The 56746-nt window shown below is 61.5% G+C and carries 52 protein-coding genes and 1 pseudogene (2 of these 53 cut by a window edge); 39 read left to right on the top strand and 14 right to left on the bottom strand.

Features of this window, described 5'->3' with window-relative positions; genetic code table 11:
- The 3 genes from F3J45_RS02190 to F3J45_RS02180 form a co-directional block, all read left to right on the top strand.
- Nucleotides 1-1185, top strand: the 3' portion of a protein-coding gene (locus tag F3J45_RS02190) for an MFS transporter (RefSeq protein WP_167056573.1). 165 nt of this gene lie to the left of the window's left edge; the window shows 1185 of its 1350 coding nt (coding positions 166-1350); the start codon falls outside the window, past its left edge; it ends in the stop codon at nt 1183-1185.
- A 65-nt stretch (nt 1186-1250) separates the two neighbouring features.
- Nucleotides 1251-2129, top strand: coding sequence for a DoxX family protein (locus tag F3J45_RS02185; RefSeq protein WP_167056570.1), 879 nt, complete (start codon nt 1251-1253; stop codon nt 2127-2129).
- A 29-nt stretch (nt 2130-2158) separates the two neighbouring features.
- Nucleotides 2159-3409, top strand: a complete 1251-nt coding sequence (locus F3J45_RS02180; RefSeq protein WP_167056566.1) for an OprD family porin — start codon at nt 2159-2161, stop codon at nt 3407-3409.
- 342 nt (nt 3410-3751) lie between these two features.
- On the opposite strand, the gene F3J45_RS02175 is transcribed toward F3J45_RS02180, so the two are convergent.
- Nucleotides 3752-4608 (bottom strand): IS5 family transposase gene (locus F3J45_RS02175; protein WP_370526176.1). Its coding sequence is split into 2 segments (ribosomal slippage): nt 3752-4254 and nt 4254-4608, totalling 858 coding nucleotides; the frame shifts between segments, so codons are not numbered across the junction.
- A gap of 237 nt (nt 4609-4845) precedes the next feature.
- Here F3J45_RS02175 and F3J45_RS02170 point away from each other — a divergent pair.
- The 3 genes from F3J45_RS02170 to F3J45_RS02160 all read left to right on the top strand — a co-directional run bounded on the left by F3J45_RS02170 (nt 4846) and on the right by F3J45_RS02160 (nt 8953).
- On the top strand, nt 4846-5178 hold the full coding sequence (locus tag F3J45_RS02170; RefSeq protein WP_167056558.1) for a fe2+ zn2+ uptake regulation protein: 333 nt from the start codon (nt 4846-4848) through the stop codon (nt 5176-5178).
- A 60-nt stretch (nt 5179-5238) separates the two neighbouring features.
- The gene (locus tag F3J45_RS02165) at nt 5239-6246 is read left to right on the top strand and encodes a LacI family DNA-binding transcriptional regulator (RefSeq protein ID WP_167056555.1); all 1008 of its coding nucleotides are present in this window, start codon (nt 5239-5241) and stop codon (nt 6244-6246) included.
- Between the two features lie 298 nt (nt 6247-6544).
- Entirely contained in the window at nt 6545-8953 is a 2409-nt protein-coding gene (locus tag F3J45_RS02160) for a membrane-bound PQQ-dependent dehydrogenase, glucose/quinate/shikimate family (protein WP_167056552.1), read from the top strand.
- A 399-nt stretch (nt 8954-9352) separates the two neighbouring features.
- Here the strand turns inward: F3J45_RS02160 and F3J45_RS02155 are convergent, their stop codons facing one another.
- Together F3J45_RS02155 and F3J45_RS02150 are read right to left on the bottom strand one after the other, a co-directional pair.
- Nucleotides 9353-10072, bottom strand: a complete 720-nt coding sequence (locus F3J45_RS02155) for a type 1 glutamine amidotransferase (RefSeq protein ID WP_167056549.1) — start codon at nt 10070-10072, stop codon at nt 9353-9355.
- Nucleotides 10073-10336: 264 nt separating this feature from the next.
- A complete protein-coding gene (locus F3J45_RS02150) occupies nt 10337-11017 on the bottom strand; it encodes a pentapeptide repeat-containing protein (RefSeq protein ID WP_167056546.1) in 681 nt (226 codons plus the stop codon).
- A 303-nt stretch (nt 11018-11320) separates the two neighbouring features.
- Here F3J45_RS02150 and F3J45_RS02145 point away from each other — a divergent pair, with 303 nt between their 5' ends.
- The 4 genes from F3J45_RS02145 (at nt 11321) to F3J45_RS02130 (ending at nt 16090) form a co-directional block, all read left to right on the top strand.
- Entirely contained in the window at nt 11321-12724 is a 1404-nt protein-coding gene (locus F3J45_RS02145) for an amino acid permease (protein ID WP_167056543.1), read from the top strand.
- Nucleotides 12725-12791: 67 nt separating this feature from the next.
- Nucleotides 12792-14156 (top strand): FAD-binding oxidoreductase, encoded by a 1365-nt coding sequence (locus F3J45_RS02140; protein ID WP_205300348.1) that lies wholly within the window; start codon nt 12792-12794, stop codon nt 14154-14156.
- Between the two features lie 13 nt (nt 14157-14169).
- On the top strand, nt 14170-14520 hold the full coding sequence (locus F3J45_RS02135) for a cupin domain-containing protein (protein ID WP_167056537.1): 351 nt from the start codon (nt 14170-14172) through the stop codon (nt 14518-14520).
- A 58-nt stretch (nt 14521-14578) separates the two neighbouring features.
- On the top strand, nt 14579-16090 hold the full coding sequence (locus F3J45_RS02130) for a CoA-acylating methylmalonate-semialdehyde dehydrogenase (protein WP_167056534.1): 1512 nt from the start codon (nt 14579-14581) through the stop codon (nt 16088-16090).
- Between the two features lie 85 nt (nt 16091-16175).
- Here the strand turns inward: F3J45_RS02130 and F3J45_RS02125 are convergent, their stop codons facing one another.
- A complete protein-coding gene (locus tag F3J45_RS02125) occupies nt 16176-17684 on the bottom strand; it encodes a PucR family transcriptional regulator (protein WP_205300347.1) in 1509 nt (502 codons plus the stop codon).
- 45 nt (nt 17685-17729) lie between these two features.
- Nucleotides 17730-18767 carry an NADP-dependent oxidoreductase gene (locus F3J45_RS02120; RefSeq protein WP_167056531.1) on the bottom strand — a complete coding sequence of 346 codons (1038 nt, stop codon included), beginning with the start codon at nt 18765-18767 and terminating at the stop codon, nt 17730-17732.
- Between the two features lie 197 nt (nt 18768-18964).
- On the opposite strand from F3J45_RS02120, the gene F3J45_RS02115 reads away from it, so the two are divergent.
- Nucleotides 18965-19951 (top strand): helix-turn-helix transcriptional regulator, encoded by a 987-nt coding sequence (locus F3J45_RS02115; RefSeq protein WP_167056528.1) that lies wholly within the window; start codon nt 18965-18967, stop codon nt 19949-19951.
- On the opposite strand, the gene F3J45_RS02110 is transcribed toward F3J45_RS02115, so the two are convergent.
- Nucleotides 19908-20801 (bottom strand): LysR family transcriptional regulator, encoded by an 894-nt coding sequence (locus F3J45_RS02110; RefSeq protein WP_167056526.1) that lies wholly within the window; start codon nt 20799-20801, stop codon nt 19908-19910. The genes F3J45_RS02115 and F3J45_RS02110 overlap by 44 nt on opposite strands.
- A 133-nt stretch (nt 20802-20934) precedes the next feature.
- Here F3J45_RS02110 and F3J45_RS02105 point away from each other — a divergent pair, with 133 nt between their 5' ends.
- The 11 genes from F3J45_RS02105 to F3J45_RS02055 all read left to right on the top strand — a co-directional run bounded on the left by F3J45_RS02105 (nt 20935) and on the right by F3J45_RS02055 (nt 31513).
- On the top strand, nt 20935-22056 hold the full coding sequence (locus F3J45_RS02105) for a muconate cycloisomerase family protein (protein WP_167056523.1): 1122 nt from the start codon (nt 20935-20937) through the stop codon (nt 22054-22056).
- Between the two features lie 84 nt (nt 22057-22140).
- A complete protein-coding gene (gene catC, locus F3J45_RS02100; protein ID WP_167056520.1) occupies nt 22141-22431 on the top strand; it encodes a muconolactone Delta-isomerase in 291 nt (96 codons plus the stop codon).
- A gap of 48 nt (nt 22432-22479) precedes the next feature.
- The gene (gene catA / locus F3J45_RS02095) at nt 22480-23418 is read left to right on the top strand and encodes a catechol 1,2-dioxygenase (protein ID WP_370526192.1); all 939 of its coding nucleotides are present in this window, start codon (nt 22480-22482) and stop codon (nt 23416-23418) included.
- A gap of 660 nt (nt 23419-24078) precedes the next feature.
- Nucleotides 24079-25410, top strand: a complete 1332-nt coding sequence (locus F3J45_RS02090) for a hypothetical protein (RefSeq protein ID WP_205300346.1) — start codon at nt 24079-24081, stop codon at nt 25408-25410.
- A 507-nt stretch (nt 25411-25917) separates the two neighbouring features.
- Complete coding sequence (gene iacA / locus F3J45_RS02085; protein ID WP_167056514.1) at nt 25918-27087, top strand: indole-3-acetate monooxygenase; 1170 nt, start codon at nt 25918-25920, stop codon at nt 27085-27087.
- Nucleotides 27088-27104: 17 nt separating this feature from the next.
- Nucleotides 27105-27467, top strand: a complete 363-nt coding sequence (locus F3J45_RS02080; RefSeq protein WP_167056511.1) for an IacB protein — start codon at nt 27105-27107, stop codon at nt 27465-27467.
- A gap of 11 nt (nt 27468-27478) precedes the next feature.
- Complete coding sequence (locus F3J45_RS02075; protein WP_370526191.1) at nt 27479-28768, top strand: Rieske 2Fe-2S domain-containing protein; 1290 nt, start codon at nt 27479-27481, stop codon at nt 28766-28768.
- Complete coding sequence (locus F3J45_RS02070) at nt 28765-29244, top strand: aromatic-ring-hydroxylating dioxygenase subunit beta (protein WP_240164499.1); 480 nt, start codon at nt 28765-28767, stop codon at nt 29242-29244. Before F3J45_RS02075 ends, F3J45_RS02070 begins: the two co-directional genes overlap by 4 nt.
- An 11-nt stretch (nt 29245-29255) precedes the next feature.
- Complete coding sequence (locus tag F3J45_RS02065; RefSeq protein WP_167056506.1) at nt 29256-29996, top strand: SDR family NAD(P)-dependent oxidoreductase; 741 nt, start codon at nt 29256-29258, stop codon at nt 29994-29996.
- A gap of 48 nt (nt 29997-30044) precedes the next feature.
- Nucleotides 30045-31004, top strand: a complete 960-nt coding sequence (locus tag F3J45_RS02060) for a PDR/VanB family oxidoreductase (protein WP_167056503.1) — start codon at nt 30045-30047, stop codon at nt 31002-31004.
- A gap of 11 nt (nt 31005-31015) precedes the next feature.
- On the top strand, nt 31016-31513 hold the full coding sequence (locus F3J45_RS02055; protein ID WP_167056500.1) for a flavin reductase: 498 nt from the start codon (nt 31016-31018) through the stop codon (nt 31511-31513).
- A 57-nt stretch (nt 31514-31570) separates the two neighbouring features.
- Here the strand turns inward: F3J45_RS02055 and F3J45_RS02050 are convergent, their stop codons facing one another.
- Entirely contained in the window at nt 31571-32050 is a 480-nt protein-coding gene (locus F3J45_RS02050) for a MarR family winged helix-turn-helix transcriptional regulator (protein ID WP_167056497.1), read from the bottom strand.
- Between the two features lie 192 nt (nt 32051-32242).
- Between F3J45_RS02050 and F3J45_RS02045 the strand changes: the two genes are divergently transcribed.
- Together F3J45_RS02045 and F3J45_RS02040 are read left to right on the top strand one after the other, a co-directional pair.
- Entirely contained in the window at nt 32243-33355 is a 1113-nt protein-coding gene (locus F3J45_RS02045; RefSeq protein WP_167056492.1) for an amidase, read from the top strand.
- 272 nt (nt 33356-33627) lie between these two features.
- Complete coding sequence (locus tag F3J45_RS02040; RefSeq protein WP_167056489.1) at nt 33628-34143, top strand: nuclear transport factor 2 family protein; 516 nt, start codon at nt 33628-33630, stop codon at nt 34141-34143.
- Between the two features lie 26 nt (nt 34144-34169).
- Here the strand turns inward: F3J45_RS02040 and F3J45_RS02035 are convergent, their stop codons facing one another.
- The 3 genes and pseudogenes from F3J45_RS02035 to F3J45_RS02025 form a co-directional block, all read right to left on the bottom strand.
- Nucleotides 34170-36581, bottom strand: a complete 2412-nt coding sequence (locus F3J45_RS02035) for a TonB-dependent receptor (RefSeq protein ID WP_167056486.1) — start codon at nt 36579-36581, stop codon at nt 34170-34172.
- A gap of 73 nt (nt 36582-36654) precedes the next feature.
- Nucleotides 36655-37593, bottom strand: a complete 939-nt coding sequence (locus F3J45_RS02030) for a FecR domain-containing protein (protein WP_167056483.1) — start codon at nt 37591-37593, stop codon at nt 36655-36657.
- A pseudogene (locus tag F3J45_RS02025) lies at nt 37593-38102 on the bottom strand (sigma-70 family RNA polymerase sigma factor); the annotation flags it as partial. The pseudogene F3J45_RS02025 and the gene F3J45_RS02030, both read right to left, overlap by 1 nt.
- A gap of 179 nt (nt 38103-38281) precedes the next feature.
- Here F3J45_RS02025 and F3J45_RS02020 point away from each other — a divergent pair.
- From F3J45_RS02020 to F3J45_RS02010, 4 genes are all read left to right on the top strand, one after another.
- Complete coding sequence (locus F3J45_RS02020) at nt 38282-39214, top strand: hypothetical protein (protein WP_167056477.1); 933 nt, start codon at nt 38282-38284, stop codon at nt 39212-39214.
- Nucleotides 39215-39246: 32 nt separating this feature from the next.
- The gene (locus F3J45_RS30260; RefSeq protein ID WP_255431949.1) at nt 39247-40608 is read left to right on the top strand and encodes a hypothetical protein; all 1362 of its coding nucleotides are present in this window, start codon (nt 39247-39249) and stop codon (nt 40606-40608) included.
- Entirely contained in the window at nt 40586-42298 is a 1713-nt protein-coding gene (locus F3J45_RS02015; RefSeq protein ID WP_370526190.1) for a hypothetical protein, read from the top strand. Before F3J45_RS30260 ends, F3J45_RS02015 begins: the two co-directional genes overlap by 23 nt.
- A 150-nt stretch (nt 42299-42448) precedes the next feature.
- On the top strand, nt 42449-43099 hold the full coding sequence (locus tag F3J45_RS02010) for a hypothetical protein (protein WP_167056468.1): 651 nt from the start codon (nt 42449-42451) through the stop codon (nt 43097-43099).
- A gap of 67 nt (nt 43100-43166) precedes the next feature.
- Here the strand turns inward: F3J45_RS02010 and F3J45_RS02005 are convergent, their stop codons facing one another.
- Both F3J45_RS02005 and F3J45_RS30465 read right to left on the bottom strand, forming a co-directional pair.
- Nucleotides 43167-43544: a histone-like nucleoid-structuring protein, MvaT/MvaU family gene (locus F3J45_RS02005; RefSeq protein ID WP_167056465.1), complete on the bottom strand. Its 378-nt coding sequence runs from the start codon at nt 43542-43544 to the stop codon at nt 43167-43169.
- A gap of 297 nt (nt 43545-43841) precedes the next feature.
- Complete coding sequence (locus F3J45_RS30465; RefSeq protein WP_370526171.1) at nt 43842-43949, bottom strand: asparagine synthase-related protein; 108 nt, start codon at nt 43947-43949, stop codon at nt 43842-43844.
- Here F3J45_RS30465 and F3J45_RS01995 point away from each other — a divergent pair.
- Together F3J45_RS01995 and F3J45_RS01990 are read left to right on the top strand one after the other, a co-directional pair.
- A complete protein-coding gene (locus F3J45_RS01995) occupies nt 43933-44571 on the top strand; it encodes a hypothetical protein (RefSeq protein WP_167056461.1) in 639 nt (212 codons plus the stop codon). The genes F3J45_RS30465 and F3J45_RS01995 overlap by 17 nt on opposite strands.
- Nucleotides 44572-44600: 29 nt before the next feature.
- A complete protein-coding gene (locus F3J45_RS01990; protein ID WP_167056459.1) occupies nt 44601-45500 on the top strand; it encodes a PQQ-binding-like beta-propeller repeat protein in 900 nt (299 codons plus the stop codon).
- A gap of 183 nt (nt 45501-45683) precedes the next feature.
- Here the strand turns inward: F3J45_RS01990 and F3J45_RS01985 are convergent, their stop codons facing one another.
- Nucleotides 45684-46292 carry a helix-turn-helix domain-containing protein gene (locus F3J45_RS01985; protein WP_167056456.1) on the bottom strand — a complete coding sequence of 203 codons (609 nt, stop codon included), beginning with the start codon at nt 46290-46292 and terminating at the stop codon, nt 45684-45686.
- Between the two features lie 191 nt (nt 46293-46483).
- Nucleotides 46484-47809 (bottom strand): MFS transporter, encoded by a 1326-nt coding sequence (locus F3J45_RS01980; protein ID WP_167056453.1) that lies wholly within the window; start codon nt 47807-47809, stop codon nt 46484-46486.
- Between the two features lie 355 nt (nt 47810-48164).
- Here F3J45_RS01980 and F3J45_RS01975 point away from each other — a divergent pair, with 355 nt between their 5' ends.
- The 9 genes from F3J45_RS01975 to F3J45_RS01935 form a co-directional block, all read left to right on the top strand.
- The gene (locus F3J45_RS01975; protein WP_167056449.1) at nt 48165-48773 is read left to right on the top strand and encodes a helix-turn-helix domain-containing protein; all 609 of its coding nucleotides are present in this window, start codon (nt 48165-48167) and stop codon (nt 48771-48773) included.
- A 302-nt stretch (nt 48774-49075) separates the two neighbouring features.
- Nucleotides 49076-50413: an FAD-binding oxidoreductase gene (locus tag F3J45_RS01970; protein WP_205300182.1), complete on the top strand. Its 1338-nt coding sequence runs from the start codon at nt 49076-49078 to the stop codon at nt 50411-50413.
- A gap of 17 nt (nt 50414-50430) precedes the next feature.
- Nucleotides 50431-51306, top strand: coding sequence for a dihydrodipicolinate synthase family protein (locus tag F3J45_RS01965; protein WP_167056445.1), 876 nt, complete (start codon nt 50431-50433; stop codon nt 51304-51306).
- 54 nt (nt 51307-51360) lie between these two features.
- Nucleotides 51361-52209, top strand: coding sequence for a glycine betaine ABC transporter substrate-binding protein (locus F3J45_RS01960; protein WP_167056442.1), 849 nt, complete (start codon nt 51361-51363; stop codon nt 52207-52209).
- Nucleotides 52210-52283: 74 nt separating this feature from the next.
- Nucleotides 52284-53366, top strand: coding sequence for a glycine betaine/L-proline ABC transporter ATP-binding protein (locus F3J45_RS01955; RefSeq protein ID WP_167056439.1), 1083 nt, complete (start codon nt 52284-52286; stop codon nt 53364-53366).
- A 38-nt stretch (nt 53367-53404) separates the two neighbouring features.
- Nucleotides 53405-54244, top strand: coding sequence for a proline/glycine betaine ABC transporter permease (locus F3J45_RS01950; RefSeq protein ID WP_167056436.1), 840 nt, complete (start codon nt 53405-53407; stop codon nt 54242-54244).
- Nucleotides 54244-55080: a proline/glycine betaine ABC transporter permease gene (locus tag F3J45_RS01945; protein ID WP_167056433.1), complete on the top strand. Its 837-nt coding sequence runs from the start codon at nt 54244-54246 to the stop codon at nt 55078-55080. The genes F3J45_RS01950 and F3J45_RS01945 overlap by 1 nt, the downstream gene beginning before the upstream one ends.
- Before the next feature lie 49 nt (nt 55081-55129).
- The gene (locus tag F3J45_RS01940) at nt 55130-56605 is read left to right on the top strand and encodes an aldehyde dehydrogenase family protein (protein WP_167056430.1); all 1476 of its coding nucleotides are present in this window, start codon (nt 55130-55132) and stop codon (nt 56603-56605) included.
- 89 nt (nt 56606-56694) lie between these two features.
- A protein-coding gene (locus F3J45_RS01935; protein WP_167056427.1) for an NAD(P)H-dependent oxidoreductase crosses the window boundary here: on the top strand, nt 56695-56746 show its 5' end (the start). The gene runs 497 nt beyond the window's last position; 52 of the gene's 549 nt are visible here — the first part of the coding sequence; the start codon lies at nt 56695-56697; the stop codon falls past the right edge of the window.

Genomic DNA, 56746 nt, shown 5'->3' with positions numbered 1-56746 from the left:
CTGGGGATCGGCGTGGCAGCCTATGGCCTGGGCGCTGGCCTGTTTTTCATCGGTTACGCGCTGTTCGAGGTGCCGTCGAACCTCATGCTCCAGAGAGCCGGGGCGCGGGTCTGGCTGACCCGGATCATGCTGACCTGGGGTCTGGTGGCCATGGCCATGGCATTCGTCAGGAACGAGGCCGGCTTTTATGTACTGCGGTTTTTGCTTGGTGCTGCCGAAGCCGGTTTCTATCCTGGCATTCTTTACTACTTCACCCGCTGGCTGCCCCATCACGAGCGCGGTAAAGCGATGGCGGTCTTCCTCAGCGGATCGGCTATTGCCTCTATCATCGCCGGGCCCATCACGGGCGTACTATTGTCGTTGCAAGGCTTTGGGTTGGTAGGCTGGCAATGGATGTTCCTGATCGAAGGCGGTGCCTCGCTGGTGCTCGGCATATTCGTTTATTTCCGGCTGCAGTCCGAGATCTGCCAGGCGAAGTGGCTGAACCAACGCGAGCGGCAGGCTTTGCAGCAGGCTATCGATGATGAGCAACTGGCACGGGTTGCACTGCAGGGTGGCAAGCCATCGTGGCGCAGCTTGCTCAGTGACCGGCAGATCGTGATGTTCTGTTTCATCTATTTTTCCATCAGCCTGACTATCTATGGTGTGACGTTCTGGCTCCCCGCGATGATCCGCCAGATGGGCGTTCACGGTGAGATGCAGGTGGGTTTCTACAACGCGCTACCGTGGTGCATCTCAATTGCGTGCATGTATGGCTTCGCTGCCTTGGCTCAGCGATACGGCCACCCTCAGCGCTGGTGCGCGCTGTCGCTATGCATAGCGGCCGCCGGGATGTTTGCCTCGACCCTTGGCGGCGCGGTAATGGCGTTTGTAGCCCTTTGCTTTGCGGCAGTCGGTTTCAAGGCTGCCTCGGCACTGTTCTGGCCATTGCCACAAGGGTACCTGGATGCGCGTATCGCAGCCGGTGTGCTGGCCCTTATCAATTCGCTGGGCAACCTGGGCGGCTTTGTTGCTCCCACGATGTTCGGTGTACTCGAGGCGCGCAGCGGTTCGGTTCACGGTGGCCTGGTCGGTCTCGCTGCAGCCTCGATTGGGGCGGCGATTGTGGTGCTCTACCTGGGGCGACGACGGCCCCATAGTCCTTCCTGTGTTGGGGAAGCCGGGATGAGACAGGCTCGGTACTGAATCCTTTCTAACCAATCCATGACTCTATATTCAGCTCCGGCCGCAGCCGGGGCCAGGAGCTTCGCATGTCAGAAATTGCTGTTGATTCATTTAACGACCTGCAGCAGGGCCGCATCTCGACTCGACTGCTGACTGCAACGTTGATGGGGGTGTGTCTGATCACGCTGTACGCCGCGATCTTCGGCCAGCAAATGCAGGACGTGGCGCGCATAGCCTGCCCGCTGATGAGCATCATGGCGTTGCTGATCGCAGGTTGGGGCATGCCGCGCAATTTCCCGGTGGGTTTTCTGGCTTCAGCGTTGTTGCTGCTGATCAACTGGCGGGTTGCAGCGATGCTCGACCTGCGGCCAGTGATGATCGTCAGTTCGATTGCCGCTTGTGCCTACCTTGTCAGTATTGCGGGCTTCATTCGCAGGGACTGGAGCATCAGCTCTCAGGCGCCCAGCGTAACCGGCCTGCACTGGCAGATGACGGTGGTACGCATCTATTTCGGCTTCGACATGGTGGGCCATTTCACGGAAAAACTGTTCGCCGGCAGCGCATCGTTCCAGCACATGGTGGGCATTTTCAGCCAGCTGGGGGTGCCCGCTCCGGCAACCTTCGTGGTGCTGGCTGGACTATGTGAGCTGGGCATCGCCATCGGCATTGGCATGGGCCTGTTGACACGGCTGTCTGCAGTAGCGGCGACCCTCTATTTCCTGGTAGCCAACCATTTTGGTGCGCACTTCGCCAATGGCTTCACTTGGTCCAACGGGCCAACCGGTGGGTGGGAGTACCCACTGCTGATGTCGGTTTTCTACCTGAGCTTCATGCTCAGCGGAGCAGGCCGCTTCTCCCTTGATGCGTGGCTGGTGCAAGAGGGCAGGTTACCTGCGTCGCTGCGGTGGCTGTGCGCGCCTCAGTTTACCGTCAACCGTCCTTGCGTAGCACTCAACATCCACTGACCTCTGATCTCGCTTCAGGAATAAGAACAATGAACCTGTCCCGCACTACCTTTTACGTGGCTCACGGTGCATGCCTGTTGATTGCTCAGTCTGCAATGGCCGAACACAATATTTTGGGCAGTGATGCCAGCGTCAAGCTCAACCTGCGCAACTATTACATCAACGATAACTTCGTGGGCGATCGCGCCACCCAAGGCAAGGCCCAGGAATGGACACAGAGCTTCATCCTCGACGCGCAGTCGGGGTACACCCCTGGGCTGATCGGTTTTGGTGTTGATTCGTTAGGCATGTATGCCCAGAAGCTCGATGGTGGTGGTGGCACCTCGGGTACGCAGTTGCTCCCACGGCACGATGATGGAGAGCCGGCGGACAATTTTGGTCGACTCGCGGTAGCGCTGAAGGCGCGGGTTGGAGAGACCCAACTACGTGTGGGCGAGTTGCTCCCCAGCACGCCGGTGCTTAGCTACGATGGCGGCCGAGCTTTGCCTCAGACATTCCGAGGTGTGCAGATCGAATCCCATGATTTCAGCAAGGTCGGCCTGTATGCCGGGCAGATGCGCGCCAACAGTCCACGTGACGACGCCAGCATGGAAAAGATGTGGCTCAATGGCCGGCCGGATGCCACCTCCGACCGTTTCGACTACGCGGGGGTGCTGTACACCACCACCGACCAGCGCAGCCAGGTGGGACTGTGGGGCGCGCAATTGAAGGACATCTACCGCCAGCAATACCTGAATCTGCGCCATACGCTGCCGCTTGGGGACTGGCGGTTTAGCCTCAACGCCGGCCTGTTCCATGGGAGCGATGCTGGCAGCGCAAAGGCTGGTGAGCTTGAGAACACCACCTGGTTCACTCAGTTCTCGTTGAATCATGGCGGACATACGCTGCTTCTGGGCTTGCAGCGAGTCGGCGGCGAAACGGGCTGGATGCGCGTTAATGGTTCGGGAGGAGGGGAGTTGGGCAACGACAGCTTTAACTCAAGCTACGAAAACGCCCGCGAGCGCTCCTGGCAGGTGCGTCACGATTACAACTTCGTGGTAATGGGGTTTCCAGGCCTGACCTTGATGAACCGCTACCTGCACGGCGATCACATTGATCTTGGTGACGGCGAGCAGGGTAAAGAGTGGGGGCGCGAGACCGAGCTGGGCTATGTGGTGCAGAGCGGCTCTCTACAAGGGATGGATATTCGTTGGCGCAACTCGTCCATGCGTCGCACCTACGGGAGCGGGTCGTTCGATGAGAACCTACTGGTGGTGAACTACGCATTTTCTACCCTTTAACGCACAGGCCGGCTCTAGTCTGGCAACAGCTGAGGCAGCAGTGTTGGATGGAATCCTCTGCGAGAGGACCTGGCAGCCGGTCTGGTAGCGTTTCCGTCATGGCGTTTGCCATGACGTTTTTTTTAGTAGTTCTGTCAGTCGACTGATTGGCGGTAGGAATTTGGAACCGTTAAACCCGAAGCGTTGAACATGTGCGCACCGCTTGAGAGCTGCGAAGAATGATTCCAAAAACGAGACTACTCTTGTTTCGGAGATAGCTGAAAATCCTTATTTTTCAATGGCTCGCAGGCCCGATGCGACTCTCGTTTCCATCTTTAAATTCAGTTCAGGCAGCACCTTGCCTTAGGCTCTGTCTGAAAAAAGCCGTCGCATACACCGCAAGACACAAGCTAGCGAGACCATCGCGGCATAACTTATTGCGAGCTTGTCGAAGCGTGTGACGATTCGACGGTTCTCTTTCAGCCAGCCAAACATGCGTTCGATGATGTTGCGCTGTCGGTATTTGGGCCGGTCGAACAGTCTGGGTAAGCCAGGCTTGGGCTTGCGCTTCATCGAGCGCAGCGGAATGACGGGTTGCATTCGATATTGGTCGCAGTAACGGCGTAGCGCTTCGGCGTCGTAGCCCTTGTCGGCGAGCAGCCATTTGCAGCGCTTGCGCGGGCGGCCACGTTGGCTCGATGGAATGCTGACCTCGTCCAACAGTGGTTGTGCGTAGCTGATGTCACTGGCTTGACCGCCAGAGAGAAGGAAGCGCAACGGTATCCCGTTGGCGTCGCAGAGCATGTGGATTTTGGTTGTCAGGCCGCCACGGCTGCGGCCTAGAGCGTGATCGGCAGGCTCGTCAGCCCCCCCTTTTTCCGCGCTCCAGATGAAGCACGGGTTGCTCTAACAGCGGTCGAATCGATCATCCAGGTGCGGGGATCGATCAAGCCTTTGTCATTGAGTCTGAGGTGCAATCGTCTGAGCATCTGATCGAACGTTCCGCGATTTCGCCAGACTCGGAAGCGGTGATAGACCGTCGCCCAAGACCCGAAACGCTCTGGCATATCTCGCCAGGCTGCTCCTGAGCAGAGCACCCAGAGCACACCATCGAGCATCAAGCGATCACTGCTGCGGGGCCTGCCCCTAACGTGGGCTGCCGTGAAGAGATCGGCGACTACTGCCCACGCTTCATCCGAGAGTTCGTACCGCTTTGCCATCACAGAATTCCTTTCCGTAGATGGTCGGCGACTGTACAGAACCCAAACGGTTCCAGGGCCACATTTGAGTTTCTTGGGATTTCAGACAGAGCCTAAAGCCACGGCGTGAGGCATTGATGAGTGCAAGGGGTCAGTGGATAAAATGGTTTGAATGTGATCAGGGTTCATTTGCATAACAGTTGAGGTTTGAATGTGATCGTTCGCTTCATCTGTTTGTAAATGCCTGGAGGGTTTTACATGCGCGCGCGGTTCAATTGCGTTAGTGCTAATGCACATATTCATAGTTTGTTTCGCTGTTATGGGCTCAAGGCCAGTTTACTTCGGATCAAAGTAATCGAGATGCTTTTTGAGGCGGTGAGCTGTAAACATACTTTATCTGCTGGTGAGGTTTCTGAGCGGCTCAAGGCCCCTGGAATCTCACTCCTGAGTATTCGCGAAATGTTTAAGCGGCTGCAAGATGTCGGAATGGTGACTGTCCATGAGGATAAAAATTATAGCCTCAGTCAAGAAGCCATACGCACGCTTCAAGAACTAAATGCAGAGGGTCAGGCTGGCACTGACGGCAGTTGAGCGCCTGGCTTGTGGTATTCTGCTCAGGTAATTTGCTTCGCCGGAACCTCAGACAAAATTATGCCCAAGCCCTTTACCACCCTGGATGACGTCGCCAAAGCGGCGGGGATGTCGCGGGCGCAGGTTTCGCGTGCGTTGCGGGGCGATCCCGGGGTAAGGCCGGAAACCCGCCAGCGGATCGATACGATCGCGGCGCAATTGAACTATCGGCCCAATCTTGCGGCGCGTAGCCTGGTGTCGTCGCGCTCCTCGATCGTTGGGCTGATCATCGGCGACCCCAACAACCCGTTCCACATCCAACTGGCCCAGGCCGTGGACCGGCGCTTGCTGGCCGCCGGTTTCGATGCGATCACCTCGCTGCGCTCGGTCGACGACGGCGCGGCCCTGCAGGAGGTCGAACGGCTGCTGAGCCTGCGTGCGGCGGGGGTCATCCTGCTCGGGCCGGCGCATCATCCGCGGGTGATCGGCGAAATCGCCGACAAGCTGCCCTGCGTGTTCATCGGCAGCAAGCGCGTCACCCATCCTGAGGTCATCTCCATCGCGGTCGACGACGACAGTGGCGCCAGGCTTGCCATGCAGCACCTATTTTCCCTGGGCCATACCCGAATCGCCCACTTGGCAGGCGGCAAGGAGCCCTCATCGAAGGAGCGGGCCAATGCCTATTGCAAGGTCATGCGTGAGGCTGGGCTTGAGCCGCTGGTGCTCCACGGCAAGCACAATGCCGCATTCGGCAGGGAAGGGGTGGACAGGCTGTTCGACTGCCAAACGCCACCCACGGCGATCTTCGCTTCCAACGACTTCATCGCGCTCGGGGTGCTGGACCGGCTCAAAGGCATGGGGCTGTCGGTGCCGCACGATGTGTCGGTGGTCGGCTTCGACGATATCCCGGATGCTGCCAACGCGTTGTTCTCATTGACCACCCTGCGCCAGGACACCGACGCCCAGGCCCAGGCGGCGGTTGAAGCGCTGCAGACCATCCTGGGGGGCAGCCCGCGGCGCAAGCGGCGTATTGAGATGGGCGTGACGCTGATCGAGAGGGCGTCTACCGCTGCTCCGGCCAGTCAATAATTATTCTCATTTTATGGGCTGCGTCAGATTGACTCACAATGTAACAATCCATAACATTCCGCGCGGTTGAGCAGCGGCCCTTCGACGGCCGCTTTTTTGTGCGTTTCTTATGAGAACGCTCTCATTTTGCTGGTTGTATTGTGCATTTTCATACAACTGGCGTCGACAAATGAGAGCGCTCTCATTCTGGCTGTACCTATGCCTTCAGGGCAGGGGAATGTGTGGGCGCCCGGCGGCGAGCATTGCCAGGCGTGAATCTGAATCCACGGCCGAAGCCGTGAATCGTGCAGGAAGGGATATGAAAGTGAAGGGCGCCATACCGATCGTGATCGGTGCCATATTGGTTTTGCTGGGGGCCGGCCTGGCCGTGGGAGGGATCAAGCTGATCACGCTGGGTGGCAGCGGGTACTACCTGCTGGCCGGGGCGATGATGGCGGCCAGCGGCATCAGCCTGGTGCGACGCAAGGTGGCCGCAACCTGGATCGCTTTGCTATTGCTGGTGATCACCGCGCTGTGGGCGTTCTGGGAAGTCGGCGTCGACTTCTGGCAACTGGTGCCACGCCTGATGACCTTCATTGTCATCGCTTTGGTACTGACCCTGCTGGTGCCGCTGCTCGATGGCAATCGCAGGTTCCTTGGCGTCGCGCCACGTGCCTGCATCAGCCTGGCGCTGGTTGCCAGCCTGATCGGCTTTGCCGTTGGCATGTTCAAGCCGCATCCAACCGTGGTCGCCGAAAAAGGCAGCAAGGCGCCGGTGCTGGTGGCGGACGCCGGTGAAGCGGATGGCAATGACTGGACCGCCTATGGCCGCGGTACGCACGGTGAGCGCTTTGCCCAGTTCGACCAGATCAACAAGTCCAACGTCAAGGACCTGCAGGTCGCCTGGACCTTCCGTACCGGTGACATGGCCATCAACGGCGCCGAATACCAGGGTACCCCGCTGAAGGTCGATGACACGGTGTACCTGTGTACGCCGCTGAACAAGGTGTTCGCCCTGGACCCTGTCAGCGGTGCCGAGAAGTGGAAGTACGATCCGCAGATCAAGGAAACGCCGTCCAACAAGAGCTGGAAACGCTGTCGCGGTGTTGGTTATTACGATGCCGACAAGGCACCGCAGAATGCTTCCTCGCCGGCTGACCCGGCGGCAGAGGTTGCCACCGCGCAGCCAGCCGAGTGCCGTCGCCGCATCATCACCACCACTGTGGATGCACGCCTTATCGCGCTGGATGCCGCTACCGGCAAGCCATGTGAAGGCTTCGGCGAGCATGGCCAGGTCGACCTGCTCAAAGGCATCGGCCCGAACACCGACGGCTCCTACTACCTGACCTCGGCGCCACTGGTGGCCGGCAACGTGGTGATCGTCGGCGGCAAGATCAACGACAACCTCAAGACCGGCGAACCCTCCGGTGTGACCCGCGGCTTCGACGTACGCACCGGCAAACTGCTGTGGGCCTGGGACGCGCTGAACCCCAAACGCGGTGTACCGCTGCCGGAAGGGCAGAACTACCCAAGCGACTCGCCGAACTTCTGGGGCACTGCCTCGTACGATCCGCAACTGGGCCTGGCCTACATCCCGACCGGTAACCAGACCCCGGACTTCTGGAACGGTGACCGCAACCCTGGCTCCGATGAGTACAACGACTCGATCGTCGCCATCGACGTCAACACCGGCGTCGACAAGTGGCATTTCCGCACTGCCAACAACGACATGTTCGACTACGACGTGTCCGCCCAACCCATCCTCTATGACCTGCCCAACAAGGAAGGCGGCAAGACCCCGGTGGTGATTGCCCTGACCAAGCGTGGCCAGATCTTCGTACTGGATCGTCGCACCGGCACCCCGGTTTTCCCGGTTGAGCAACGCAAGGTCGCCACCGATGGCATGCCGGGCATGCGCATCTCGCCGACCCAACCCTACTCGCAGCTGTCGGTCGGTGCCGAGCGCTTCAAGGAATCGGACATGTGGGGCGGCACGGTCTTCGACCAGTTGATGTGCCGGATCGACTTCAAGGCCATGCGCTGGGAAGGTGAATTCACCCCGCTGGTCGAAGGCCAGGCGACCCTGATCTACCCGGGTTACTACGGTGGTTTCAACTGGGGTGGCGGCGCGCTGGACGCATCGACCGGTACGCTGATCGTCAACGACATTCGCATGGCGCAGTGGGGCCGTTTCATCAAGCGTGAGGATGCCAAGCGCACAGGCCTCAAGCCAAGCACCGAGGGTGAATACTCTGAGCAGCTGGGCACTCCGTGGGGCGTAGAGCGCTCGATGTTCGTCTCGCCGCTGGGCGTGCCGTGCTTCAAGCCGCCGTTCGGCACCATGACGGCCATCGACCTGAACAACGGCAAGACCAAGTGGCAGGTGCCCATGGGTTCGATCGAGGACGCCCCGGTGCATGGCATCGTACCTGGCGTGCACATCCCACTGGGCATGCCGACCATGGGTGGGCCACTGGTCACCAAGGGCGGTCTGACCTTCTTCCACGGTACGCTGGACTATTACATCCGCGCCCTGGACAACGATACCGGCGAAGAAGTATGGCGCGCCCGCCTGCCGGTCGGTGGCCAAGGTGCGCCAATGTCCTATGTAGGGCGCGATGGCAAGCAATACATCGTCGTCACCGTGGGTGGGGCAACCCGAACGGGTACCAACGATAATCGCGGCGACTACGTGATTGCCTACGCCCTGCCCAACGCCAGCCACTAAACCCTTGAACCCGGCTGCAGGCCTGCCTGCAGCCAACGCTGAAGGCGCGGGTAGGCAATTTACGCCAAGGCCGCGGGCGGTACTTGGGCCAGTTGCGACCGGCAGGTATCGACCCATAGCGGCCGTTCACCGTGACATCGTCTGCGCCTATGAGATCGAGCGCCGCCCGCGCGGCGCATCGCGAGCTGTGCTCGCTCCTACGTCTATTTCGGGCCAATTATTCCTGTGAGGTTAGTGCGCGAAGGCTTTGGCGCATGACGCGATTGGCACAGGCATCACTGGCCCGAAACAAACGTAGGAGCGAGCGCAGCTCGCGATGCGCCGCGCGGGCGGCGCTCGATCTCATAGGCGCTGAAAAATTCACGGCGAACACATCCGAACACCGCGCTAACCCCAAACTCAAGCCGCCTGGTACTCAGCAACCAGCTTGTCGAGGAAAGTAAACAGCTTTTGGTTCATCTCATCCCAGTCGTTGGCACGCAGCTCGGCTGGCTGCTGTACGAAGGGGCGGTCGGTGAGTGTGAGCAGTTCAGGTTCGCAGGCCGCGATCAGCTGCTCGACGACGTCGCGAGTGAACTCCATGTGGCATTGGAAGCCATAGACCAAATGGCCGTACTCGACGATCTGGCGAGGGCAGCCTTCACTCACCGCGAGAATCTTTGCGTGCGCGGTAAGCCCAGGCATATCGTTGTGCCAATGGCCGACGTCCAGGACATCGCCAAAGTGAGCAACCTTGCTGTTGGCCTTGCCTTGGGCCGTAAGGCTGATCGGGTACATCCCGATTTCCTTTTCCGGGCTATGACCAAACTGCGCCCCTAGCGCTTCACCAATGAGCTGGGCCCCGAGGCAGACGCCCACAACCGCCTTGCCAGCATTGATGGCCTTGCCGATCAGGCGACATTCAGCGGCGGCGTTGAAGTGGGGGCATTGCTCCGGTGTTGTGGCTGGGTCCTGCGGCCCGCCCAGCACCACCAGCAGATCGATGTCGTCCACACGCTCTGGCAACCTGTCATTGAGGTAGACCCGTGAGTAGCTGGTTGCGTAGCCGTGTGCCTGCACCCAGGTTTCATACGCTCCAGGAGCTTCGAACGATTCGTGAACGATGAAATGCACTTTCATGGGCGGGCTCTCGACAAGGGGTAGCACGGTATGGGTAGTGTTCGCGCCCCAATCCGTGGACACAAATCAATATTAATGACACTAAGTGTCATAATCAAGGTCCGTGTCAATGCAGCCGCGTCACGGGTGCCTCACCGATCACCGTCTCGTGCGTATCGCATCGTCCCGAGCGGGTCAGCGACGAAGGCTTATCGCCAAGCCCCCCGTTCCAAGGCCGGCACCATTGCCGGCTGAACGAGCCCAGGCAGTTCGGCTGTGGCTGTGTCACATCACCGTCAGGCCAAGCCCTGCCAACAGCATCGTCGCTTGCGATTTGGAAATGGTTGCACCTTTGAATTGTGCAGCGTCGGTCAATCTCAAGCCGCTCAGGCTGGCTTCACGCAAATCCGCTTCGTCAAAGCGGGCTCCGGAAACCCGGGCCATGGAGAGGCTGCCGCCATTGATGAAGCGAGACTTTCGAAAGTCGCAGCCGGTGAGGTCGCTTTCGCTGAAGTCCAGGTTGTCGATTTCACTTTTAAAGAATGAAATGCCTGACAAGCAAGCGCTGTTCAACCGGCACTCCTTGAAGCTGATCGCCAGCGTTGCCGCATTGGAAAAGTCAGAGCCGGTTAACTTGCAGGCTTCGAACCGGGCGTGTGAAAGTTTGCTGCGGCTCCAATTCGAATTGTTGAGGTCGCATTGAACAAATGACGATTCGGATAGCCGTGCTGCAGAGAAATTCGCCTCGCCAGCGCGGCACTTCATGAAGGTGGAAGCCGTCAGGTCGCTTCCCAGGAAAGTCGCCCCCGCCAGGTTGCATGCCTCAAAGACGCAGTGCTCCAGTTTCTTTCTGGAAAAGTCATAGGCGCTCAGGTCAAGACTCAGGAAATGAATCGGCAGGTTGCAAGTGTTGAAGGCTGCCTCTAACTCATGGGCGTTGGATGCGTTGATTTCCAGCGTTTTCATGCGCGTGTAAGGCCTTGAGATGCTGATGAATTAGCGCGCATTTTTCGTCGGCCCTCAGCATCAAGTCAATAATTGACACAGGCCCTACCGCTGTGAGCAATACAGTGCCATGGCGGACAGTGGGCGCCTCCGAGCCTTATCGGGCGTGAGGATTACCCCCCATTTCTTGTGCAGTTTTGCATTTGTACATTTGTATGAATCGAATGCTTCGTCTCTGCAATTTGACGATGTTCAGCGTAGTCGCAGCTGCTTAATCTCCTTCCCAGGCTGCGTTGACCATTAATAATTAGAAGGAGACAACCAGTGCCTATTCAGTCAGAACATGATCCTCGCCTCAAGCGTGCGCTCAAGACGCGACACATCAGCATGCTCGCCCTGGGCGGTGTGATTGGTGCCGGTTTGTTCGTCGGTTCCAGCGCGGTCATCGCTTCCACAGGGCCCGGTGCCTTCATCACCTACGCAATCACCGGCCTTATCGTTGCACTTGTGATGCGCATGCTCGGCGAGATGGCCGCAGCGCACCCTGCCAAAGGTTCTTTCGTCGATTATGCCCGCCTGGCATTCGGTCGCCCGGCGGGGTACATGACCGGCTGGCTGTACTGGTATTTCTGGGTCATCGTGGTGGGCTTCGAAGCCGTGGTCGGCGGGCAGATCATCAATGCCTGGCTACCGGGTATTCCGGTTTGGGTCATCGCGCTGGGGCTGATGGTCAGCATGACCTTGCTGAACTTGATGTCGGTGCATTCGTTTGGTGAGGCCGAGTACTGGTTTGCCGGTGTGAAGGTGGCTGCCATCATCGTGTTCCTGGTGGTGGCAGGTGCCTACGTCTTCCACCTGTGGCCCAACTCCACTGCCAGCTTCGACAACCTCACCCAGCATGGCGGTTTCTTGCCCCATGGCGTCGGTTCTTTGTTTACCGGTGTCGTCGTGGTGATTTTCTCCATGACCGGCGTCGAGGTGGCCACCTTGGCCGCCGCTGAATCGCAAGACCCATCACGCAATATCCGCAAGGCTGTGAACACCGTGATGCTGCGCATCCTGGTGTTCTTCGTGCTGGCCACCTTCTTCATCGTTGTCGCTCAGCCTTGGACCGCGCAGGTTCCAGGCAAGTCGCCCTTCGTGAGCACGCTTGAGCACATCGGCATTCCGGGCGCTGGCGACATGCTGACCGTGGTCATTCTGGTGGCGGTGCTGTCGGTTCTGAACGCCGGGCTCTACACCTCGTCGCGCTTGCTTTACGTGCTGGCCGCCAACGGCGAAGCGCCGCGCTGGATCGCTGGTGTGAATGGCAAAGGTGTGCCGGTTCGCGGCGTCATTGCCTCGACCCTGGTGGGTTATGGCTGTGTGGTCATCGCCGCCCTGTGGCCTGACACCGTGTTCCAGTTCCTCATCAACTCCTCTGGCACGGTATTCCTCTTCGTCTACCTGATGATCTGCCTGTCGCAGCTCAAGCTGCGCCGCAAATGGGTAGCCGAGGGCTCGTTGAAGTTTGCCATGTGGTGCCATCCCTGGCTGGCGCTGTTGGTCACGGCATCGATCATTGCCGTGCTGGCAAGCATGGCCTTCGACCCCTCCATGCAGGTGAGCCTGCTGCAGTGCCTGATCGCAATCGTTGCCATTGGCGTCTCGTACATCGGCTTGCAGCTGTCGCGAAACCGACGCGAGCGAACGCTGAACCAGGTTCAGCCGGCCACCAACAAAATCTAGTTTCTCGCTTTACCACCCTTGTTCCAGGCATCAATGGGAAGCCCACAGCATGTCAGCGAAATCAGTTTTGTCCCAGTTACCCAACCGGCCTTTGTGGTTCGAACCGGCCCAGCCGCGCATGCGCCTGGAAGGCGACAGCCAGGCCGATGTGGTGATCGTCGGTGCCGGTTACACAGGGTTGTGGACGGCGTACTACTTGCTAAAGAGCGACCCCAGCCTGCGTGTGGTTCTGCTTGAAAAGCGCGAAGTGGGCTTCGGCGCCTCGGGGCGCAACGGCGGCTGGGCATCGGCGATCTTCCCGATTTCCCTTGAACGCGTCACCCAGATGTACTCGCACAGCGCTGCCCTGCGCTTGCAGCAGGCCATGAACGAAACCGTCGATGAAATTGGCCGTGTCCTCGCCCTTGAGGGCGTCGAGGCCGACTTCGCCAAGCAGGGCTTCCTGTCACTGGCGCGCAGTGCGCCGCAAATGGCCAGGGCGCGCGCGGCCGTGCAGGCCTCGGCGCGCTTCGGCCTGCCAGATCAGTGGCGTGTTCTGGAAGGTGCCGAGGCGCAAGGCCAGGTAGGTGCCCAAGGCACGCTGGGCGGGCTGTACACCGAGCATTGCGCCTTGATTCACCCGGGCAAGCTCGTGCGTGGCCTGGCGCGTCTGGTGGAAAGCCTGGGCGCGAAAATCTACGAGCAGTCGGCGGTAACGCACATGGCGCCAGGTGTGGTGCATACCGCGCATGGCTGCGTAAAAGCGGAAGTCACCGTGCGTGCGACCGAGGCTTTTACCTCCCAGCAGCCAGGGCACTCACGATTCGTCATCCCGCTGTACTCGCTGGTGCTGGCCACCGAGCCACTGCCTCGCGACGTGCTGCGCAAGCTCAACCTGGATCACCGCATGGCGTTCAACGACATGCGCCACCTGCGGGTGTATGGCCAGGTTACCGCCGAAGGCCGTCTGGTGTTCGGGGGCCGGGGTGCCCCTTACAACTGGGGCTCGCGCATGACCGATGAAGCCGACCTGGTCGACAGCATCCACGCCAAGATCCACGACACCCTGGTCGAGTTTTTCCCGGACCTGGCCGATGCGCGCATCACCCACCGTTGGGGTGGTGCATTGGGCGTGTCGCGCGACTGGTGCCCCACGGTCAGCATCGACCGCAAGAACCGCATGGCCTGGGCCGGCAACTACGTGGGCGATGGCGTGGCCACCAGCAACCTGGCCGGGCGCATCCTGCGCAACCTGATTCTTGAGCGTGAGGACGACGTCAACACGCTGCCTATCGTCAATCACCGCTCGCCTTCCTGGGAGCGCGAGCCCCTGCGCTGGCTGGGTATCAACAGCGGGCTGACCGCCGCCTCGCTGAGCGATATCGAAGAGCGCTTCACCCATCGTCCATCCCGCACTGCGATGTTGCTGGAAAAGCTGACTGGTGCACATTAAAGAGGAAACCACCGTGACGACTTTCACGATCATCAAGTCCGCTGCGATCCAATCGTTGCCACTGAACCCTGCCGGCCAGCGCGCTGGCGCCGACCAGGGCGATCCGCAGATCGCCATCCAGGCCCTTGCCCCCGAGGCCGTCGGCAACCTGGGCGTCTGGGAGTGCCAGCCAGGGGGTTGGCCGGTAATCAACCGTCCCGATACCGAGTTCACCTACATCATTTCTGGGCGTGCCTTGCTGACTGACGACCAGAGCAAGGAAGTTGTGGAGGTCACCGGTGGTGATCTCATCATCCTGCCGCCGGGTTGGTCCGGGCGCTGGGACGTGATCGAGACCGTTCGCAAGGTCTACGCCATTTATTGATTCCCCGGCGGGGCAGGCGCCCCGCGCGGCTTACCCCTTTGAAGATGTGAGAGCAAAGATGACCACCACCATTACCAACTGGATCTCCGGCGCCCGTGCCGATGCCACCAGCGGCCTGCAGCAGCCTGTCTACAACCCAGCTACCGGTGCTGTTACAGGTCAGGTGCAACTGTCGGCACAGAAGGATGTGGACGCTGCCGTAGCCTCGGCCAAGGCCGCCTTCCCGGCCTGGAGCAACCTGTCGCCGCTGCGCCGTTCGCGCGTGCTGAACAAGTTCCTGGCGCTGCTCAACGAGCACCGTGATGACCTGGCCCGCATGATCACTGCCGAGCACGGCAAGGTGTTCACCGACGCCCAGGGCGAAGTGATGCGTGGTATTGAAATCGTCGAGTTCGCCTGTGGCGCGCCGCAGTTGCTGAAAACCGATTTCACCGACCAAGTCAGCACTAACATCGACAACTGGACACTGCGCCAGCCGCTGGGCGTGGTGACCGGTATCACCCCATTCAACTTCCCGGTGATGGTACCGATGTGGATGTTCCCGGTCGCCCTGGCCACCGGCAATACCTTCGTGCTCAAGCCCAGCCCGCTGGACCCGAGCCCGAGCCTGTTCATTGCCGACCTGCTGAAGCAGGCGGGGTTGCCGGATGGCGTGTTCAACGTGGTGCAGGGCGATAAAGACGCGGTCAACGCGCTGATCGAGCATCCCGATGTGCAGGCCGTGTCGTTCGTGGGCTCGACCCCGATTGCCAACCATATCTATGAAACCGGCGCCCGTCACGGCAAGCGCGTGCAGGCCCTGGGCGGTGCCAAGAACCACCTGGTGGTGATGCCCGATGCCGATATCGATCAGGTCGTCGATGCGCTGATGGGGGCTGCCTATGGCTCGGCCGGCGAGCGTTGCATGGCCATCAGCGTGGCCGTGTTCGTGGGCGAAGAAACAGCAGAAAAAGTCATGCCGAAGCTGATCGAACGGACCCTGGAACTCAAGGTGCTCAACGGCACCAACCTCGAAGCCGAGATGGGCCCGATCGTCACCCGTGCTGCCCACGAGCGTATCACCGGTTACATCGAGCAAGGCGTCAAGGAAGGCGCTACGCTGCTGGTCGATGGCCGGGAATTCAACGGCCAGACCGCGGGCGAGGGCTGCGCGGATGGCTTCTGGATGGGCGGCACGTTGTTCGACAACGTCACCCCGGACATGCGTATCTACAAGGAAGAGATCTTTGGCCCGGTACTGGCTTGCCTGCGGGTGAAAGACTTTGGTGAGGCGGTGGACCTGATCAACGCCCACGAGTTCGGCAACGGGGTCAGCCTGTACACCCGCGATGGCCACATCGCCCGAGAGTTCGGCCGCCGCATCCAGGTGGGCATGGTCGGCATCAACGTGCCGATTCCCGTGCCGATGGCCTGGCATGGTTTTGGTGGCTGGAAGAAGAGCCTGTTCGGCGACATGCATGCCTATGGCGAGGAAGGGGTGCGCTTCTACACCAAGCAGAAGAGCATCATGCAGCGCTGGCCGCAGGCGATTGCCAAAGGTGCTGAGTTCGCGATGCCTACCAGCCACTAAGGTATCGGTTTAACAGGTTATGAAAAACGGCCCCGCCCACGCAGCGGGGCCGTTTGCTTATGTACGCCGGGGCAGTGCGGGGGCTTTAAAGCAACTCGGTATTCTTGCCTGCCTGCAGCGCGATCCAGAACCGGGCGATGCCTTGGGTGGTGGTGGGGTTGAAACCGGTCAGTTGTTCAACGAGCTTTATGCGGTAAACAAGCGTCTGGCGGTGAATGCCGAGGTCGAGTGCGCTGGCTTTCCAGTTGCCGTCGTTTTTCAGAAAGGTGGTCAGTGTTTTCAACAGTGATGCGCTTTGAACCCGGTCGTGTTCAATCAGCGGGCCCAGGTAGCGTGCCACCAGTGCGCGCGCCTCTGGCAAGGATTTGGGGGCCATGATCAAACCGGTATCCGCTTCGCCATAGCGCAGGGTCGGCGCATTCAGTTCTGCGGCCTGGGTCAGCGCCAGGCGGGCCTGGCGTGCCGCTTCCCGGTAGCCGGTTGCCGTGGTGACAGGCCCGCTGATGCCTATTTGTGTACCTGCGCCCAAGGCTGCCAGCAGCGCCTGAAACAGCGCGCTGTCATCGCGACTGATCGCCAGCAGTACATTGTGCTCGGCCAGCAGGAGAGGCGTTGCTGCGTACAGGGCGGGCGTATGATGAAGGTCGTCGAGGGTCCGCGGGCCCTTGGCTCCTGGCCTGATTACCAGCGCAACGAGGGTGCCGGTCAAGCCTCGGCGCTCAAGCATCGGCCGTGTCAGCGTCAGCTCGACTTCGCTGCCCAGCAGGTTGTGCAGCAATGCCGCGCCTTCCTCGCGCTGATGATCCCGAACAATCATCTGCCGCTCCAGTTCCACGCCCAACAAGCCCACCAGTGAGCGGACCAGTATTGAATCATCGAGAGAGGGGTGGGGCCGTCGGCTGATGACCAGGTTGGCCTGGGCCCGCCCTCCAATCGGGATGCGCTCGACATTATCCAGCGCGGCGCCCAACGCATGCCGGCTCTCGACAATGTGGGTGCCAGTGATTGCATCTTCGATGGCCAGGTCCACTTCGAGGCTCTTGGCAAGAATGGCCAAGCGGCCAGACATATCAGGTTCCGTGCGTAATGCCTGGGCATAGGTTTGGAACAGCCGCTCACTGGCATTGAAACGCTCGCGTTGCGCCTGCAATACGCTCTCGATGACATAGTGCGAAAGCTTGACGAACTCAAGCTCGAAGCTCGCATGCAGCAGTGGGAACAGCAGGCGGTCTGCGGCCTGCAGCAGTGCAGCCGAAAGCTTGGGGGCATCGTCCCGTGGGGCTATGACCAAGGCGCTTGCATTGCTTTGTACCAGCTTTTCCAGCCACTGCACTTGCGCTGGAGCCTCGTGGGGCATGCCCACGCCGGTGGTCATCACCAGGTCGCCTGGCGATACCCACCGCCAGGGGTCGGGAAGGTCCACGGTGTGTGCCCAAGTGATCAGCCTGGCGGCCCCAGCCAGGCCGGCCACCGCCTGCAGCTTCAACGGGTCGACGGCAATGAGATCGTGCACTGAAAGCATGGCGTTTCTCGCTTCAACAAGGGGCGCGTGTTTGCAGAACAGTCGCGTCGCCCTATCATCGCAGAACGACAACGGGATAACCCCAGGCCACAAGAAAATAACAAGCAGGCCCCGTGTTCACTCCAGCTCAACCAGCACCAGGCCTTTCAAACGCCCGGCGCAGGCTTCCTGCAAGGCCAATGGGGCTTGGTCCAGGCCTTTGACCAAGGTGTGGGCGATGTGCAGGCCACCCTCACCCTGCCAGTTGGCCAGTTGACGGATCCAGGCATCGAACAGCTCCGGCGCTTCTTCATCGGCACTGAAGCCGCGGAGGGTCACCCCACGCAGGATCAACTGGAAAGTGTCCAGCTCCACCGGTGCCTTCAGCGTGGCGCTGTGCGGGTTCAATTCTGCCGACACTGCCCCCAGCAGTACGCAGCGGGCGCCGTGGCGGGCTACTTCCAATGCCGCCGCCAGTTGCTCGCCACCAACCATGTCGACGATCACGTCGATGCCTTGCGGGGCCACTTGGGCCAGTTGCTCGCGCACCGGGCCGGCATCCCGGGTGACGACGGCGTCGTAGCCCAACTCGGTTTGCATCCAGCGGGCTTTTGCCTGGCTACTGGTGGTTCCGATCACCCGGCTGGCGCCCAGCAAGCGGGCGATCTGCCCGGCCATGCAGCCAATGGCGCCGGCGCCGCTGGTCACCAGTACGGTGTCGCCCGGGCGTACCTGCACACCTTTGACCAGCGCCGCATAGGCGGTCCAGCCATGGCCCAGCCAGGCGGCCGGGTCTATTTGCGGGGTGTCGATGAGCGTGCACTGGTCTGCGTTTACCAGGGCGTGGTCGCGCCAGCCCAACGGGTGCATCACCAGGCTGCCGACCGCCAGGTCAACGCCAGGGCCTGCCTGCAGCACCTGGCCAATGGCACCGTCGGCCAAGGTGTCGCCGGGCTTGAGCGGCGGGAAGGGAATGCCTTGCACCGCCTCGGCGCCGGCTTCAGCCATCAGGCGGGTGGAAATGGATACGCGGAACCAGCGATTGCGCACCAGCACCTGGCCTGGGCCCGGGGCAGTGGCGGCGGCCTGCACCACGGCAAAATGCTCGGCCTTCAGTTCGCCTGAGTCGTAACCCAGCAGTTTCACTTCGCGCACGATGGGGGGCAGTTCGGTCATGCTCGCACCTCTGATGGTTGGATCGGTTGGCAGGCCGTGCGCAGGGCACAGTCTCGGGCGTTGATTCAGGTGCGGCCACTATAGGGCTGTTAATGCGAATAAATCTGGTTACACTTTTAGGCCATCCGGATTTTGAGTGCGGCAATTCGGATCGCTGCACAGGGTGCGCGACCTGTGCGCCACAAGGAGTGATGAACATGAGCTACCGGATTTCGCCCATGGACAGGGAGGAGCCGTTTGGCCTTGGCCAATCGGCCTGGCAGCGCGCCTGCTTGCCGCAACGCCTGGGCAGCTGTTTCACCGACTCCCTCAGCTTCGATGACGGCCTGGCAGTGGCCTACTCCAGTTTCGATCCGCAGCAGGACCTGGTTGAGGCTGGGTCGTTCGAAGGCGAGCGCGCCCTGACGGTGGCGATTGCCTTGTCGGGGCGTTCAAGCAGCACCGGCATGGACGGCCAGCGCCATGATTTTGTATGCGGCCACAGCACGGTGGCCACCTACGGCAGCCTGCAAGGTGAACGGTGCTATCCGGCCAAACAGGCTATCCGTCAGTTGCGCCTGACGGCCAAGGCACCGTTGCTGCAGCGCTATGGGCTTGAGTACCTGCTCGATGGCGAGGCCAAGGGGTTGTCGGCCAAGCGCCTGTTCTGCGCCAAGCACAGCGTGGTTATCCAGCGGCTGGCCGATTCGCTGGTACATCTGCACGACACCTGCGGCGGCCTGCTCGATATTCACACCGCCGCGCTCGGCCTGCTTGCCGAACAGATCCGCCCGCTGGTCCCGTCGCCGGCACCGCTGCAAAGCACGCTCAGTGCCAAGGACAAGGACGTGGTGCTGGCTGCGCGCGACATCCTGCTCAGCCAATTCGACCGCAAGCTGACCATCGGCTACCTGTGCGCTGCACTGGGCACCAACGAGTTCAAGCTCAAGCAAGGCTTTCGCGAGGTGTTCGGTACCAGCCCCTACCGCCTGTTGACGGATATCCGCATGGCCAAGGCCCGGGAATGGCTGGAAGCCGGTTTGCCTGTGTCTTCAGTGGCGTACAAGGTCGGCTTCGAGCACCTGTCGAGCTTCAGTGCAGCGTTCGAAAAGTATTACGGGTGCACGCCCAAGTCGCTCCGTCAGGGCAGGGCGCAAGCGCTCAGCGCTCTGCGCCGTGGGGCCGCTGACGAAGCTGGCCAATGAAGTCCAGGCAGCGCGTGATCAGCGGGCTGTTGTCGCCGGCGCGGCGGCTGAGGATGATCGGGCTGACTGCGCTGGTGTCTGCCAGCTTCACGTAGTCGATGTCGGTTCGGTGTTGCTGCTGCACCGATGAGGGCACCAGGGCAATGCCCACCCCAGCAGCCACCAGGCCTATCGCCGTCTGCAACTCGTTGGCCCATTGGTTCACTTTCAGGCTCATGCCGTGGTGCGCGAACAACGCCAGCACGTGGTCGGCGTAGCTTGGCCTGGGGTTGGAGGGGTAGAGGATGAAAGGCTCCTTGGCGAGTTGCGCCAGGCTCACCGGCTCCCCCGCCAGGGCATGGCCGTGGGGCAGGGCCGCGACAAGCGGGTCTTCCAGCAGTGTCACCTGCAAAATGGCCGGGTCTTCGATGCGCAGCCGGCCGAATGCGATGTCGATCCTGCCCTTTTTCAACGCATCGACCTGTTCGAGCGTGGTCATTTCGCTCAACCCCAGCTCCAGCTCAGCGTCCTGGCGCAATTCCCGGATCAGTTCCGGCAGCACGGCGTACAACGTGGAGGGCGCAAACCCTATGCCTAGCCATTGTTTGTGCCCGCGGCCAATGCGGCGGGTGTTCTGGCTGATGCTGTCCAGTTGTTCGAGCAACGTGCAGGTCTGTTCATAGAAAAAACGCCCGGCTTCGGTCAGGCGCAGGGGGCGCTCGCGGTGGATCAACAGGGTATCGAGCTGTTCTTCAAGCTGGCTGATCTGCCGGCTGAGCGGCGGTTGGGCGATGTGCAGCAACTCGGCGGCGCGGGTGAAGTTGAGCGTCTCGGCGACGACCTTGAAGTAGCGAAGGTGGCGAAGCTCCATCAGACCTCCGAGGTATGGTTGCAGATTTAATTGATATTGGACGCAGTCAGGGTGTCGGGTAATGCTTGAACTATCAAGTAAATATCCGGCTTGATCGGCTCCCCGATCAGGCCACGAGCGGACCTCAAGACCTATGCCCAACGCCGTAATCGAACAGATTGATGCCGTGATCGTCGACCTGCCCACCATCCGCCCGCACAAGCTGGCCATGCACACGATGCAACAACAGACGTTGGTCGTGCTGCGTGTGCGCTGCAGTGATGGCGTGGAAGGTATCGGTGAATCCACCACGATCGGGGGCCTGGCCTACGGCTATGAAAGCCCTGAAGGCATCAAGGCCAACATCGATGCCTACCTCGCACCCGCACTGGTGGGCATGGCTGCCGACAACATCAATGCCGCCATGCTCAAGCTGGACAAGCTGGCCAAGGGTAACACCTTTGCCAAGTCCGGCATCGAGAGCGCCTTGCTCGATGCCCAGGGCAAGCGCCTGGGGCTGGCGGTCAGCGAACTGCTGGGCGGCCGGGTACGCGACAGCCTGGAAGTGGCCTGGACCCTGGCCAGCGGCGACACCGCCCGCGACATCGCCGAGGCCCAGCACATGCTGGAAATTCGCCGCCACCGGGTATTCAAGTTGAAGATCGGCGCCAACCCGCTGCAGCAGGACCTCAAGCACGTGGTGGCGATCAAGCGCGAGCTGGGCGACAGCGCCAGCGTGCGGGTCGACGTGAACCAATATTGGGACGAATCGCAGGCGACCCGTGCCTGCCAGGTACTGGGCGACAACGGTATCGACCTGATCGAGCAGCCGATTTCGCGCATCAACCGCGGTGGCCAGGTGCGTTTGAACCAGCGCAGCCCGGCGCCGATCATGGCCGATGAGTCCATCGAGAGCGTCGAGGATGCCTTCAGCCTGGCGGCGGACGGCGCTGCCAGCGTGTTTGCCTTGAAAATCGCCAAGAACGGTGGCCCGCGCGCCGTGCTGCGCACCGCGCAGATCGCCGAGGCCGCGGGCATTGCCCTGTATGGCGGGACCATGCTCGAAGGCTCGATCGGCACGCTGGCCTCGGCCCACGCCTTCCTCACCCTGCGCCAGTTGACCTGGGGCACGGAGTTGTTCGGCCCGCTGCTGCTCACCGAGGAGATCGTCAACGAGCCGCCGCAGTACCGCGACTTCCAGTTGCACATTCCACGTACCCCAGGCCTGGGCCTGACCCTGGACGAACAGCGCCTGGCGCGCTTCGCCCGCCGCTGAACGGCCCCGAGCAGGCGCGGGCTTGGCCCGCGAATATCGGCAGGGCACGCGGCAGATCAACGATTCGTATAAGGAGAAACCCCCATGCTGTTCCACGTCAAGATGACCGTGAAACTGCCCGTCGACATGGCCCCGGCAAAGGCTGCTCAGCTCAAGGCCGACGAAAAGGAACTGGCCCAGCGCCTGCAGCGCGAGGGCACCTGGCGCCACTTGTGGCGCATTGCCGGGCATTACGCCAACTACAGCGTGTTCGACGTGGCCAGTGTCGAGGCCCTGCACGACACGCTGATGCAGTTGCCGCTGTTCCCCTACATGGACATTGAAGTCGAGGGTATGTGCCGCCATCCATCATCGATCCACAGCGACGACCGCTGATTGGGGCTCAGCGCTCCAGATACCTGACAACAACAATTCGAGGTAAGCATCGTGACCGTGAAAATCTCTCAAACTGCCGAGATCCAGGCTTTTTTCAATGAAGTGGCGGGCTTGGGCCATGCCCAAGGCAACCCACGTTTCAAGCAGATCATCCTGCGTATGCTGAACGACACCGCGCGCCTGATCGAAGACCTGGAAATCACCGAGGACGAGTTCTGGCACGCCGTCGACTACATGAACCGCCTGGGCGGCCGCAATGAAGCCGGCCTGCTGGTGGCGGGGCTGGGCATCGAGCATTTCATCGACCTGCTGCAGGAGGCCAAGGATGCCGAGGCCGGCTTGAGTGGCGGCACCCCGCGCACCATCGAAGGCCCGCTGTACGTGGCCGGTGCGCCCATCGCGCAGGGCGAGGCGCGCATGGATGACGGCCTTGATCCGGGCGTGGTGATGTTCCTTGAAGGGCAAGTGTTCGATGCCCAAGGTAAACCGCTGGCGGGGGCCACGGTCGACCTCTGGCACGCCAACACCCACGGCACCTACTCCTACTTCGATTCGACCCAGTCCGAGTACAACCTGCGCCGCCGGATCATCACCGATGCCCAGGGCCGCTACCGCGCACGCTCCATCGTACCGTCGGGGTATGGCTGCGATCCGCAAGGCCCGACTCAGCAATGCCTGGACCTGCTCGGTCGCCACGGCCAGCGTCCGGCCCATGTACATTTCTTCATTTCCGCGCCGGGGCACCGCCACCTGACCACCCAGATCAACTTCGCCGGTGACAAGTACCTGTGGGATGACTTCGCCTATGCCACCCGCGACGGGCTGATCGGTGACCTGCGCTTCGTTGACGATGCGGCTAGCGCGCGGGACCGTGGGTTACAGGGCGATCGCTTTGCCGAGCTGGCGTTCGACTTCCACCTGCAGGCGGCCCAGGCGCCAGCGGCCGAAGCCCGCAGCCACCGCCCGCGGGCGCTGCAGGATGCCTGATTCACGCGCTTGGATTTAGGTGAATCGAGCCAGGGCGCGATGCCGTTGTCAGGGCTGCCATGCGCCTGCCTTGAGAGGTGTAGCGCCTGTGAAATCGAGCGCCGCCCGCGCGGCGCTTCGCGAGCTGCGCTCGCTCCTACGTTTGTTTGGGCCAGTTATGCCTGTGAAATGCGCGCGCGACCGCCTTGTTTGTACGGCGCGATGTTACGCCATGCGCCAAAGCGTTCGCGCGCAAATGCCCCTGTTCCCACTGGCCCGAAACAAACGTAGGAGCGAGCGCAGCTCGCGAAGCGCCGCGCGGGCGGCGCTCGATCTCACAGGCGCTGAAAATCTGTTGGCGATCACCCGGAGGCCTTTACACAATCTCCTGTCATGCCCCCGGTCCATCTAATGCCCTATGTGAAAATACCCCCAAACGGCTGAAGCGCCGGTCAGGGCTGCCATGCGCCTGCCTTGAGAGGTGTAGCTTCACGGCTGTGGCGACCATATGCAAAACGCTGTCAGGCATGACCAATCCACAGCCAGCTGCCTGCGCCAGAATCCTCCCACGCCATCGAACCTGGCATGGCCTGCAACCCTGCTGGCCTCGTGACAACACATTCGCCAATAACAACAAAAAGGCGGGCCGACCCTGCGGTCCGCCAAGGGAGTTGCTTTGCCATGAAATCGTATCTGGGTACTGCGCTGGGGCGCTCTGTATGCATGTTGGGTGGGCTCTGGTGCTGTGCGGTACCGGCATTCGAGCTGGTCGATGGGCCTGACACCAAGCTGTCGTTGGATCTGGATGCCGTGCTGGGCGCTTTTCACAGCCAGAAGAACTACCAGGTTTGGGGTAACCGCGAGGCGGGTCACTCCAGCTGGCAGGAGGGCTACGTGAAATACGGGTTCAGCGGCAACCTCACGGGTGATGGCGTAGGAACCGTCTTCGGCAAGGCCAACAGAGTTGCATCGGCTACCTGGGGCGATGGCGATGCCGCAGGCTTCACCAATGGCAGTGAGCGGACAGACAAGTGGGAAGAAGCCTACGCCGGTTGGCGTTCGGCGGATCTCTTCCCCGTGTTGGGCCAGGATGGCATCGAGATTTCGGCCGGGCGTCAGGCGGTGTTGCTCGGTGATGGTTTCATCGTGGCCGGCGACGGCATCAGCGCCGGGCGTGGCCTGGCCGGTGATGCGTACAACCGCGGTGGCGGGTACTACATCACGCCAAGGCGGGCGTTCGATCAGACGCTCTGGGTCAAGCTCGGGGGTGACCAGGGCTTGCACGGCTCACTGGGCTGGTTCAAGTCCGACAACCCGATCCAGGCCAAGGTCGAGATGGCCTTTTCCACGCTTGAATACACCGGCGCTGCCGGCACGCTGGGGCTGACCTACCTGCATGGCCTTGGGGTCGACAAGCAGTTCGCCGTCGATGCACAGGCCGACCGTGACGGCATGGATGTGTACAGTATCCGGGCGGCTGGAAATGCCGGCGTCGAGCAGCTGTTCCTGTCCTCTGAACTCGGCTGGCAGAACACCCGACGCGGGAATGCCCAGGCAGGCTACGTCGAGGCGGCATGGACGTTCGCAAGCTTGCCCTGGCAGCAGACCCTGGGTTACCGCTACACCGAATACGGCGCGCATTGGGACTCCCTGCTCTACGGCTTCACCCGGGGCTACGGCACCTGGTTCCAGGGGGAGGTGGCCGCGAACTACGCAGGGCCATTCGGGGCCAATACCTCGATCCATCATCTCTATTGGCGCGCCCAGCCACATGAGCGCCTGGCGCTGAATGTGCTGGCCTACGATTTCCGTACGCATCGCCCCAATGGTGCGCCAGATACCTCCGGCCGCGAACTCGACCTGACGCTGGACTGGACGCTGACGCCAAACGTGGTGGTGTCGCCGATGCTTGGGTTGTACGACCCCAAGAAAGACGCAGCGCATGGGGGCCTCCAGGCCGGCGACAGCAACCTCAATGTCTACACGGCGCTCGTGATTTCTACTCATTTCTGACGCGGGGCCGCAGCCCCGATCCTGAACGCATGGCAGAGGCTAGGGCAGCTCTGCCATGCGTTTTCGTTTGTGCTCTGAGCGATTTTATTCGCAGACAATCGGCCTGCTCAAAGCGTTCGTTTATCGGACGTTTTTTACAACCATTCGCGCTAGGTCGAATCAGAATTTGGAAATATATAAATCAATAAATCCTTTTAAAATCAATGATATAGACTGGTTAACAATAATCATTAGTATTTTATCGGGTGGGATTTTTACAATAAATGTCGCGTGAATAATCAATTGACAATTCACGTAAATAATCGCAAATTTTGGCCATCGGCACATACAACAAGAGAGACATGCCATGCCGCCTGTTCAAGCCCCTTTCAGCGAAAGTGGTGCGTGCGTTCGTATCGAAAACACGGCCACACCTCAACCGATCATCGCTAGCGTCCGTTCCCCCAAGGGGTACGGCATTTCCCTTCCTGCCCCTCGTTCCAACCGTGCCTGAGACGGAGAAACTCTATGGATTCGCTATGCCTGCGTGCAGCGCCTGTGTCGGCGCTTGCCTCTGGTCCAGCCTTCGAGGCTTTGCTTGAAGGTGTTCGAGATCGTGCCCGACTGGGCGAGTTCGATCGTCAGCGCCACCTTTCCCGAGACGTGATCGATGCGTTCAAGGCCCATGGCGTGTACCGCGCCCTGGTGCCCCAACGGTTCGGCGGCCTGGAATGCTCGCCTGCACAGTTCTGCGAAATGATCGAACGCATCTCCCATGCCGACGGTTCCGCAGGCTGGGTGGCGAGCTTCGGCATGAGCCCGGTCTACCTGGCGGCGCTGCCGCTGGAAACCATTGCCAAGATCTACCAGCAGAGCCCGGATACGGTGTTCGCCGGTGGCATCTTCCCGCCGCAACCTGCCGAGGTCGTCACCGGCGGCTTCAAGGTCAACGGCCGCTGGAAATACTCCAGTGGCTCGATGGGCGCCGACATCATTGGCGTTGGCATTGCCCCGCGCAACGGCGACAAGCTGGACCTGCCGCGCCTGGCGGTGATGCCGAGCAGCCAGGCGCGCATCGAGGCCACCTGGGACACCGTGGGCCTGTTGGGCACCGGCAGCCACGACGTGGTGGTCGAGGATGTCGTGGTGGGCGAGGAGTGGACGTTCGTTCGGGGTGGCCAATCCAACCTCGATGAACCGCTGTTCCGCTACCCGTCCTTGTCGTTGGCCACCCAGGTGCTGTCGGTGGTCGGGCTGGGCGTGGCGCGTGCTGCGCTGGATGAACTGTCGGGCATGGCCAGCGGGCGGATTTCGGTCACCGGCGCGCCGGCGCTGGCAGACCGCCCTCTGGCCCAGGTCGATGTGGCCAAGGCCGAGGCTGCGCTGCGTTCAGCGCGGGCCTTTTTCTACGACTCCATCGAGCAAGCCTGGACGCACGTGCTGGCGGGTGACCCGGTGCCGGTCGAGGCCACCAATCTGCTGCGTTTGTCCTCCACCCACGCCACGCGCGTGGCTGCCGAGGTGGCGCGCAGCGCGCAGATGCTCTCGGGCATGACCGGCATCTACAACCAGAGCCCGCTGGCCCGCTGTGTCAACGACGCGCAAGTGGTTACCCAGCACGCCTTCATGGGCGATGTCACCTACCAGAACGCCGGAGCCATGTTCTTCGGCAAACAGCCCCTTCCGGGCTACCTGTAACTATCGGGACGACTGAAATGAGCGATAAGAAAGCGTTGCGCGTGCTGTTCTGCATGGGCATCAACCAGAACTTCTTCGATGCCCCGCGTGAGGAGCAACTGCAGGTGTGGGCCGCCTTCAGCGCGATGTGGAACGGCATTCATGACCTGGCCGGGGTCAACGTGCTCGGCAATATGGATGACGACCAGGGCATGGTCGGCCCATCCGATGGCTTCCCCTGGACCACCTACCTGCTGGCCGACGTGCCAGACATCGAAACCGTGCATGCCGCCTGCAACTTGTTCCGTACCACGGCGGTGGGCGAGGGGCCGTTCAAGCTGTGGCGCTATGCCAAGGTCGAGGCCCGTGTCGGCCGCGAACTGATTATCCAGCGCGCCTAACGAGAGGAGATATTCCCGTGACCAACCTGATTCCCGCCATCAACCTGGCAGTCGACCCAGCCGAGCTGGTGCAGGCCGACCGTGTCCACACCTCGCTCTACACCGACCCGGCGCTGTTCGACGCCGAGCTGGACAAGATTTTCCACAGCACCTGGATCTGGGTCGCCCACGAAAGCGAAGTGCCCGACGCCGGCAGCTATAAAACCACCTACATCGGCAAGCAGCCGGTGATCGTGGTGCGCGACCGCAAGAAAGGCATCAATGTGCTGCTCAACCGCTGCCGCCACCGTGGTGCCACCGTCTGCGAGCACAAGAAGGGCAAGACCAACAGCTTCGTCTGCCCCTACCACGGCTGGGGCTATGCCCTGGACGGCTCGCTGCGTGGCATCCCGCACCCGGAAAGCTACGGCGACTGCATCGACAAGGCCGAGCTGCCCCTGGTCAGCCTGCGCACCGAAAGCTACGCCGGCATGGTCTTCGCCACCTTCAAGGACGACATCGAGCCGCTGCAGGACTTCCTCGGCGCCGCGAAGAAATGGATGGACCTGTTCATGAAACAGGGCGCCGGCTACGGCATCAAGGTGCCGGGCGAGCACCGTTTCCGCTTCCCTGGCAACTGGAAGATCCAGCTGGAAAACACCACCGACGCCTACCACTTCCCGCTGGTGCACAAGAGCTTCCTGTCCTCGGTCGACGAGCAAACCCTGGAGCTGTTCGACTTCGTCAAAGGCCCCGGCTACGTCGAGGACCTGGGCAATGGCCACAGCGTGATGGTGATGATCCCCGAGCTGGTGGACCTTGAAGCGGACCTGGACAAGCCGATCCCCGAGCGCTTCGAAGCCCTGGCCGCCGAGCTGCGTGACGAAGGCATCGAGGAGCAGCAGGTGCGCCGTATCGTGCGCGCCGTCGGGGGTTCGGGCTTCAACCTCAACCTGTTCCCCAACGTGGCCTGCTCGATGGCGTTCTTCCGCGTGCTGCAGCCGATTTCGGTGAGCGAAACCGAAATCCACCACTCGGTGATCACCATGGACGGCGGCCCGGCCGCCGCCAACCGCTACCGCCTGCGCCTGCATGAGCACTTCCAGGGCCCGATGGGCTTCGGCACCCCGGACGATTCCGAGGCCTGGGAGCGGGTCCAGAAAGGCGCCAACGCCGGCGAGAACCTGTGGATCATGCTCAACCGTGGCCTGCCCGGCGAGAAGCCCACCCCTGATGGCCTGGTGTCCGATGTCAGTGCCGAAACCGGCATGCGTGCGGCGTACCAGCAGTGGAAGAAAATGATGACCGCGGAGGCCAAATGATGAACCTGAACCTGTTCAACGAAGTGACGGCCTTCATCTGGCAGGAAGGCGACATGCTCGACCACGGCGAGTACGACACCTGGCTCAACCTGTGGACCGCGAAAGGGACGTACATCATCCCCATCGACCCCAAGGAAACCGACTACGAAAATACGCTGAACTACGCCTACGACGACCACCACATGCGCGGCCTGCGCGTGCAGCGGCTGATCGGCGGCGAGTCGATCTCGACCAGCCCGCAGCCACGCACCGTGCGCACGATCTCGCGTATCCGCGTGCTGGGTGACGACGGCGTCAACGTCACCGTGCGCGCTGCGCAGAACATTCGCGAGTTCCGCAAGGAAAGCCTCAAGCACTACAGCGCCGACCTGACCTACACCCTGGTGCGCGGCGAAGGCGGTTTCAAGATTCACCGCAAGGTGATCAGCCTTATCAACAGCGACGATACCCTCGCCGGTATCGGCTACATCCTTTGAAGGAGGTGCTCATGAACCAAGTCGCATTGGTAACGGGCGCCGGGCAAGGCCTTGGGCAGCGCTTCTGCGCGCAGCTTCTGGCCGCAGGCTTCGATGTGGTGGTCTCCGACCGTGACCTGGCGCTGGCCGAAACCGCCGCCCGGGCGTTGCAGGGGCTTGGCGGGCGCACGCTGGCGGTAAAACTCGACGTGGCTTCGAAAGGCGATTTCGAGCAGGCGTTGGCACAGGTGCTGGAGCACTTCGGTGCCTTGCACGTGGTGGTCAACAACGCGGCGGTGACCAAGACCACGCCGCTGATGCAGATCACGCCGGAGGAGTTCGACGCGGTGGTCGGCCTGAACCTGCGCAGCGTGTTCCTGGGGTGCCAGGTGTTGGGTGCGCACATGGCCGAGGCCGGTTACGGGCGGATCATCAACATGGCCTCGCTGGCCGGGCAGAACGGTGGTACCGCCACTGGCGCTCATTACGCCGCGAGCAAGGGGGCGATCGTCACCCTGACCAAGATCTTCGCCAAGGAGTTTGCAAGCCGTGGTGTCACCGTCAATGCCATTGCGCCCGGGCCGATCGACTCGCCCGCGGTGCGGGCGGCGGTTCCGGCTGAGCGCATGGAGGGGCTGCTGGCCAATATCCCGGTGCAGCGGCTGGGCGATGCCGACTTCCTCGGCCAACTGATCGTGCAACTGGCGCGGCCTGAAGCCTACTTCACCACTGGGGCGACCTGGGACGTGAACGGCGGGCTGTTCATGCGTTGAATTTTCCGCGGGCGCCGGGGCGCCCGCGATGTAATACGAGACACCGCCATGAAAGAAGAACTGTTGAATGTAGTCGTGCGCAAGCGCGAAATCCAAGGGGCCGATGTCGTCGTCCTGGACCTGGGCCGTGCCGACGGCGCAGCGCTGCCGGCCTTTGACGCGGGTGCCCATGTGGATATCCATGTTGCACCTGGCCTGGTGCGCCAGTACTCGTTGTGCAGCGACCCGGCTGATCCTTCGGTGTATCGGCTGGGGGTGTTGAAGGACCCCGCCTCGCGCGGCGGCTCGCTGGGCGTGCATGAGGCCATGCAGGAGGGGCGTGAGGTGCAGATCAGCACGCCGCGCAACTTGTTCCCCTTGGCCACCGACGCCAAACGTACGCTTCTGCTCGGGGGCGGCATTGGTATCACGCCCATGATCGCCATGGCGTTCTCGCTGCATCGGCAGGGCGCCGAGTTCGAGCTGCATTACTGTGGCCGTTCACGCACCCACAGCGCCTTCCTGGATGAACTGGCCAATGCCCCCTTCAGCGCCAGGGTGGTCACCCACTTCGACGACGAGGATTCTGCCCAGCGCCTGGACCTGCCTGCAGTACTGGGCAGCGGTACCGCCGGGACCCACCTGTACACCTGTGGGCCGGCAGGCTTCATGGACTGGGTAATGGCTGGCGCGCGCCAGCAGGGTTATGCCGAAGACCATATCCACAAGGAGTACTTCCAGGTGGAGGTGGACGCCAGTGGTGGCGGTTTCGAAGTGGTTGCTGCGCGCAGCAACAAGACGGTTCAGGTTGCCGAAGGGCAGAGCATTCTCGATGCCTTGGCCAAGGTCGGTATCAAGATCGACATTTCCTGCGAGCAGGGCGTGTGTGGCACCTGCATGTGCGAAGTGCTCGAAGGTGAGCCCGATCACCGCGACGTGTACCTGACAGACGAAGAAAAGGCCGCCAACGACCAGATTCTGGTGTGTTGCTCGCGCGCCAAGTCCAACAAGCTGGTGCTGGATATTTGAGGAGAACGACCATGGTAGACGTAACCCAATTTCGCAATGCAATGGCGATGCTCGGTGGCGCCGTGTCGGTCATCACCACCGATGGCCCCGCCGGGCGCTTCGGCTTCACGGCCTCGGCCGTGTGCAGCGTCACCGATTCGCCACCCACCTTGCTGGTGTGCATGAACCGGTCTTCGTACTCCAACGAGCAGTTCAAGGCCAACAAGGCGTTGTGTGTGAACGTGTTGGCCAGTACCCACCAGGCGTTGTCGGGCGCATTCGCCAACCGCAACCTGAACATGGACGAACGCTTCGCCACCACGCACTGGACGGTGCTGGAGAGCGGGGCGCCGGTGATGCAGGAGGCCTTGGTGAATTTCGATTGCCGTATCGCCCAGGTTCACGAAGTGGGTTCGCACAGCATTTTCTACTGCGAGATCCAGGACATTCGCCACGGTGGCGCCGACGATGGGTTGGTCTATTTCAACCGTGCCTACCATCGCCTTGGAGACGCCTCCAAGGCCTGCTGACCGCGCAACAGGCTTGCCGTTTCGCCCAGTGGCTCGCTGGGTTTTTTTTCCCAGGCCCTAGAAGGTGTCGAGATTGTGAAACACCACTTCGAGCATCTGGTTCAGGCGCTGTACTTGAGCCTGCGTAAGGCCTTTGAAACTGCGCTGGAACAGCTCGCGGGTCACGTCCTGCATGCGTTCGATCATCAGCAGCCCTTGCTCGGTGATCTGCACCTGGGTGACACGGCCGTCTTCCGGGCTAGGGGCCGTTTCGACCAGGCCGTCGTCTTTCATTCGGTAGACGATCTTGGTGGTGGTGGAAAGCTTGGCGATGGCGTGGGTGGAGATTTCCGAAATGCTCGATTGGCCGTTCTCGTTGAGGATCCAGAGCACGCGCCAACGGGGCACGTCCAGGTCGACCTTCTTCAGCAGGCGTTCCATGTTCTGGGTGTAACGCCCGTGAACGCGGGCGAGCCAGTAAAACGGGAAATCTTCCTTGCGAAATTCATCGCTGGCAGGGTCGTGGTGAGCATGGCCTTTGGGTTTCGAGTTACTCATGGGGTCACTACGTGTGCGGAAATAGTCGCGCCATCATAGCCGGTTCAGCGAATTTGGCCATCTTCAAGGGCCCTGGCAATCGGCATTTGCAGCGCGATTTTATTGGAATATTCAGTTGACATTTCATGTGAATATTAATTGTGTCACCCGCCGGATTGCTCCGGCGCTCATTCATGAAAAGGGCGGCTCAGAATGACAATTATCGTTGAAACCCTTGACCTGGGTGGCACTGGCCTGCGGGTCGTTGTCAAGGACACCATCGACGTCGCCGGGACCGCAACCCGGGCATCGAGCAAATCGCTCGAACAGGCGCCGCTGGCCGCGCAGCATGCTGATGTGGTGGCCAACCTGCTGGCCGCCGGTGCCCGCTTGACGGCCAAGGTGAGCCTCCATGAGCTGGCGTTCGGCACAACGGGCATCAACCACTACACCGGCACCGCCATGAACCCGAAGTACCCTGGGCGGATTCCTGGCGGATCGTCCAGTGGTTCGGCGGCGGCGATTGCCGCTGGCCTGGCTGATTTCAGCCTGGGTACCGACACGGGCGGTTCGGTGCGCATTCCAGCCTGCTGCTGTGGGGTGTTCGGTTTCAAACCTACCTTTGGCCGGGTCAGCCGCAAAGGCGTGATGCCCAGCCGCACCAGCCTCGACTGCGTTGGGCCGTTCGCCGCAAGTTTGCCGATGCTGGTGCGTGCCATGACCCTGATCGACCCCACGTTCGTACCGGCCCAAGTGCCGCGTGAAGCCAGGGTGGGGGTGCTTCGGGTAACCGCCGAGGCGGCGATCCAGAAGGTTGTGCATGGCGCACTCACTGCCAGTGGCCTGAGCCTTGGCAATGTCGAGTTCAAGCACTTCGGTGCGGCCTACGATGCCGGCATGGTGGTCATCAACCGTGAAACCTTCGATGCCTGTGGCCATCTTCTGGCAACCGGCAATGTTGGCGCAGATATCGCCGGGCGGCTGGCAGCGGCGGGGCAAACGACCGACACGGCGCTGGCCGAGGCAGAGCAGGTGCGGCGGCGCTTCACCGAGGAGGTGGACCTTGCGTTGACCCGATTCGATGTCCTGGCGCTGCCAACCATGCCGGATTTTCCGTTGCGTATCGAAGACGCTGGCGATACACGGGCTGTGCTCGGCATGACGTCGCTGGTACGGCCTTTCAACCTCTCCGGCCATCCCGCACTGACCATCCCATTGGGCAGCGAGGCGGGCCTGCCGGTGGGGCTGCAGCTCATCGGCGCCAAAGGCGCCGATGAAAAGTTGCTGGCCGTTGCCGAACGCTTGCTGCAGAACATCCATGGGTAGGTGCGAGCGCAGCCCGGTGTGTTGAGCCGCGAAGCGGTAACCCTGGGGCCGCTGCGCGCCCCATCGCGAGGCGCCAGATTGCGTTTTCAAGCGCGCACGCTGCACCTGGTAGGAGCGAGCGCAGCTCGCGATGGGCTGCAAAGCAGCCCCGGCGTGATGAGCCGCGAAGCTGCAACCTTGGGGCCGCTGCGCGCCCCATCGCGAGCTACGCTCGCTCCTACAAAGATATGTTTTAAATCAGATGGTTACGATTTCTCCATAGGACCTTGCCCATGACCGAGATTGCCGAACTGCGCGAGCGCTTGCGCCGCTTTGAAAGCCAGCAAGCCATCCGGGTTTGCATCAACCGCTACATGGCCTTGTGCGATGCGCTGGATGCCACCACGCCGCTGGAAGAATTGGCGCAACTGTTCACCCGCGACGCCGTATGGGAAGGCAAGGGCGCCAAATACGCGTCCAGCTTCGGTGGCTACCGTGGCCGCGAGGCCATCAGGGCGATGTTCGCCACCTACATGAAGACACCCGCACACTTCGCCCTCAACGTGCACTTCCTGACCAGCGAGGTCATCGAAGTCGATGGCCACCAAGGGCAGGCAACCTGGGTAATGCTCCAGACCAGCACATTCAGCGACGGTGCCTCCCACCTCAACGCCGCACGCCTGACGGTGCGCTTCGAACTGGAAGAGCAGCAGTGGCGCATGGCGCACTTCCAGACCGAAAACCTGTTCAGCCGCCCGGTCACGGCCTGGAACAGTGATGCCGCGCTGCCGGTGCCTGACAGGGGGTAGCCCGCTGCAACTGGCTCCAGGCCAAGTCAGAACTCCAGCTGCGCCGAGAACGCCAGGGTACGTGGATCGCCCAGGTAGCTGCTGTTGAGCCAGTATTTCTTGTCCGTCAGGTTACTCAGGTTCATGCGCAGGGTCAGGTTGTTGTCGCCCAGCGGCAACCGATACCGTGCGCCTGCATCAAAGGTGGTGAACGACGGCAGGCTGTAGTGGTTGGCCTCGTCGGTGTACTGCCTGCCCGTGTAGAACGCACCACCGGTGATGGCCAAGCCTGGCGCCGAGGCCACATCGTATTCGGCATAGACCTTGGCCATTTGCTTGGCCACGTTGATCGGCGCGTTGCCATTGTTCGCCGCCGTGGCACCCTTCTTCACCTCAGGGTCGATCAGGGAGAAACCGCTGACCAGTGTCAACTGCGGGGTGACCTTGCCGGTAACGCTGAACTCCAGGCCGTTGTTTTCCTGGCGCCCATCCTGAACGTACACCCGCGAGGCGTTGGTGTAGGCATTGGGTTTGTCGATGTTGAACAGGGCCAGGGTCACCAGTGTTTCCCCAAGCGTCGCCTTGGCACCGATTTCGTATTGCTTGCTGATTTGCGGCGCCAGGGCACTGCCGGCATTGATCGCCCTGGCCGGGGCTACGCCGCCACTTTGCAAGCCTTCGATATAGGTGACGTAGGTCGTCAACCAGGGCACGGGCTTGTAGATCAGCGAGACGTTGGGGGAGGTTGTGCGCTTGTCGTACTCCGTTTTGCGCGGGATGGCCGAATAGACGAAGTCGTTGTTGTAGGCGCTGATCTGGGTGTGGGTTGCGCCGAGGATCGTCGACCACTGCTCGTTGAAGGTGATGATGTCGCCAACCAACAGGTTGTGGGTGTCGGTGGTGCTGGAAATGTGCTGCGCACCATGGCCGATTGAATAAGCTGGCTGGCTGACCTGCGGCTGGCTGTCCAGCGAGATGGCCGAGCCGGTGACCGAGGTGTATTGCTGGCTCGGGATATGGTCCTGGTACATCAGGCTGCGCGCGCTGTTGCCCTGGTAACCCAGGGTGACCTTGTGCTCCAGCGGGCCTGTGGCGAACTGCGAGTCGAGGAACAGGTAGCCAGAGTATTCCTGGGTATCGAGCGGGGCGAACGCATACAGCGGTTGCGTGTATTTTCCAGGCGCATCGACCTGCGGGCCGGTGTAGGTGTACTCCTGGGTGTATTGCTGCGCCGCGAAGGCTGCACGCAGGCTGAAGGTATCGTTCAGGCGCCACTTGGCGCGCACGCCGGCCTTGTCGGTAACGTTGTCGGAGAACGCCCAGCGCTGGCTGTAGAGTTTGTCGGTGTGCAGGGACGCGGCGCTTGGGCGCAAGGCCTGGTTGGCGAAGTACCAGTAGCTGGTCAGCCCGCTGGTGCGGCTTTCTTTGTGGGAGGCGTCGAACTGCACTTGCAGGTCGTCGCTGACGTTCCAGTCCAGGGCCAGGCTGACCATGTGCCGGCGGCGCTTTTGCAGGTCGATGGCGGTTTCGCCATCCTGCGTCAGCACGTTGAGCCGGTAGGCGAACTTGCCTTCGCTGTCGATGGGCCCACCGAAGTCGCCGTGCAGGTAGTAGTTTTCGCCCCCGGCATTGCCGAGCGTGACGCTGTTGTAGCGCTGGTAGGTCGGGCGCTTGAGCACATAGTTCACCAAGCCGCCGGGAGACGCCGGGCCATACAGAAAGCCCGTGAGCCCGGTTACCACTTCCAGCTGCTCGGTGTCTTCGATGAAGTTGCCAGCATCGGCCTGGGTGCTGAAGCGCAGCCCGTCGTTGGCAATGTTCAGGCTGGCCGAGCTACCGAAACCGCGAATGGTCACCGCACTGGCGTACCCGGCACTCTTGGGCGAATAAAGCTGGGTGAACGGGTGGTGCTTGAGCACATCGTCGGTCGAAGTCGCCAGCAGGTTCTTGAGCAGCGCCTGGGACGTCACGCTGATCGAGTAGGGCGTGTCCTGCAGCTTCATGCCGCCCAGTGCACCGACACTGCTGATGTTCTCGCTGACATAACCGGCCGCCGCCGAGCCGTCTGCGCGCTGGCCATTGATATGCACGTCCGGCAGCGTCAGCGCGCCCGTTTCATCCGCGCTGACCTTGACCAGCCCATACACCCGCTCCCCAAGCTCGACCGCGGCCAGCCCGGAACCGGCCAGCAGGGTGGCAAAGCCCTGGTCCACGCTGTAGTCGCCCTGAAGCCCGGCAGTGCTCAGCCCCTGAACCATGGCGGGGGTGAACTGCACCGTGATCTTGGCCTGAGCGCTGAACGCGGTCAGTGCCTGGCTCAGGCTCGCGGGCTCGACACTGTAGCGGTGAGCGGCTGAATCCGCCTGGGCCTGCAGCGGTTGCATGGCAAGGGCCAGCGTAAGCAACGAGAGGGCGAGCGTACTGCCCAGGGCCGACCGGGGAAAGGAGGGGTGCGTCATGGAGCGAGGTGTCCTTAAGAGATAACGGATTGCTAGCTAGGACGGACACCGAAAGAAAACGGGCCAAAAAAAATCACGCTCTGCTGATCGTCACCCAATAGCGGGTGCGGTAGGTCACCTTGACCGCCAAAGTCGTCGGTAATGCGGCAAGGATGGCATCGGTGTTGTCGAGCTGGAAGCCACCGCTGATGCGCAGGCCCGCAACAGCGTCGTCACAGTGCAGGCGACCGCTGCGATAGCGGGCCAGTTCGTCAATGAACGCCTTCAGCGACAGGTCATCGGCTACCAGCTGCCCGAGCGTCCAGGCCGCCGCCTGCTGGCTGGCCTTGCGCAATGGCCCGAAGGCATTGTCACTGAACAGGCGTTGCTGGCCGGCTTCGACCACCTGTGGCGCCCCCCTTGAAGGTGTTGCGCGAACGCTGCCGGCAAACACGGCAAGCTGCGTCGTCCCTTCGAACTGGCGTACGCTGAAGCGCGTCCCCAAGGGTTGCATCACGCCCTGTTCGCTGATAACCCGCAGGGGGCGGCCATGGGCGTCAGCGCCAGTGCTCACCATGATTTCTCCCCGCAGCAGACGAATCATCCGCTGCTCGGCATCGAAGCGCACATCGATGGCCGTGTCGGTGTTCAGGTTGATAATGCTGCCATCGGCAAGCGTCATCTGCTGGCGCTCGCCTACTACGGTACGGTAATCGGCCATCCAGCCCTGGCGGGTACCGAAGCGGTAGCCCAGGTAGCCGGCGGGGGCGATTGCGGCCAGCACCAGCAGGGCTTTCAGGGCCTGGCGCCGCTCTCGGTTCAGGGTGCCCCGGGCGATGGCGGTGGGCACGCCGCCCAGCTGTTGTTGCACCTGTTGCATGCGCTGCCAGGCCCGTTCATGTTCAGGGTCGGTTTGCCGCCAGCGCTCGCAGGCCTGCTGTTGCGCGGTGCTCAGGGGGTGTTCGTGCATCAGCACGAGCCAGTGCGCTGCCTGGCGGGCGACTTCACGGCTGATGGGCGTGGGGGCGGGCATCAAAAGCCTACGTCATTCAGAATGCAGGCTTCGAAGGCACTGGCCATGTGGCGCTTGACCGTGCGTTCACCGATGCCCAGTTGCGCTGCGATCTGCAGGTAGGTGAGGCCGTCCAGCTGGGCCAGCAGAAACACCCGGCGCACCACCGGTTTCATCTGGTCGAGCAAGGCATCGAGCTGGTGCAGCGTCTCGCGCATTTGCCATTGCTCTTCCGGCGACAGATTGAAGGCTTCTGGCATCGTGGCGAGCATGTCGAGGTAGGCGCGCTCCAGCGACTGGCGGCGGAAATAGTCGCAGACCAGCCGCTTGCCCACGGTTGCCAGATACGCGCGCGGGCGTTCCAGGGGTAACGTTTCGCCGGTCTTGCGTTGCACGGTGAGCAGGCGCAGGAAGGTTTCCTGGGCCAGGTCTGCGGCCTGGCTGTTGCAGCCCAGCCGGCGATAGAGCCAGGCCGTCAGCCAGCTTCTTTGCTCTGTGTACAAAAGCCCCAGCCAATCGTCACTCACGCGGTGTCCCCCCGAACAGGCGAAGAATAATAATTGATAACTATTCTCATATCAATGCGAGGGCGTGCTGCTGGGTAGAGGGGCATTTGCTGCTTTTACCGTGGCCATGGCCGTAGTTATTCACCCACCATCATGCTTCGCGGATGGGCTCAATGGCGGCATCTCCAACCAAGGTGCCTTTCATGAGCAATCCCCAAGCCTACCTGTGGCTTCGCCGTTTCCGTGTCGACATCACCTCGCATTCCAACCGTGTGTACGCCAACGGTCATCAAGAAGTCGAAGTGACCGTGACCGTCGAGCCTCGCGAGGGGCAAAGGCTCGACGACCAGCAAATGGCGTCTATCAGCCTGGTGCAGATCGATGACCAAGGCCAACTGCACCACCTCGACGGTGAACTGTTCGCCCTGGATGAACGCGACCCGCGCTTCGAGTACCACAGTGCCTCAGGCTTTCTGCCCGCCACGCTGCCCAGCGCATCCAGGCAGACGCGGCGGCGGCGTTTCTACGTCAGCTCCAAGCGCCCGGGAGGCAGCCTCGATACCGTGTACGCCAGTATCTGGATGGCCGACGGCGAACGTTTCGTCAGTAATGAGGGCTTCTTCAGGTCTTCGGTGACGATAGAGTCGGTGCCCCCGTTGCGCCTGGGCAAGGAACATTTCGAGCTGTTGCGCGATGACTTGGCCGCCCAGCCCCTGGAAGGCGGCCACTTCGACCTCGACCTGTACACGCTGGGCTTCAAAGACCCGAACCTGCGAATCATCGAGAGCCGCTGCTACGCCACGCCCAGTGCCAGTGAATACTACGAGGGCTATGTCGACAACCGGCCGGCGTTGCAGCTGGGCGGCCCCTATCGGGCGGACAGTTTTTTTCACTACGCCTTTGCCGTCGGCCCCACGTTCACGTGGCGGGCTTACGGGGAACAGGTGGTGATCAACCGAACCCCCGGGACGATGAACTTCATTCGGGTGCTGAACGTCGATTACGACAAACCGGGTTACCCCGAAATACGCCGAATCAGCCGCTGGGGGCTTTTAGACCAGCAGGGCAACGAGCACATCATCGAGATGCAGCCCGCTGCCAAGGGCAACCTGATCGACTTTCGCATCGGTCAATGACCGCCTCTGTCACAACCCCCCAACGGCCGCCTATGTCAACCGAGCAGATTCATACCCAAGCGTTTAATTTTTCCGACCACTTCAAGTGTGGGGTAGACCCACGCACCGGCCAATTTACCTTGGCGCTGGCGTTGCCCTTGGCAGCGGGCAACCAGTTGCGTGGGCCCAGCCTGTCGCCAAACCTGTCGTTCAACACCCTCACATCGGCCATTGACAAGGGTTATGGCCTGGGGTGGTCGCTGCACGTCTCAGAGGTTGACCTGGACACGGAGTATCCCGTGCTCAACCTGGCCAGCGGCGAGCGCTTTGCCATTGACCTGTCGGCCAGCGACCTCAGCGGCAGCGCGCCTTGGCCGCTGGTGGATCAGAAGCTTGAAGTCGTGCGCCTGAGCCGGCAGGTGGACGGGCGCTTGCGCCTGGACCACAAGCGCGGCGATTGCGAGCTCTTGCGCCAGCATGGCGACAGCCCCCGCTATGTGCTGGACGAAATACACTCGCCGCTGGGCGACAAGCTGTTCGTCGACTGGTCGCCCGCCACCGATGGCCCGCCTCAGTTGGCCCGTGTGCGCGACGAACAACGCATCTTGCTCAGCGTGAACCGCAGCCCCGGCCTGGTCCGTATGGCGCTCAACCCCGGCACGGCGCAGGCCAGCGAGATCGAGCTGCACCTGAGCAACGACACGCTTACCCAGATCAAGCTACCGGGCGTGCAAACGCCCCTGTGCATCGAGTATGAACAGGCCACGCTGGAAAGCGGGCACACGCTGTTACTGCCCTGCGAGTGCACAAGCCCACTGGGCGCTCGCGACAGCCTGCACTGGGCCCAGGGCCGTGAGGGCCACCAGTTGCCCGCTGGCTCCCCGCTGGCGTCACTGCCGCGTATCACCGGTTGGACGCACTCGACCGGGGTGCCGGGCAATGACAGGCACCATCAGTACGACTGGTTGGGCGACCATAACTTCCTGGGTTATGCCAGTGAACAGCCTCATGCCTATCAAGCAGGCCAGGACAACCTGTATCAGACGAGCAGTGATTACCGCCCAGGAAAGCCGGGACAACAGCGCAGGGGTGCTGTTGAAACGGGTCGAGTTGGCCTACAACCTGACACCTGGCACTTTCTATGGCTACCAGGCTCAGCAGGTCACCACGCTAGGGGGCAAGCCCACCGGCCACCAGCACAACTACCGCCTCGACGGCGACACCCTGGTGACCGAAACCAGCGTGATCGGTTTCGAGGACGACGAACTCAACCGCGCGACTTCCAGCACTGGCCATTGCCTGGTGACCGGCGCCATCACCTGGGAGCGCAGCGCCAACGGAGCCTGCGCGCATTTCACCTACGACCAGGCCGGGCGTTTGACCCACACCGTGATGGCAAGGGGCAGCGCCCATGAACAGCAGCGTCTGGTTCGCTACCACCTCAACGATGCCGTGGCCCACGCACGCGCGGCTGCCGAGGCGGGGCCGCGCAACATGGTCGAGCAGGTAGACGTGACTGGCCGTCGCCAACGTCAATGGCTGGATGGCGATGGCCGCACGGTCCGGGTGCAGCTGGAAGACCTGGACCATGCGCCCGACGTGTTTCGCGACATCACCCACTACCGCTTCGACGCGCTGGGCCGCCTGGCAGGCGAAACGGCTTTGGACTGGCTGGGCGAGCGCAGGCCGGCGCTGTGCCTGACCAGCACCTATCGCTACGACGGTTGGGGCAACCTGTGCCTGCACACCGGCGCGCAAGGAGTCGAGCATCACATCAGGCACGATGTGATCGCACGCCGCACCGAACAATGGCAGGCGGCAGGCAGCCTGCTTGGCCCGCGGCAAGTCAGCCTGGCCGATGCTGCCGGGCGTGTGGTGGAATGCCGGTGGCTCGATGCCACTGGCCAGTTGCTGAGAAAGGTGCAGCTCGAACACGATGGGCTGGGCCGGGTAACCTGGCAACATCTGTTGCTTGGGGAATTGCCGCACAGCACCTTGGGTTTACGCCATGATGGCTTCTCACGGCTGGTCGAGCAGCAACTCGCCGACGGTGTCACCCTCAATTGGCACTATGCCCCCCACAGTGACGGCCATCATCCTGAAGCCGTTACCCTGCGCGCCAGTGCCAGCCCGCCAGCCCTGGCAACACCGATCACGCTTGGCCGCCAGGTGTTCGATGGCCTTGGGCGACAACGCTCGGTGAGCGTGGGGGGCTACACCACGCATTACCGGTACCAGGCAGGGCAGCTGCCGCCGCGCAGCAATGTGCTGGCCGACGGCAAGCGCCTGGCCTACACCTACAGCCCAGACTTGGACAATGCCCTGCTCAGCGTCACCGCCGACGGTGCGCCACAGCAGCAACTGCTTTATCACCCCACGCTTGCAACGCCCCTGCAGGCCGACGGCGCCCAAGGCCAACAACGCTGGGCGTTTTCCAATGCCGGGTTGGTCCAGCGCGATACCTGGGAGGTCAATGGCGATGCCGCCAGCAGCCAGTGGCAGTATTCGCTCAGAGGCCTGCCCTTGAGCCTGGTCGACGCCGCAGGTGTCCAGCATGAGCGTGAATATGATGCGTTCGGGCGCCTGAGCAGGGTGGTGGTGGGCGATGTCCGCACGCAGTTGCGATACGACCCACTGGCACGCTTGGCCAGCCAGACCACGACCGACCTCAGCAATGGCCGCCAGTTGATCAAAGCGCTGAGCTATGACGGCATGGGGCGCGAGCACCAAGTGCGGTTCATCACGAACCAAGGTGAGGGCGAGCAGACTTACCTTCAGACCCTACTGTATGACGGGCTCGACCAGTTGGTGTCGCGCACCTGGCAACACGGGGACACCCACGGCCAAGAGCATTTCGAGTACGACCAGCGCTGCCGACTGGTACGCTACACGGCCAATACCGATGCCGCGCCAGCGGACCCCTACGGCAACCCGATCGTCGAGCAACGGTTCACCTTCAATGCCCTGAATGGTCATCAGCAAGTCACCAGCACCTTTGTCGACGGCAGCCAGGACATCGCCCGTTACAGGTACGCCTCGCAAGACCCGACCCAAGCCATCGCCATCAGCCACACGCACCCTGTTGGCCTGCTCGTATCGAGCTGACTTACGACGCCTGTGGGCGGCTTAGCAGCGACAGCCTGGGCCGCCGCCTGGCCTGGGATGCCCACGGCCGCCTGGTGTGCGCCGAATACGGCAGGGATGTTTGCCTGTATCGCTACAACGCCAGCGGCCAGCTGTGCGAACGTGAGCTCAATGGTACTTCCACCCGCAGCTTCCACGCCGGTGCTCAGCTCACCCATGAACGCAGCGCTGGCCAGCTCAGCCCTGACCCTGGCACCACAAGCTGCGAGGCTGTTGCACCGGCTGGCCAGCACACCGGTGCGGGCGACACCGGCCCAGCAATCGCCGTCACCCGTCAAGTTCGTTCGCGGCTATGCCGATGTGCTGTACAGCGAGGGGCTGGAAAACGACGTGGCCTTCCACCGCAATGTCTGGGGCCAGGGCTATACCGCGTTCGAAACCCATGGTTCGCCTGGCGGCAAATTGATGAATGCACAAGGGCGCATGGAAAACGCCCGGCAGGTGGCGCTGCGGGAGATCGCCCCGAGGCACCAGCAACTGGGCACGCCCGCCAGCCAGCCGATGGTGTTGCTGGCCTGCAAGGGCGGGCGCAGTGGTGCGGCGCAGCAGTTGGCCGATGTGTTGCGCAGGCCGGTGTATGGTTACGACAACGTCATTTATGTGATGCGGGCCAGTTTCATGAAGAACCTCGACACCGGGGCCGCCTTCAACATTCCGCTGCAGCGCATGCCATGGTGGCGGCGCTTGCCGGGTGCTCACAGCCCGTCTATCAGCATGCCAGGCTTCGAAATCGCCTCGGGTCGCACGTACTATCCGCATTGAAGTGGCCGGTTACCCGCGTGTGGTGCATACCGTACGCGGGTGCTTCCTGGCCTGGGGCTGGACACCATCAGCTCCACCGGGAAACCCAGGATTCGACCTCAAGAGGCCCATACTGGCGTTTCCACGCTTTCAGCACTTTATGGTTACCGCCCTTGGTAATGGCGACTTCGCCGGTATAGGGGTTGCGATAGTGCTTGGCTTGGCGAGGTTTTCGGGGGCGCTTGGGTTGAGGCGCAGCCAAGGGTTGCGGGCTGGGAACTACCGCGGGCAAATAGAGTGAAACAATTTTTTGCGCGCTGTAATCATAATCGGCAAGCAGGTGGCGAAGTTTTTGCTCGAACTCAAGTTCGCGCTGCAGTTTGGGGTGAACCTTGAGCGCTTCCAATGCTTGAAGCTTGCTGTTGAGTTGTTTTTCGAGGTGACGGTATTCGGCGAGCGTTGACATGATGTGTCCTAGAGGTTGAGAGCCCTCAGTGTGGCAAAGCATGAACCTGCGTCGCAAGGTCGGAAATATCTTGAAAATTGTCGGGCGGAGAAGTTGTATCTGGGTATGAAAATGCAGTGCGCCGTCGGCGTAGGGCGACGTTCTCTGGCAGGTCCGAAGTTATGGGGCGGCATTAAAATAGGGTGTTTGGAGAGGTGGGGTTTAACGTAAGGTTGCGTATATTTTTCGACAGCTGAATGTGCAGTCGATTACGCGATTGAAAAGTTAGGTGGAAATAATGAAGAGCATAATCGTGACTTATCGGGTATCGGCGGGGATGGCGGCGGGGTCATGGAACCAGCGGTAGCCCCCGAATACCTCATCTGCAGCCTCGCCTGATAGCGCTACCGTGGACTGCTTACGCACTTCCTACGAGGCCATGCGCGAGCAGGCCCCGCAAAGCCGAACGGCGCTCAAGGTCGTTAAGGATCGCAACGTGGTGGATGAAGTAGTTCCTGGCCGGCTGGGGCGTGCCTGGCTCACGCTTTTGGGCCTGATCATTTTCGTGGCAGGGTTGTACTTCGCAGGCGGTGGCAGCTGGCTGGCCTGGCTGGGCGGCAGTTGGTACTTCGTACTCGCCGGCGTGTTGTTCATGATCTGCGGCGTGCAGATCGCGCGTCGGCGCTTGCTGGGTGTCGCGATCCTGACGTTCACCCTGCTGTTCACGGTGCTGTGGGCAGTATGGGAGGTCGGCTTCGAGTTCTGGCCTCTGGTGTCGCGCATCCTGGCGGTTGCCCTGATCTGGGCTGCAGTGGCGTTTTCGATGCCGCTGCTCACCCGCAAGCGCGGCATTCGCGTCATCAGCGTGGCCTTGGGCGCGGTGGTGAGCGTTGCGATCGTCGCGGCAGCCGTCAGCGCGTTCGAGCCAAAGAACATCATTCGCAACGGTACGGCGCAACAGGCAGGCGACGGTGCCGAACAGGTTCGGACAAGGGCGACTGGCCAGCCTGGGCTGGCGATACCCACGGCACGCGTTTCTCGCGCCTGACCGATATCACCCCGGCCAACGTCAAGCAGTTGCAGGTCGCCTGGACGTCCCACACCGGTGAACCGGTGGTTGCCGGTGTCGGCGATGCCGAAGACCAGAATACCCCCTTGCAGGTGGGCGACAACTTGTACGTGTGCACCACGTTCGGCACGGTCATCTCGTTCGACATCGATTCGGGCAAGGAGAACTGGCGCTACGTTGCTGGGCGTGGCAACTCCACCTACCAGCGCTGCCGTGGCACCGCGTACTTCGATGCAACCACCGCCGGCAAGGTCGCCGATGCCCCGGGCTCGGTGCCAGGTGCAGCGATCGACGCCAGCGTCAGCCCGCAACGGCTGTTCTTCCCGACTGGCGATGGCCGCCTGATTGCACTCGATGCGCATACCGGCAAGCCGGCTGCCAACTTTGGTGACAACGGCGTGGTCGACCTCAAGGTTGGCATGGGCCTGGTCAAGCCTGGCTACTACCAGCAGTCCTCCACGCCACTGGTGGCGGGTAACCTGGTGATCGTCGGCGGTCGGGTGATCGACAACTTCGAAACCAACGAGCCGCCAGGCGTGGTGCGAGCCTACGATGCGGTATCCGGCGCGCTGGTTTGGGCGTGGGATCCGGGCAATCCGCAGGTGACCCGCGAGCCACTGTCGCCTGAGGGTTACACCCGCGGTACGCCGAACGTCTGGGTAGCGATGTCCTACGACGCCGAGCTGGGCCTGATCTTCTTTGCCGGCAGCCAGGACTTCTACCTGCGTGCGTTCAACAGCCATACCGGTGAAGAGGTGTGGAAATCGCGCCTGCCGGTGGGCAGCCAGAGCGGGCCGATCACCTACCGTTCGCAGAAGACCGGCAAGCAGTACGTGGTCATCTTCGCGGGCGGCGCGCCGCATTCGCCGGCGCGCGGTGACAGCGTGATCGCCTACACCTTGCCTTGACCTAGGGCGTGGCGCGGCAGGGTCCGGCTTGAGCCGGGCGCTGCCGTTGCGCCATCGGGCAGTGTCTGCTGGAACGCAGGAGCGCTACATGAAGCGTTGGCTTGCCTGCGAAGATCTGCAGCTGGATGTCGAACAGCGCAGGTAACATCACGACCCACCGCGCAAGAGGTATTTCACTGCAAGTCAGAACGTCGGGGGGGCAATGACCCAGACCAGCACCGTCTCGCTTTCACCCGGGTTTTCCCAGCGGTAGGGCTCGTCGTAGACCCTGAAGCTGTCCCCGGTCTTGACATCGAATTGATGATCGCCCATCCAGATGCTCAACTGCCCACTGACGACGAAACCTTCCTCTACGGTGCCGCGTGTAGTGGGCGCCTCGAAGGTCGTGCCGGGTTTGATGGTGGCCAGGAACATTTCGAATTCGCCGCCAACATCAGGCGACAGCGACTCTTCCGTGAGCCCGCCGGTGGCTGGGCCAAGACGCCGGCGTGATCCAGAGCGCACAACACGGCCTACCTCTTCAGGGGGCTGTTCCTTGGATGGGAAGAACCAGTCCATGGGTACCCCGAGGGAAAACGCGATGCGCTTGAGGTCAGAAATAGGGATCTCGGCACGGCCTCGTTCAAGCTGGCTGATGAAACTGATGGAGCGTCCTGTCGCGGCCGCAATGTCGGCGAGTGTCTTGGCCCGCGCCTTGCGCAGTTTGCGGATTTCCTCACCCAGGGCAATCCGGTCGCTGTCGACGTCAGCTTCGAGGGCGCGGTGGGTTGAGGCGGTTTGATCGATTGGCATGCTGTGTCTCCTGGCGAGCTGACGATTCCCGCAACCCATAAAATGGCCCACCATAATCTTTGGTCGAAAAAATCACCATCGATTTGTTTTCAGGGTGCCCCCAGTCCTGCCGGGGTGCACTGTTCCCGGCGCGACAGCGCAGCCCGCGGGGCTGAGTGATCTCCTACAGAAATATGCGTTAAATAAGATAGTTATGGATTTTTTCCATTGAGGCTAGCGGGCGCCAGGGCGAATAGCATCGCCCCGAGAAATGCACAGGCAGCCACTATATAAAGCGCCAGGTCTGTGCTGGCGGTCAGGTCCATGGTCCAGCCCACCAGCCATGGGCTGACCAGGCCAGCCAAGTTGCCCATGGAATTGATGAAGGCAACCCCGGCAGCTGCGCTGGCGCCAAGCAGCTTGGTAGGGACACTCCAGAACACCGGGAATGCCGCCATGACGCCACAGGTCGCGAGAGTCAGGCCAGTCAGCGCCACTGCGCCGTGATGGGCGAAACGCGCCGCGAGGATCAGCCCGACCATGCCCACCAGCAGTGCGACGGCCAAGTGCCAGCGGCGTTCGTTGCGTAGGTCCGAAGAGCGCCCTACGGCGATCATCACCAGGCTGGCGACCAGGTAAGGCACGGCGCTGAGCAGCCCTACGGACTGAATGTCGGAAAAGCCGGAATGCTGGATGATGGTCGGCATCCAGAACCCCAGCGCGTACTCGCCCATCTCTATGAAGAAGTACACCAGGCTGAAATACCAGACGACGGGCGAACGCAGGAATGCCAACACCGACTGGCGAGCGCCTGCCGAAGGGCTGTTGCGGGCTCGATCGCGAGCGAGTTCCAGGCGGATCAGCTGTTTTTGCTCCGCACTGAGAAACGCGGCTTCTTCAAAGCTGTTGGGCAGGCAGGGCTTGACCATGAACCCCACCGCAACGGTTGGAATTCCGTAGATCACGAACAACCACTGCCAATTTGCCAGGCCCAGTGCGCCTGCGCTCAAGGTGTTCATCACCCAACCTGAAACCGGCCCGCCAATAACGCTCGACAGCGGCGCGGCGGCCATGAACATGGCAATCACCCTGGCGCGCCGTTCACTGGGGAACCAGCGCGTGAAGAAAAAGATGACGCCAGGGAAGAAGCCTGCCTCTGCGACCCCGATCAGGAACCTGAACAGGTAGAAGCTGGCGATATCCGATGTCAGCAGCATGGCCACCGTCAACAGGCCCCAGGCGATCATCAAGGTGCCGATCCACCGTCGCGGCCCCACCCGCTCCAGAATCAAATTACTGGGCACGGCGAATACCACATAGCCAATGAAGAAAATGCCGGCGCCCAGGCCGTAGGCAGTTTCCGAAATGCTCAGGTCCTGCAGCATCTGCAGCTTGGCGAAGCTGACGTTGATGCGGGCAAAGTACGCAAGGATGTAGCAAAGGAACAGGAAGGGGATCAGTCGCCAGCTCATGCGTCGGTAGGCGGATTCGAGGATGTCAGGTGAGGCCTCGCGTGCGCTTTTTTCGGTCAGTTCCATTTCAGACCCTGCTGCTTGTTTTTGTAGGGAGGGTATCCAATCGCGTTCGCTGATTGAGGATGAACCATAGCTCGAAAAAAATTTGTGGAGAAAATTTCTTCAGTGAGCATAATCAAATGACAATTTTTATCGTTCAAGGCGCCTGGATGGCTGACACCTCCTCGGAAACTGAGCGGCTGATTTCAAAAAAATAATTAAAAAACAATGGCTTGTAAGCGATCACGAGAGGCGGAAAGGGACGTCAAAAAAAACCAAAAAAAATGATGCAAAAATTATTTGAAGGTGCATAATCATCTTAGAAAATTTTTCAGCAATTTTTTTTCTGGGACTGGCTCGCAGATCCGACGAGGTTCAAATGACCGGTGAAATCGCAAGCGCAGCTGAGCGTGGAGGTGGCTTCGAGTTTCCCGAGGACCCGCTTGCATGGGGCAGGGAAATCCGCAAGCTGCGTAAGGCGCGAGGCAAAACCCTGGCTGAACTGGCCTTGGCTACCGGTCGCTCACCGAGCTTTCTCAGCCAGCTGGAGCGCGGCAATACCGAAATTTCGATTACTGATTTGAAGCGGTTGGCGGCCGCGCTCGGTGTGCCACTGGGGTGGTTCTTCACCGCCGACAGCAAGCCGCAATCGGAAGTCGGGCGTGTGGTGCGAGCGAACAGCCGGCGGCGCCTGGGTGCTTTCCTGGACGGTATTACCGAAGAACTGCTGTCGCCCGATATCGGCGGCATGTTCGAGATGTTTCTCAGCACCTTTGCAGTTGGCGCTACGCGGCCCGCCGCAGCGGCGCGGGATACCGAGGAAGAGCTCTACGTCGTCCAAGGGCAGTTCGATATCTGGATTGCCGATGACAAGTTCAGCCTCACGGCCGGTGACAGTGTCAGGATTGTGCGCGAGTCGTACCGTTGGGTGAATACCGGCGATACCGAAGTGATTGTGGTCTGGGTGATCGCGCCGCCCACCTATTGAAATACCGTCGTACTTCGATAACACGATCCGGAGGTCGAAAAAGCAAAGCCTGATTACGTTCCATTTTTGGAATGGCGGGTGCGTGCACCCTGGAATTGACCAGGCTAATTAATCAAAAGCTGAAAACAAGAACAATAACGGCGCTTGATGTTCTGCCCTGAAATAAAGCGCTGGTGGGTAAGTGCAAACAACAAGGGCCCTGACGGGACGGGCCTCTATAAATTGCCTGCTGATGGAACAAGCGCCAACGCTTGTTCACGAGATGTCCAAACGACGGTTTTCTTATTTCAGGAGATTCAAAGTTGGCTTCCTTATCTAACAAGCGTATCGATGTTACGCCGCCGCAAGTCGAACCGACCGATTCTGGCTGGTACCTGGCCTCCGGCCCCGACCTTCCACTGAACCCGCTCTACGGCAACGTCACCTGCGAGTGCCTGGTAATCGGTGCCGGCTGGATGGGCCTGCATGCCGCACGCCGTTACGCCGAGCTCAACCCCCAGGCCCAGGTACTGCTGGTTGATGCCGGACGCATCGGCAACAACGCTTCGGGCCGCTGCATGGGCTTTGCCATCGACCTGGCCCACAACCCACGCAAGCGTGACTTCGTCGAAGACCTCAAGGGCAACCAGGAAGAGCTGCATGTGAACCTGGAAGGCACCAATTACCTCAAGAGCGCGGTCGAGGCGGGCGTTGATTGCGACTGGGACCCCCAGGGCAAGTACCACAGTGCTGCAACCGCGGCGGGTGTGGATGACCTGGTGCAGTTTTCCAAGGCACTGGATCTGATGGGGCAGCAGTACAGCTGGGTCGAAGCCGATGGCATGCGCGAGCTGACCGGCAGCCGGCACTACATCAAGGCGCTGCACCACCCTGGCACGGTGCTGATCCAGCCTGCCAAGTACCTGAAGAACGCCGCGCGGATGTTGCCCAAGAACGTCAAGGTGCATGAAAACACCATCGTGCGCTCGGCCCAGTTCGGCAAGCCTCACCATGTGTTCGAAACCCAGAACGGGGTGATTCACGCCAAGAAGGTGATCATCTGCGCCTCGGGCTACCTGAACAACTTCGGCTTCTACAAGAACAGCGCGATCCCGGTGTACACCTTCGCCAGCATGACCCGCGTGCTCACCGACAAGGAACTGGCCAAGTGCGGCGAGGGCCCGTTCGGCCTGATCCCGGCCAACAGTTTCGGCACCACCGTCCGGCGCACCAACGACAACCGGCTGTTCTTCCGCAACGTTTATTCCTACGCGAAAAAGTACAAGACCACGGTCGAGGATGTGGCCCAGGCCAGTGTTCACCAACAAGTGTCGTTCGAACGCCGTTACCCGGAGCTGGCCTCGATGGGCTTCGTGTCCAGCTGGGGCGGCCTGCTGACCCTGTCGCAGAACGGCGGAATGATCTGGGGCGAGTTGGGCGAAAACGTCTACGGCACCGGTATCTGCAACGGCACGGGCGTTTCCCGCGGCACGGGGTTTGGCAAGGCACTGGCGGAGCTGGCCTCGGGCCTCAACTCCACCACGATTGAAATTCTCAAACGGCGTAAAGCCCCGTCACGGGCCTACCCGGAAATCATTACCTCGCTGGGTGTGAAGTACGTCACCGGGCGTCGGTTCAAAGAAGCTGGTCAAGAAATCTAAAAACAGGAGAAGTGGCAATGGCAAATCTGATTGGTATCAACCTTGCGATGCAAACCACCTTCAACGACCGTGGTGAAGTCGACTACAACGCCTACGAGACGCTGATCGAGCAGTACATCGAAGCGGGCGTTCACGGCCTGGTACTGGGTGCCGGCAGCGGCCAGCACCCATACCTCACCGAAGCCGAATGCAACAAGCTGTACGAGGTCGGCATCAAGCGCATCAATGGCCGCGTCAATGTCATTTGCCAAACGTCTGCGCTCAACGTCGATGAAGTCATTCGCCGTTCCCGCCATGCAGAAAAAGCCGGCGCCGATGCGCTGATGATCCTGCCACCGTACTTCGAAGGCCCAACCGACGACGACGGCCTGTTCGCGTTCTACCGCGAAATCGATGCAGCCGTGAGCATCGACATCGTGGGCTACAACATCCCGCAATCGACCCAGATTTCGGTATCGCCCGAGTTGCTGTCGCGCCTGCAGGAATTGAAGAACTTCAACTACATCAAGGACAGCGGTGGTGACTTCACCATCCACCAGCAGTACATCCAGAGCGGCGGCGGCGTGCTCAACGGCTGCGACACCATTGCCCTGTATGCCTTCCTGGCCGGCACCAAGGGCGCCATCTGGGGCGCGGCGAACTACATGCCGCGCGAAACCGTGCAACTGTTCAACTTCGTTCAGGAGAAACAGTACGAAGAAGCCCTGGCGCTGTGGAACAAGATGCTGCCATCGCTGCTGCTGATCCAGACCACCAACTACATCCCGTCCGTGCTCTACGCCGCCCACCTGCGCGGTTTCGGCACCGGCAACCTGCGCAGGCCGCAGCGCGCGATCTCCGAACAGGAAGCCACGGTGCTCAAAGCCGCCTTGCAACCGCTGCTGAACGGCTGAGCCTGCAGGCTGGAAAAACAATAAAGCGGTACTTTGCAGAATCCGGAGATGGCCATGCGTGTTTTCTACAGATTGTTTGCAGTCCTTGCTTTTATCGTTTTCTCAAGCCTCGCGAATGCCGATGAAAAGGTCATAAAGATCGGGGCGATGGTCTATGAAGATGTCCAGGCCATCTCCCTCATCAGCAAGCATTTTCTTGAGCAAGAGAATTACAAGGTTGAAGTGGTGAACTTCTCCGAGACGGGCATTGCGTACAGCGCGTTGGCCCGCGGTGATGTCGACCTGCTGGTTTCGATGATCAATTACGTCGCCTACGACTATTGGACGAAGAACAAGCAGCGGCTGGAGAAAGTGTCGGTCGTGTCCCATGGCTTGCTTCAAGGGATTGCGGTGCCTGACTACATGGCGATCAACTCGGTTGAAGAGTTGAACACGGTCAAGGACCAGACCGGCGGCAAGGTGATCGGTATCGAGCCTGGGTCTGGGCTGATGCGCGAGGTGGGCGATGCGGTGAAGACGTATGGCCTGCAGTACGACGTGGTCGATGGCAGCACCGCTGCCATGGCTGCCCAGCTGCAGTCGGCGTTGGAGCGCAAGCAACCGATTGCCGTGGCCTTGTGGAAGCCGTCGTGGATGGCCGAGCGCTACAACGTGAAGTTCCTGGAAGATCCAAAACATGTCTTCGCCCCGCCGCAGACGTACTACTGGATTGCCAAGAAGGGCTTCTCGGCTGGCAACCCGGGCCTGCGTGAAGCGGTAGCCAGCATCTATGTGCCAATCGATGACATCACCCGCATGACCGGTGCAGTCAAGGGTGGTGCCACGATGGAACAGGCCGTGGATACCTGGTGGAAGGACAATCAGCCCCTCGCCGGAAAGTGGGCGCAGATGTCGAGCAAGTGATGCAACCCGGCCGAGCGCCTCGCTGGCACCCGGCCGGTAACAAGAATAATCAACTTCCGGATAGGCCTATGAACATGATTACTCGACCCACTCATGTGGCGGCATCCCCGATTGTGGAATGCCGTGGTGTATGGAAGATTTTTGGCAACCAAAGCCCTGCAGCTGTCGATGCTGCAAAACGGTTCACCGAAGGCAAGGATGCGTTGCTCGACAAGCACGGTTCGGTGGTGGCAGTGGCGGATGCGACGTTCTCGGTGAACGAAGGTGAAACCTTCTGCATCATCGGTTTGTCAGGCAGCGGCAAGTCGACGCTGATTCGCCACTTCAACCGGCTGATCGACCCCACCTGCGGTGAAGTGCTCATCCATGGTCGGGATATCTGCAAGATGACCCCCGCCGAGCTGCGCGACCTGCGTTCACGCAAGATCGGCATGGTGTTCCAGAACGTGGCGCTGCTGCCTTATCGCACGGTGCTGCAAAACGTCGTGTTGCCCCTGGAAGTGCAGGGCATGAACAAGCAGGAAGCCTTGCGCAAGGGCCAGGATGCGCTGGACAAAGTGGGCCTGGGCAACTGGGCCAATCGCTACCCCCAGGAGCTGTCTGGCGGCATGCAGCAACGGGTGGGCATTGCCCGGGCGCTGGCCGCCGACCCTGACGTGCTGTTGATGGACGAGCCGTTCAGCGCGCTCGACCCCTTGATTCGCAAGCAGTTGCAGGTCGAATTCAAGAAGCTCTCCACGGACCTGCGCAAAACCACCATTTTCATTACCCACGACATCGACGAAGCGATCCGTATCGGTGACCGCATCGCGATCATGAAAGAGGGGCGGATGATCCAGGTCGGCACGCCCGAGGAGGTGGTGCTCAACCCGGCGGACGACTACGTGGCCAGCTTCATGGAAGGTATCTCGCGGCTGAAGTTGCTCAAGGCGTACTCGATGCTCAAGCGCATCGACAACCACGACCTTGCCCAATTCGGCGGTCGTTCGCTGGACGCACTGGTCAGCGTCAACATCGATGCCGACCTTGAAACCTTGATCGACATTGCCGTGGGCAAGTGCGAAGAAGTGGTCGCGATCAAGGAACATGGTCGAATCGTCGGAACGGTCTGCCGCGAAACCCTGCTCAGGGCGGTGCGCGGGCTTGACCTGGCATAACTCATGGCAACTGCAACGGGTTATGGGAGGAGGCGTTCATGACTGCAATCATCGATACATTTGATTCGACCATCGACACATCGCTGGCGTGGTTGATCGACGAAGGTGCCGGGTTCTTCAACGCCATGAGCACGGCCATGGACAGCGCCTATGGGGCGATCAACACGCTGCTGATGTTCGCGCCGTGGTGGGCGGTTGTGCTGGTGGTGGCGCTGATCGGCTGGCGGGTCGTGGGGCTGTTGTTCGCGGCCACTGCGGTTGCCGGTTTATGGCTGTGCCAGGCGATGGGCTTGTGGACCGAAACCATGGCAACCCTGACCTTGGTGTTCAGTTCAACGCTGCTGGCCTTGCTCATCGCCATTCCGGCGGGGGTGGTGGTGGGGCTGTCGGCCAGGTGGAAGCACGGCGCCGAGCTGGTGCTGGACTTCATCCAGACGATGCCCCCCTACATCTTCCTGCTGCCGGGTATCGCCTTGCTGGGCTATGGCCCTGCCACGGCAATCTGGGCCACGTGCCTGGTGGCCATTCCACCGGCGCTGCGCCTCACCGCCCACGGCGTGTTCATGACCCCGGTGCAGTATTGCGAGCTGGGTTCGGCGGTGGGCATGAAAACGGCCTCGCAGGTCATGAAGATTCGCCTGCCGTTTGCCATCCCGTCGATCCTGGCGGGCATCAACCAAAGCCTGATGCTCAGTTTTGGCATGGTGGTGATTGCCGGTATCGCAGGGTCCGGTGGCCTGGGGCAAACCATCTACGAGGCGGTGCGCACCCTGAAGATCGACCTGGCGGTGAACGCCGGGATCGCCATCGTCATCCTGACCATTGTGCTTGACCGCATTTCCCAGGCCATGTGCACCACCGAAAAAGGAGCCGTGTGATGGACATCAGCGTATCGCCAGGCTCTGCCGTGGCGCCGTTCCTGTCTTACCTGAACAGCAACTTTCACGCTGTCTTCATGGCGATAGCACAGTTCTTCGATCTGTTCATCAGTGCCATTGTCACGGTGTTGAACCTGGCCTCGGCGCCTGTCGTCATCGCTGCCTTGTCATTGCTGTGCGCACTGGTTGCCGGCTGGCGCGTCGGGCTGATGACGCTCGGCGGGCTGGCCTGCTGCCTGGCGCTTGGCATGTGGCAGCCAGCGGTGAACACCATCGCGCTGATCGCCGTGGCGGTGGCGTTCTCGCTGTCGATCGGCATCGTCCTTGGCGTGCTGCTGTCGCGCAGCGAGCGCCTGAAGGCTGGCGCCCGGCCGATCCTGGACGTGATGCAGACCATGCCGCCCTGGGTGTACCTGGTGCCTGCCGTGGTGCTGTTCGGGCTCGGGGCGGTTCCGGCGTTGCTGGCCACGATCATCTTCGGCATCCCGCCGATGATCCGCCTGACCATCCTGGCCATGAACCAGATCCCCAGCAACCGCCTGGAACTCGGCGCGGCGATCGGCGCCCGGCCACGGGAAATCTTCTGGAAGATCGAGCTGCCCTCGGCATTGCCGACCCTGCTGGTTGGGGTCAACCAATGCGTGCTGCTGTCGTTGGCGATGGTGGTACTGGCAGGCCTGGTCGGCGCCGGGGGCCTGGGCTCGGAGGTCACACGCGGGCTCAGCCGCATGGAGTTCGGGCTTGGCGTGCGGGCCAGCCTGGCCATCGTGATTCTTGCGCTGATCATTGACCGGGTGTGCCGCGGCACCGTCCCGGCACGTTTCCTCAAGCATTGATTGGCACCCGCAGTAGCAGTCGTTCATACACACGAAATTGGGAGTAAGCATGCGCACTCAACTTTACATCGATGGTCAATGGGCCGATCCCGTCAGCAAGGGCACCCTGGATGTCATCAACCCGGCCACCGAGGAAGTCATCCACGCCATTCCCAAAGGGGGCGCGCAAGACATCGACCTGGCGGTGCGCGCGGCGCGCCGGGCCTTCGACCTGGATGGCTGGCCGCAAACCACCGGCGCGCAGCGTGCGGTGTACCTGCGGCGTATCGCCGAGCTGATCCGTGAACGCTCCGAAGAGCTGGCCAAGCTTGAAGTGCTGGACAACGGCAAGCCGCTGCCTGAAGCCCGTTGGGACATTGGCGATGCGGCGGGGTGCTTCGATTTCTACGCAGGCCTGGCTGAGCAGCTGGACAGCGACAGCAGCGCCGACCTGGCGATTTCCGACGACCGTTTCCGCACCAAGGTGGTGAAAGAAGCCGTGGGCGTAGTGGGCGGGATCATCCCGTGGAACTACCCGCTGCTGATGGCGGCCTGGAAGGTCGCCCCGGCGTTGGCCGCTGGCTGCACCATCGTGCTCAAGCCGGCCGAGAACACCTCGCTCACTGCCCTGGAACTGGCGGCGATTGCGCAGCAGGCCGAGCTGCCTGCCGGTGTGCTGAACATCGTCACTGGCCTGGGCGGCGAGGCCGGGCAGGCGCTGGTGACGCACCCGCAGGTAGACAAGCTGGCCTTCACCGGCTCCGGCAAGATCGGCTCGCACATCATGGCCGAGGCCGCCAAGGACATCAAACGGGTGAGCCTGGAGCTGGGCGGCAAGTCGCCGCTGCTGGTGTTCGACGATGCCGACATCGAGAACGCGGTCGAGTGGATCATGTTCGGCATCTTCTGGAACCAGGGCCAGGTCTGCTCGGCCACCTCACGGGTGCTGGTGCAGGAGGGCGTGTACGACAAGCTGCTCGCGCGCCTGACCGAGGAGGCCCGCAAGATCACCATCGGCGACGGCCTGGAGCAGGGCGTGTTGCTCGGCCCGCTGGTTTCCCGGCAGCAATACGACCAGGTCAACGCGGCAGTGGTGCGTGCCCAGGAAGACGGTGCCCAAGTGGTGACCGGCGGCGCTCGCCCGGCCGCGCTGGGCAAGGGCTACTACTTCCAGCCCACCATCCTCACCGAAGTACCGCTGAGCAGCCACGCCTGGAAGGAAGAGATCTTCGGCCCAGTGGTTTGCGTGCGCCGCTTCGCCACTGAGCAAGAGGCCGTGGCGCTGGCCAATGACAGCCGCTACGGCCTGGCCGCTGCGGTGATGACCACCGATGCCGAGCGTTCGGAGCGCGTGGCCCAGGCCCTGCGTGCCGGCATCGTCTGGATCAACTGCTCGCAGCCGACCTTCACCGAAGCGCCTTGGGGTGGCTACAAGCAGTCCGGCATCGGCCGCGAACTGGGCAAGTGGGGCCTGGAAAACTACCTGGAAACCAAGCAGATCACCGCCTACACCAGCAACGATGCATGGGGCTGGTACATCAAGTAAGTGGCCCGGCTCGATGGCCGCGTGGCGGCCATCGAGCTTGCCCGAATACAACGCAGTCAGCCGTTTTGCGGTAGGCAAGGAGGTAGATTTTGGCAAAGACATTGGTAGTGGTCGCACACCCGGACCTTTCCAGCTCGCGCA

It is taken from the genome of Pantoea sp. Ap-967, from assembly GCF_011752565.1.
Classification (GTDB): Bacteria; Pseudomonadota; Gammaproteobacteria; order Pseudomonadales; family Pseudomonadaceae; genus Aquipseudomonas.
The sequence above is the reverse complement of the archived record's forward strand: the minus strand, read 5'-3'. Positions and strand labels throughout refer to the sequence as shown.

What these genes read in the sequence shown, in the direction of transcription:
- F3J45_RS02185 (WP_167056570.1), top strand. Translation starts at nt 1,251, where the DNA reads ATGTCAGAAATTGCTGTTGATTCATTTAACGACCTGCAGCAGGGCCGC.
- F3J45_RS02180 (WP_167056566.1), top strand. Translation starts at nt 2,159, where the DNA reads ATGAACCTGTCCCGCACTACCTTTTACGTGGCTCACGGTGCATGCCTG.
- F3J45_RS02170 (WP_167056558.1), top strand. Translation starts at nt 4,846, where the DNA reads ATGCGCGCGCGGTTCAATTGCGTTAGTGCTAATGCACATATTCATAGT.
- F3J45_RS02165 (WP_167056555.1), top strand. Translation starts at nt 5,239, where the DNA reads ATGCCCAAGCCCTTTACCACCCTGGATGACGTCGCCAAAGCGGCGGGG.
- F3J45_RS02160 (WP_167056552.1), top strand. Translation starts at nt 6,545, where the DNA reads ATGAAAGTGAAGGGCGCCATACCGATCGTGATCGGTGCCATATTGGTT.
- F3J45_RS02155 (WP_167056549.1), bottom strand. Translation starts at nt 10,072, where the DNA reads ATGAAAGTGCATTTCATCGTTCACGAATCGTTCGAAGCTCCTGGAGCG.
- F3J45_RS02150 (WP_167056546.1), bottom strand. Translation starts at nt 11,017, where the DNA reads ATGAAAACGCTGGAAATCAACGCATCCAACGCCCATGAGTTAGAGGCA.
- F3J45_RS02130 (WP_167056534.1), top strand. Translation starts at nt 14,579, where the DNA reads ATGACCACCACCATTACCAACTGGATCTCCGGCGCCCGTGCCGATGCC.
- F3J45_RS02120 (WP_167056531.1), bottom strand. Translation starts at nt 18,767, where the DNA reads ATGACCGAACTGCCCCCCATCGTGCGCGAAGTGAAACTGCTGGGTTAC.
- F3J45_RS02115 (WP_167056528.1), top strand. Translation starts at nt 18,965, where the DNA reads ATGAGCTACCGGATTTCGCCCATGGACAGGGAGGAGCCGTTTGGCCTT.
- F3J45_RS02110 (WP_167056526.1), bottom strand. Translation starts at nt 20,801, where the DNA reads ATGGAGCTTCGCCACCTTCGCTACTTCAAGGTCGTCGCCGAGACGCTC.
- F3J45_RS02105 (WP_167056523.1), top strand. Translation starts at nt 20,935, where the DNA reads ATGCCCAACGCCGTAATCGAACAGATTGATGCCGTGATCGTCGACCTG.
- catC (WP_167056520.1), top strand. Translation starts at nt 22,141, where the DNA reads ATGCTGTTCCACGTCAAGATGACCGTGAAACTGCCCGTCGACATGGCC.
- F3J45_RS02090 (WP_205300346.1), top strand. Translation starts at nt 24,079, where the DNA reads ATGAAATCGTATCTGGGTACTGCGCTGGGGCGCTCTGTATGCATGTTG.
- iacA (WP_167056514.1), top strand. Translation starts at nt 25,918, where the DNA reads ATGGATTCGCTATGCCTGCGTGCAGCGCCTGTGTCGGCGCTTGCCTCT.
- F3J45_RS02080 (WP_167056511.1), top strand. Translation starts at nt 27,105, where the DNA reads ATGAGCGATAAGAAAGCGTTGCGCGTGCTGTTCTGCATGGGCATCAAC.
- F3J45_RS02070 (WP_240164499.1), top strand. Translation starts at nt 28,765, where the DNA reads ATGATGAACCTGAACCTGTTCAACGAAGTGACGGCCTTCATCTGGCAG.
- F3J45_RS02065 (WP_167056506.1), top strand. Translation starts at nt 29,256, where the DNA reads ATGAACCAAGTCGCATTGGTAACGGGCGCCGGGCAAGGCCTTGGGCAG.
- F3J45_RS02060 (WP_167056503.1), top strand. Translation starts at nt 30,045, where the DNA reads ATGAAAGAAGAACTGTTGAATGTAGTCGTGCGCAAGCGCGAAATCCAA.
- F3J45_RS02055 (WP_167056500.1), top strand. Translation starts at nt 31,016, where the DNA reads ATGGTAGACGTAACCCAATTTCGCAATGCAATGGCGATGCTCGGTGGC.
- F3J45_RS02050 (WP_167056497.1), bottom strand. Translation starts at nt 32,050, where the DNA reads ATGAGTAACTCGAAACCCAAAGGCCATGCTCACCACGACCCTGCCAGC.
- F3J45_RS02045 (WP_167056492.1), top strand. Translation starts at nt 32,243, where the DNA reads ATGACAATTATCGTTGAAACCCTTGACCTGGGTGGCACTGGCCTGCGG.
- F3J45_RS02040 (WP_167056489.1), top strand. Translation starts at nt 33,628, where the DNA reads ATGACCGAGATTGCCGAACTGCGCGAGCGCTTGCGCCGCTTTGAAAGC.
- F3J45_RS02035 (WP_167056486.1), bottom strand. Translation starts at nt 36,581, where the DNA reads ATGACGCACCCCTCCTTTCCCCGGTCGGCCCTGGGCAGTACGCTCGCC.
- F3J45_RS02030 (WP_167056483.1), bottom strand. Translation starts at nt 37,593, where the DNA reads ATGCCCGCCCCCACGCCCATCAGCCGTGAAGTCGCCCGCCAGGCAGCG.
- F3J45_RS02020 (WP_167056477.1), top strand. Translation starts at nt 38,282, where the DNA reads ATGAGCAATCCCCAAGCCTACCTGTGGCTTCGCCGTTTCCGTGTCGAC.
- F3J45_RS30260 (WP_255431949.1), top strand. Translation starts at nt 39,247, where the DNA reads ATGTCAACCGAGCAGATTCATACCCAAGCGTTTAATTTTTCCGACCAC.
- F3J45_RS02015 (WP_370526190.1), top strand. Translation starts at nt 40,586, where the DNA reads ATGGCAAGGGGCAGCGCCCATGAACAGCAGCGTCTGGTTCGCTACCAC.
- F3J45_RS02010 (WP_167056468.1), top strand. Translation starts at nt 42,449, where the DNA reads ATGGTACTTCCACCCGCAGCTTCCACGCCGGTGCTCAGCTCACCCATG.
- F3J45_RS02005 (WP_167056465.1), bottom strand. Translation starts at nt 43,544, where the DNA reads ATGTCAACGCTCGCCGAATACCGTCACCTCGAAAAACAACTCAACAGC.
- F3J45_RS01985 (WP_167056456.1), bottom strand. Translation starts at nt 46,292, where the DNA reads ATGCCAATCGATCAAACCGCCTCAACCCACCGCGCCCTCGAAGCTGAC.
- F3J45_RS01980 (WP_167056453.1), bottom strand. Translation starts at nt 47,809, where the DNA reads ATGGAACTGACCGAAAAAAGCGCACGCGAGGCCTCACCTGACATCCTC.
- F3J45_RS01975 (WP_167056449.1), top strand. Translation starts at nt 48,165, where the DNA reads ATGACCGGTGAAATCGCAAGCGCAGCTGAGCGTGGAGGTGGCTTCGAG.
- F3J45_RS01965 (WP_167056445.1), top strand. Translation starts at nt 50,431, where the DNA reads ATGGCAAATCTGATTGGTATCAACCTTGCGATGCAAACCACCTTCAAC.
- F3J45_RS01960 (WP_167056442.1), top strand. Translation starts at nt 51,361, where the DNA reads ATGCGTGTTTTCTACAGATTGTTTGCAGTCCTTGCTTTTATCGTTTTC.
- F3J45_RS01955 (WP_167056439.1), top strand. Translation starts at nt 52,284, where the DNA reads ATGATTACTCGACCCACTCATGTGGCGGCATCCCCGATTGTGGAATGC.
- F3J45_RS01950 (WP_167056436.1), top strand. Translation starts at nt 53,405, where the DNA reads ATGACTGCAATCATCGATACATTTGATTCGACCATCGACACATCGCTG.
- F3J45_RS01945 (WP_167056433.1), top strand. Translation starts at nt 54,244, where the DNA reads ATGGACATCAGCGTATCGCCAGGCTCTGCCGTGGCGCCGTTCCTGTCT.
- F3J45_RS01940 (WP_167056430.1), top strand. Translation starts at nt 55,130, where the DNA reads ATGCGCACTCAACTTTACATCGATGGTCAATGGGCCGATCCCGTCAGC.